The organism is Pseudomonas sp. YH-1, from assembly GCF_051990045.1.
GTDB lineage: Bacteria > Pseudomonadota > Gammaproteobacteria > Pseudomonadales > Pseudomonadaceae > Pseudomonas > Pseudomonas nicosulfuronedens.
On sequence record NZ_CP178184.1, the window covers coordinates 4,938,672 to 4,996,342 of the forward strand.

General features: G+C 65.4%; 49 protein-coding genes (2 of these 49 cut by a window edge). 32 read left to right on the top strand and 17 right to left on the bottom strand.

Annotation, left to right across the window (positions count from 1 at the left end):
• The 8 genes from ACKI1H_RS22515 to ACKI1H_RS22550 all read left to right on the top strand — a co-directional run.
• Positions 1 to 662: the end of an alkyl/aryl-sulfatase gene (locus ACKI1H_RS22515; protein ID WP_440466388.1), read on the top strand. 1,360 nt of this gene lie to the left of the window's left edge; only the last 662 of its 2,022 coding nucleotides appear in the window; its start codon lies beyond the left edge, outside the window; its stop codon occupies positions 660 to 662.
• Positions 663 to 737: 75 nt separating this feature from the next.
• Complete coding sequence (locus ACKI1H_RS22520; RefSeq protein ID WP_440466389.1) at positions 738 to 1,733, top strand: AraC family transcriptional regulator ligand-binding domain-containing protein; 996 nt, start codon at positions 738 to 740, stop codon at positions 1,731 to 1,733.
• Positions 1,734 to 1,859: 126 nt separating this feature from the next.
• The gene (locus tag ACKI1H_RS22525; protein WP_440466390.1) at positions 1,860 to 2,633 is read left to right on the top strand and encodes an SDR family oxidoreductase; all 774 of its coding nucleotides are present in this window, start codon (positions 1,860 to 1,862) and stop codon (positions 2,631 to 2,633) included.
• 82 nt (positions 2,634 to 2,715) lie between these two features.
• On the top strand, positions 2,716 to 3,621 hold the full coding sequence (locus ACKI1H_RS22530) for a LysR substrate-binding domain-containing protein (protein ID WP_440466391.1): 906 nt from the start codon (positions 2,716 to 2,718) through the stop codon (positions 3,619 to 3,621).
• 105 nt (positions 3,622 to 3,726) lie between these two features.
• Entirely contained in the window at positions 3,727 to 4,260 is a 534-nt protein-coding gene (locus tag ACKI1H_RS22535) for a sigma-70 family RNA polymerase sigma factor (RefSeq protein WP_138521056.1), read from the top strand.
• Entirely contained in the window at positions 4,257 to 5,240 is a 984-nt protein-coding gene (locus tag ACKI1H_RS22540) for a FecR domain-containing protein (RefSeq protein WP_440466392.1), read from the top strand. Before ACKI1H_RS22535 ends, ACKI1H_RS22540 begins: the two co-directional genes overlap by 4 nt.
• Positions 5,241 to 5,442: 202 nt before the next feature.
• Positions 5,443 to 7,983, top strand: a complete 2,541-nt coding sequence (locus tag ACKI1H_RS22545) for a TonB-dependent siderophore receptor (protein WP_440466393.1) — start codon at positions 5,443 to 5,445, stop codon at positions 7,981 to 7,983.
• A gap of 225 nt (positions 7,984 to 8,208) precedes the next feature.
• On the top strand, positions 8,209 to 9,678 hold the full coding sequence (locus tag ACKI1H_RS22550) for a diguanylate cyclase domain-containing protein (RefSeq protein ID WP_440466394.1): 1,470 nt from the start codon (positions 8,209 to 8,211) through the stop codon (positions 9,676 to 9,678).
• On the opposite strand, the gene ACKI1H_RS22555 is transcribed toward ACKI1H_RS22550, so the two are convergent.
• Genes ACKI1H_RS22555 through ACKI1H_RS22585 form a run of 7 tightly spaced genes read right to left on the bottom strand, consistent with a single transcriptional unit; the run spans position 9,675 to position 17,304 of the window.
• Complete coding sequence (locus tag ACKI1H_RS22555) at positions 9,675 to 10,301, bottom strand: methylthioribulose 1-phosphate dehydratase (protein ID WP_138521060.1); 627 nt, start codon at positions 10,299 to 10,301, stop codon at positions 9,675 to 9,677. The two genes, ACKI1H_RS22550 and ACKI1H_RS22555, sit on opposite strands and share 4 nt — an antisense overlap.
• Before the next feature lie 16 nt (positions 10,302 to 10,317).
• Positions 10,318 to 11,166 carry an alpha/beta fold hydrolase gene (locus tag ACKI1H_RS22560; RefSeq protein WP_440466395.1) on the bottom strand — a complete coding sequence of 283 codons (849 nt, stop codon included), beginning with the start codon at positions 11,164 to 11,166 and terminating at the stop codon, positions 10,318 to 10,320.
• Positions 11,159 to 12,367 carry an LLM class flavin-dependent oxidoreductase gene (locus ACKI1H_RS22565; protein ID WP_440466396.1) on the bottom strand — a complete coding sequence of 403 codons (1,209 nt, stop codon included), beginning with the start codon at positions 12,365 to 12,367 and terminating at the stop codon, positions 11,159 to 11,161. Before ACKI1H_RS22565 ends, ACKI1H_RS22560 begins: the two co-directional genes overlap by 8 nt.
• Positions 12,364 to 13,974: an ABC transporter ATP-binding protein gene (locus ACKI1H_RS22570; RefSeq protein ID WP_440466397.1), complete on the bottom strand. Its 1,611-nt coding sequence runs from the start codon at positions 13,972 to 13,974 to the stop codon at positions 12,364 to 12,366. Before ACKI1H_RS22570 ends, ACKI1H_RS22565 begins: the two co-directional genes overlap by 4 nt.
• The gene (locus ACKI1H_RS22575; RefSeq protein WP_138521064.1) at positions 13,971 to 14,798 is read right to left on the bottom strand and encodes an ABC transporter permease; all 828 of its coding nucleotides are present in this window, start codon (positions 14,796 to 14,798) and stop codon (positions 13,971 to 13,973) included. Before ACKI1H_RS22575 ends, ACKI1H_RS22570 begins: the two co-directional genes overlap by 4 nt.
• Entirely contained in the window at positions 14,795 to 15,787 is a 993-nt protein-coding gene (locus tag ACKI1H_RS22580) for an ABC transporter permease (RefSeq protein ID WP_440466398.1), read from the bottom strand. The genes ACKI1H_RS22575 and ACKI1H_RS22580 overlap by 4 nt, the downstream gene beginning before the upstream one ends.
• Complete coding sequence (locus ACKI1H_RS22585) at positions 15,784 to 17,304, bottom strand: ABC transporter substrate-binding protein (RefSeq protein WP_440468900.1); 1,521 nt, start codon at positions 17,302 to 17,304, stop codon at positions 15,784 to 15,786. Before ACKI1H_RS22585 ends, ACKI1H_RS22580 begins: the two co-directional genes overlap by 4 nt.
• A gap of 340 nt (positions 17,305 to 17,644) precedes the next feature.
• Here ACKI1H_RS22585 and ACKI1H_RS22590 point away from each other — a divergent pair, with 340 nt between their 5' ends.
• Positions 17,645 to 19,012, top strand: coding sequence for a tetratricopeptide repeat protein (locus ACKI1H_RS22590; RefSeq protein WP_440466399.1), 1,368 nt, complete (start codon positions 17,645 to 17,647; stop codon positions 19,010 to 19,012).
• A 317-nt stretch (positions 19,013 to 19,329) separates the two neighbouring features.
• Here the strand turns inward: ACKI1H_RS22590 and ACKI1H_RS22595 are convergent, their stop codons facing one another.
• Positions 19,330 to 20,328, bottom strand: coding sequence for a P1 family peptidase (locus ACKI1H_RS22595; RefSeq protein ID WP_440466400.1), 999 nt, complete (start codon positions 20,326 to 20,328; stop codon positions 19,330 to 19,332).
• Positions 20,329 to 20,742: 414 nt separating this feature from the next.
• On the opposite strand from ACKI1H_RS22595, the gene ACKI1H_RS22600 reads away from it, so the two are divergent.
• The 7 genes from ACKI1H_RS22600 to ACKI1H_RS22630 are packed head-to-tail and all read left to right on the top strand — an operon-like array spanning position 20,743 to position 29,751.
• Positions 20,743 to 23,190, top strand: coding sequence for a TonB-dependent receptor plug domain-containing protein (locus ACKI1H_RS22600; RefSeq protein ID WP_440466401.1), 2,448 nt, complete (start codon positions 20,743 to 20,745; stop codon positions 23,188 to 23,190).
• Between the two features lie 54 nt (positions 23,191 to 23,244).
• Entirely contained in the window at positions 23,245 to 24,579 is a 1,335-nt protein-coding gene (locus tag ACKI1H_RS22605) for an LLM class flavin-dependent oxidoreductase (RefSeq protein WP_138521070.1), read from the top strand.
• Positions 24,576 to 25,520: a 5'/3'-nucleotidase SurE gene (locus tag ACKI1H_RS22610; RefSeq protein ID WP_440466402.1), complete on the top strand. Its 945-nt coding sequence runs from the start codon at positions 24,576 to 24,578 to the stop codon at positions 25,518 to 25,520. Before ACKI1H_RS22605 ends, ACKI1H_RS22610 begins: the two co-directional genes overlap by 4 nt.
• Positions 25,517 to 26,548 carry an LLM class flavin-dependent oxidoreductase gene (locus ACKI1H_RS22615; protein ID WP_440466403.1) on the top strand — a complete coding sequence of 344 codons (1,032 nt, stop codon included), beginning with the start codon at positions 25,517 to 25,519 and terminating at the stop codon, positions 26,546 to 26,548. The genes ACKI1H_RS22610 and ACKI1H_RS22615 overlap by 4 nt, the downstream gene beginning before the upstream one ends.
• Complete coding sequence (locus ACKI1H_RS22620) at positions 26,545 to 27,585, top strand: LLM class flavin-dependent oxidoreductase (protein WP_440466404.1); 1,041 nt, start codon at positions 26,545 to 26,547, stop codon at positions 27,583 to 27,585. The genes ACKI1H_RS22615 and ACKI1H_RS22620 overlap by 4 nt, the downstream gene beginning before the upstream one ends.
• On the top strand, positions 27,582 to 28,622 hold the full coding sequence (locus ACKI1H_RS22625) for an LLM class flavin-dependent oxidoreductase (protein ID WP_440466405.1): 1,041 nt from the start codon (positions 27,582 to 27,584) through the stop codon (positions 28,620 to 28,622). The genes ACKI1H_RS22620 and ACKI1H_RS22625 overlap by 4 nt, the downstream gene beginning before the upstream one ends.
• Positions 28,612 to 29,751: an LLM class flavin-dependent oxidoreductase gene (locus ACKI1H_RS22630; protein WP_440466406.1), complete on the top strand. Its 1,140-nt coding sequence runs from the start codon at positions 28,612 to 28,614 to the stop codon at positions 29,749 to 29,751. Before ACKI1H_RS22625 ends, ACKI1H_RS22630 begins: the two co-directional genes overlap by 11 nt.
• A 1-nt stretch (position 29,752) precedes the next feature.
• Here the strand turns inward: ACKI1H_RS22630 and ACKI1H_RS22635 are convergent, their stop codons facing one another.
• Positions 29,753 to 30,829, bottom strand: coding sequence for a sigma-54 interaction domain-containing protein (locus ACKI1H_RS22635; RefSeq protein ID WP_440466407.1), 1,077 nt, complete (start codon positions 30,827 to 30,829; stop codon positions 29,753 to 29,755).
• Positions 30,830 to 31,129: 300 nt separating this feature from the next.
• Here ACKI1H_RS22635 and ACKI1H_RS22640 point away from each other — a divergent pair, with 300 nt between their 5' ends.
• From ACKI1H_RS22640 to ACKI1H_RS22705, 14 genes are all read left to right on the top strand, one after another.
• Positions 31,130 to 32,050, top strand: coding sequence for an ABC transporter substrate-binding protein (locus ACKI1H_RS22640; RefSeq protein ID WP_440466408.1), 921 nt, complete (start codon positions 31,130 to 31,132; stop codon positions 32,048 to 32,050).
• On the top strand, positions 32,047 to 33,192 hold the full coding sequence (locus tag ACKI1H_RS22645) for a phosphotransferase enzyme family protein (protein WP_440466409.1): 1,146 nt from the start codon (positions 32,047 to 32,049) through the stop codon (positions 33,190 to 33,192). The genes ACKI1H_RS22640 and ACKI1H_RS22645 overlap by 4 nt, the downstream gene beginning before the upstream one ends.
• Position 33,193: 1 nt before the next feature.
• Positions 33,194 to 34,069 (top strand): sulfurtransferase, encoded by an 876-nt coding sequence (locus ACKI1H_RS22650; protein ID WP_440466410.1) that lies wholly within the window; start codon positions 33,194 to 33,196, stop codon positions 34,067 to 34,069.
• Between the two features lie 112 nt (positions 34,070 to 34,181).
• Positions 34,182 to 36,353 (top strand): TonB-dependent siderophore receptor, encoded by a 2,172-nt coding sequence (locus ACKI1H_RS22655; protein WP_440466411.1) that lies wholly within the window; start codon positions 34,182 to 34,184, stop codon positions 36,351 to 36,353.
• 12 nt (positions 36,354 to 36,365) lie between these two features.
• Complete coding sequence (pnuC, locus tag ACKI1H_RS22660) at positions 36,366 to 36,953, top strand: nicotinamide riboside transporter PnuC (RefSeq protein WP_440466412.1); 588 nt, start codon at positions 36,366 to 36,368, stop codon at positions 36,951 to 36,953.
• Between the two features lie 8 nt (positions 36,954 to 36,961).
• Positions 36,962 to 37,699, top strand: coding sequence for a UTRA domain-containing protein (locus ACKI1H_RS22665; RefSeq protein ID WP_138521081.1), 738 nt, complete (start codon positions 36,962 to 36,964; stop codon positions 37,697 to 37,699).
• Positions 37,700 to 37,813: 114 nt separating this feature from the next.
• Positions 37,814 to 37,975, top strand: a complete 162-nt coding sequence (locus ACKI1H_RS22670; protein WP_017519129.1) for a hypothetical protein — start codon at positions 37,814 to 37,816, stop codon at positions 37,973 to 37,975.
• A 3-nt stretch (positions 37,976 to 37,978) separates the two neighbouring features.
• Positions 37,979 to 38,617, top strand: coding sequence for a helix-turn-helix domain-containing protein (locus ACKI1H_RS22675; RefSeq protein WP_440466413.1), 639 nt, complete (start codon positions 37,979 to 37,981; stop codon positions 38,615 to 38,617).
• A 113-nt stretch (positions 38,618 to 38,730) separates the two neighbouring features.
• Positions 38,731 to 41,100: a type VI secretion system Vgr family protein gene (locus ACKI1H_RS22680; RefSeq protein ID WP_440466414.1), complete on the top strand. Its 2,370-nt coding sequence runs from the start codon at positions 38,731 to 38,733 to the stop codon at positions 41,098 to 41,100.
• Positions 41,101 to 41,122: 22 nt separating this feature from the next.
• Entirely contained in the window at positions 41,123 to 43,576 is a 2,454-nt protein-coding gene (locus tag ACKI1H_RS22685) for a hypothetical protein (protein ID WP_440466415.1), read from the top strand.
• Entirely contained in the window at positions 43,573 to 44,145 is a 573-nt protein-coding gene (locus tag ACKI1H_RS22690; RefSeq protein WP_440466416.1) for a hypothetical protein, read from the top strand. Before ACKI1H_RS22685 ends, ACKI1H_RS22690 begins: the two co-directional genes overlap by 4 nt.
• Positions 44,146 to 44,319: 174 nt before the next feature.
• Positions 44,320 to 44,874: an XAC2610-related protein gene (locus ACKI1H_RS22695; RefSeq protein ID WP_440466417.1), complete on the top strand. Its 555-nt coding sequence runs from the start codon at positions 44,320 to 44,322 to the stop codon at positions 44,872 to 44,874.
• A 111-nt stretch (positions 44,875 to 44,985) separates the two neighbouring features.
• Positions 44,986 to 45,528, top strand: a complete 543-nt coding sequence (locus ACKI1H_RS22700) for a hypothetical protein (RefSeq protein ID WP_440466418.1) — start codon at positions 44,986 to 44,988, stop codon at positions 45,526 to 45,528.
• Between the two features lie 233 nt (positions 45,529 to 45,761).
• Positions 45,762 to 46,307, top strand: coding sequence for a hypothetical protein (locus ACKI1H_RS22705; RefSeq protein WP_440466419.1), 546 nt, complete (start codon positions 45,762 to 45,764; stop codon positions 46,305 to 46,307).
• Positions 46,308 to 46,540: 233 nt separating this feature from the next.
• Here ACKI1H_RS22705 and ACKI1H_RS22710 read toward each other — a convergent pair whose 3' ends face one another.
• Positions 46,541 to 47,056, bottom strand: coding sequence for a hypothetical protein (locus ACKI1H_RS22710; protein WP_138526856.1), 516 nt, complete (start codon positions 47,054 to 47,056; stop codon positions 46,541 to 46,543).
• Positions 47,057 to 47,494: 438 nt separating this feature from the next.
• Between ACKI1H_RS22710 and ACKI1H_RS22715 the strand changes: the two genes are divergently transcribed.
• Together ACKI1H_RS22715 and speE are read left to right on the top strand one after the other, a co-directional pair.
• Positions 47,495 to 47,953: a DUF3574 domain-containing protein gene (locus ACKI1H_RS22715; RefSeq protein WP_440466420.1), complete on the top strand. Its 459-nt coding sequence runs from the start codon at positions 47,495 to 47,497 to the stop codon at positions 47,951 to 47,953.
• Positions 47,953 to 48,819 carry a polyamine aminopropyltransferase gene (gene speE, locus ACKI1H_RS22720; protein WP_440466421.1) on the top strand — a complete coding sequence of 289 codons (867 nt, stop codon included), beginning with the start codon at positions 47,953 to 47,955 and terminating at the stop codon, positions 48,817 to 48,819. Before ACKI1H_RS22715 ends, speE begins: the two co-directional genes overlap by 1 nt.
• On the opposite strand, the gene ACKI1H_RS22725 is transcribed toward speE, so the two are convergent.
• The 7 genes from ACKI1H_RS22725 to ACKI1H_RS22755 form a co-directional block, all read right to left on the bottom strand.
• Positions 48,804 to 49,256 (bottom strand): DUF3574 domain-containing protein, encoded by a 453-nt coding sequence (locus tag ACKI1H_RS22725; protein WP_440466422.1) that lies wholly within the window; start codon positions 49,254 to 49,256, stop codon positions 48,804 to 48,806. The genes speE and ACKI1H_RS22725 overlap by 16 nt on opposite strands.
• Entirely contained in the window at positions 49,256 to 50,632 is a 1,377-nt protein-coding gene (locus ACKI1H_RS22730; RefSeq protein WP_440466423.1) for an APC family permease, read from the bottom strand. The genes ACKI1H_RS22725 and ACKI1H_RS22730 overlap by 1 nt, the downstream gene beginning before the upstream one ends.
• 63 nt (positions 50,633 to 50,695) lie before the next feature.
• The gene (locus ACKI1H_RS22735) at positions 50,696 to 53,077 is read right to left on the bottom strand and encodes a TonB-dependent receptor plug domain-containing protein (protein WP_440466424.1); all 2,382 of its coding nucleotides are present in this window, start codon (positions 53,075 to 53,077) and stop codon (positions 50,696 to 50,698) included.
• A gap of 369 nt (positions 53,078 to 53,446) precedes the next feature.
• Entirely contained in the window at positions 53,447 to 54,130 is a 684-nt protein-coding gene (locus ACKI1H_RS22740; RefSeq protein WP_440466425.1) for a molybdopterin-dependent oxidoreductase, read from the bottom strand.
• 10 nt (positions 54,131 to 54,140) lie between these two features.
• Entirely contained in the window at positions 54,141 to 55,196 is a 1,056-nt protein-coding gene (locus tag ACKI1H_RS22745; RefSeq protein WP_138526863.1) for a substrate-binding domain-containing protein, read from the bottom strand.
• Between the two features lie 24 nt (positions 55,197 to 55,220).
• Positions 55,221 to 56,243, bottom strand: a complete 1,023-nt coding sequence (locus tag ACKI1H_RS22750) for an ABC transporter permease (protein WP_440466426.1) — start codon at positions 56,241 to 56,243, stop codon at positions 55,221 to 55,223.
• A gap of 14 nt (positions 56,244 to 56,257) precedes the next feature.
• Positions 56,258 to 57,671, bottom strand: the 3' portion of a protein-coding gene (locus ACKI1H_RS22755; protein WP_440466427.1) for a sugar ABC transporter ATP-binding protein. The gene runs 134 nt beyond the window's last position; only the last 1,414 of its 1,548 coding nucleotides appear in the window; its start codon lies off the right edge, out of view; its stop codon occupies positions 56,258 to 56,260.

Sequence of the window (57,671 nt, forward strand, 5' to 3'; positions counted from 1 at the left end):
AGCTGCCGCCCGAGGAAGAAGCCAAGCGCTACGTCGACATGATGGGCGGCGCCGACGCCGTGCTGAAGAAGGCCAAGGAGTACTACGACAAGGGCGACTTCCGCTGGGTGGCCGAGGTGGTCAACCACGTGGTCTTCGCCGACCCGAACAACCAGGCGGCGAAGAACCTGCAGGCCGATGCGCTGGAACAGCTTGGCTACCAGGCCGAGAGCGGCCCGTGGCGCAACTTCTACCTGACCGGCGCGCAGGAACTGCGCAACGGCGTGCAGAAGCTGCCGACCCCGGACACCGCCAGCCCCGACACCGTCAAGGCGATGGACCTGGACCTGTTCTTCGACTACCTGGCCATGCGTTTGAAAGGGCCTGAGGTGGCGGACAAGCACATCACCCTCAACTTCGACTTCACCGACCTGAAGCAGAAGTACACGCTGGAGATGGTCAACGGTGTGCTGAACCACACCGAGGGCGTACAGGCCAAGGACGCCGATGCCACCATCACCCTCACCCGCGACACCCTGAACAAGCTGATGCTCAAGCAGACCACGCTCAAAGACGCGGAAGGCTCGGGCGAGCTCAAGGTGCAGGGTGACCAGGGCAAGCTCGACGAGCTGATGAGCTACATGGACAACTTCGACTTCTGGTTCAACATCGTCACGCCCTGACCCGGCAACCACGGGCAGGCCGGCGGCTTCCGCCGCTGGCCTGCCGCTTTTCCCCAGGCCTGGAAACCCACCCCCATGGACACCGTTCGCGGCACCGCTTTCCTCCAGTTCGGCGATCTGCTCGCCGAGCGTGGCGCTGCGCTGCGCTCACACCTCGCCCCTCACCGCATCGACCTGAGCGTCGTCGGCAACTACGAGAAAAAATTCTCCTACAAGAGCCTGGTGCAGATCTTCGAAGGCAGCGCCCACGCCCTGGCCATGCCCGAACTGGGGCTGGAGCTGGCGACCCGGCAACAATCCACCCTGCTCGGTCCGTTGCAGCACCTGGCGCAGACGGCCCCCACAGCTGGAGAAGGATTGGCCGCAGTGGTGCGCTACATGCACCTGTACAGCCCCTCGATCCTCTTTCGCCTGGAACGGCGCAACGGCTGCACGCTGCTCTGCTTCGACAACACGCTGCCGTGCATCAAGGAGATTCCGCAGATCGTCGAGAAGTCCCTGCTGCACGGCAAGTTGATGATGGCCGAACTGCTGGGTACCCCCTTCCAGCCCACCACCGTGCTGCTACGCCACCCACCACAGGCAGAACTGTCGGTGTACCGGCGCTACTTCGACTGCCCGGTGCTGTTCGGCCAGGACCACAACGCCCTGGTCATCGCCCAGCGCGACCTGCAGCGCCCCTGTGCGCGCCACGACGCCCTGTTGCATTCCATCGTCCGGTTCTACCTGGAAGCGCATTCGGACGCCGGCGAGAAGCTCGGCTTCGCCGTCGAACGTCACATCCACGCCCTGCTACCCAAGCAGCGCTGCAGCCTGGAACAGGTGGCGCAACTGCTCGACCTGCACCCGCGCACGCTGCAGCGGCGCCTGGCCAATGACGGCATCGATTTCGAGGAACACGTCGACCAGATCCGTCGTCACCGCGCCGAACAATTGCTCGGTCACTCCGACCTGTCCATCGCGCGCATCGCGCAGGAACTGGGCTACCGCCGCACCACCTCGTTCTGCCGAGCGCACCACCGCTGGTTCGGCATGGCGCCCATCGAGCATCGGCGCGCGCTGAAGCACTGAACGCCAGCGCTCTCCAGCGAAGATTGTCCAGCGGCGCCGGACAGTCCATCCCAGCGGCGCGGAATTATCTTCTCCCTGCGTACCTCTAGACTCAGGCTTGCCTTCAACCCAGCAGGACTGACGACCATGGCCGACCATTCGATCCAGGGAAAAGTGGTAATTATCGCCGGAGGAGCGAAGAACCTCGGCGGGCTGATTGCCCGCGATCTCGCCGCACAGGGAGCCGCCGCCGTGGCGGTGCACTACAACAGCAACTCGAGCAAGGCGGAAGCGGACAAGACCGTCGCCGCGCTGCAGGAACTGGGCGCGAAGGCTGTAGCACTGCAGGCCGACCTCACCCGCGCAGGCGCGGTGGAGAAACTCTTTGCCGACGCCGTCGCCGCCGTCGGCAAACCGGACATCGCCATCAACACGGTCGGCAAGGTGCTGAAGAAGCCCATGGTCGAGATCAGCGAAGCCGAATACGACGAGATGATGGCGGTGAACGCCAAGTCGGCGTTCTTCTTCATCAAGGAGGCCGGCCGGCACCTCAACGACAACGGCAAGATCTGCACCATCGTCACTTCGCTGCTGGGCGCCTTCACGCCCTTCTACGCCGCTTACGCCGGCGGCAAGGCACCGGTGGAACACTTCACCCGCGCCGCCGCCAAGGAGCTGGGCGAGCGCGGCATCTCCGTCACCGCTGTGGGCCCTGGCCCGATGGACACGCCGTTCTTCTATCCTGCCGAGGGGCAGGACGCAGTGAACTACCACAAGACCGCCGCCGCCCTGTCGCCTTTCTCGAAGACCGGCCTGACCGACATCGAGGACGTGGTTCCCTTCATCCGCCACCTGGTCAGCGACGGCTGGTGGATCACCGGGCAGACGCTGCTGATCAATGGCGGCTATACCACCAAGTGATCCCCACGACGCAGGACTGACCACCACCGCCAGCCCGCGGCACCTGCTCCGGGCTGGCGCCACTGTCTCCCCCCGAGGTGCCATGGAGCGCATCGAGCAGTACCGCATCTTCGTCCAGGTCGCCGAACTGGGCAGCTTCATCCAGGCCTCGCGGGTGCTCAAGCTGCCACGCGCCACGGTTTCCGCTGCCGTCCAGCAACTGGAAGCCGGCCTCGGCACGCGGCTGCTGCATCGCACCACGCGCAAGGTCAGCCTGACGGCGGACGGCCTGCAACTGCTGGAACGTGCTCACCCGTTACTGCACGAATATGACGAAGTGGACCAGCTGTTCCAGGCCCACCCGCAGCAGATCAGCGGGCGCCTGGACATCGACGTGCCCAGCCGTATCGCCCGCCGCCTGTTGATCCCGGCGCTGCCGGAATTCCTCCGCCAGTACCCACGCGTGCAACTGGGGCTGGGCTCCACCGACCGGTTGATCGACCCGGTGAGTGAAGGCGTCGATTGCATCATCCGCTTCGGCCGGCTGGCCAACAGCAGCCTGGTGGTGAAACCGCTGGGGCAGGTCCTGCTGGTCAACTGCGCCAGCCCCTCCTATCTCGCCGAACATGGCGTTCCGCGTCAGCTGGACGACTTGCGCAGGGGCCACCACTGTATCGGCTACAGCCCCACCACCGGCGGCCAGGCATTGCCCTGGGAGTGTCCGGAGGACGACGGCGAGCGCAGCATCGAGCTGCCCTGCCGGGTGATCGTCAACAACGTCGAGAGCTACATCGCCAGTTGTTGCGCCGGTCTAGGGCTGATCCAGGTGCCGTTGTTCGATGTACAGCACCTGCTCGATGCCGGCGCGCTAGTGGAGGTCCTGCCCGAGCATCGGCCCGCCCCCATGCCGGTATCCATGCTCTACCCCAACCGCCGGCAGCGCTCGCGTCGGCTGGCGGTTTTCCTCGATTGGTTCAGCGCGCAGATGCAGCCATTCCTGGCGCCCTGACGAGATTCCCTGCGAAGCGCTATTGCCCTGAGGATTGCTCTGAGGCCAGGCATTCGGTTATTTTGATAATAATTCGCATTTGCACGGATCCTCGCCCGGCTCCCTATGACACGACCCATTGCCTGCGCCCATCGAGCCCAAGTGGCCAGCCTCTACCGCGAGAACCACAGTTGGATCCAGCAGTGGATCAATCGCCGGCTGGGTAATGCCAGCGACGCCGCCGAGCTGGCCCAGGACGTCTTCGTGCGCCTGCTCGCGCAGCCACGCGAATTCGAGAGTGACGTGCACGCCCGCGCCTACCTGAGCCGCATCTCGCTGCACCTGTGCGTCGACTTCTGGCGCCGCAAGCAGCTGGAGAAGGCGTGGCTGGAAGCCCTGGCGCTGGTGCCGGAAAGCCATTGGCCGTCCCAGGAGCACCAGGCGATCATCCTGGAAACCCTCGGCCAGCTGCAGGACCTGCTGGAGCGTCTGCCGCCCAAGGTGGCCGCCGCCTTCAGCCTGTCGCAGCTGCACGGCATGGGCTATCGGGAAATCGCCGAGGAGCTGGGTGTCTCCGTGCGCACGGTGACCAAGTACATCGCCCAGGCCATGTTCCAGTGTGCCTTGCTCGAAGCCGAACTGGACGGAGTGCTGCAGTGAGCGCGCGTCCCGGCTTCGACCACGCCACCCTGGAAAGCGCCGCCGACTGGTTCGCGCGCCTGCAGGAATCGCCCAACGACGCCGAACTGCACGCGCAGTGGCGTCGCTGGATGGACCAGGGCGAAACACAGCGCCTGGCCTGGAGCTACATCGAGCGGATCAGCCAGCGCTTCGCCGGTATCCAGCAGCAGGGCCCCGCGGCACACAGGACACTGGCCACCCTGCGTACCGGCAAGCAGACACGCCGCCGGCTGCTCAGCCAGTTCAGCGTGCTGGCCGGTGCCGGCCTGTTCGGCTGGCTGGGCTGGCTGGGCTGGCGCGCCAACCCCATCGACAGCCTGCACGCCTGGCGCGCCCAGTACCGTACCGCCGTCGGCGAACGCCGCAGCGAGCGCCTCAGCGATGGCACCCAGGTCTGGCTCAACAGCGACAGCGCGCTGGATGTCCGGTTCGACGACGCCCACCGCGAGCTGCTGCTGTACGCCGGTGAAGTACTGATCGAGACCGGCCATGGCGACAGCCGTCCCTTCCAGGTACGCACCCGTGCCGGTCTGCTGCAACCGCTGGGCACCCGCTTCAGCGTGCGCGAGCTTGGCCCGCGCACGCAGCTCAGCGTCTACCAGGGCGCGGTGCGCACCACGCTACAGGACACTGGCGCAAGCCTCATCTTGCAGGCGGGCCAGGCCGTCGTCTTCGATGCCCGCGAAGCCGGTGCGATCACTCGCGCCGAATCCCGCCGCGAAGCCTGGAGCCGCGGCCTGCTGCTGGCCGAGGACATGCCGCTGGACGAGTTCATCACCGAACTGGGCGGTTACCGGCGTGGGCACCTGGGCGTCGACCCGGCCGTGGCGCACTTGCGCGTCATGGGCAGCTTCCCGCTGGCGGACACCGACCAGGCCCTGGCGCAGCTGGAGGAAGCCCTGCCAGTGCAAGTGCAGCGGCGTTTCGACTGGTGGGTAACGGTGGTTCCGCGCCGCTAGGCAACCGAGTCGAGCCCCGGTTCGCGAGCAAGCTCGCTCCTACAAGGAGCGCGCGCAGTCAGCCTGTAGGAGCGAGCTTGCTCGCGAACCTCCCAGCATCCGTATGCCTCGGCAAAAAAAGTTTTCGAGAATGGTTCCGATTTTCCGTCCTGCTTCGGATTACTAGGAAACACCCCTAATAACCGGACGCCAAGGAACCGGAATGTCACGCCAAGACCAGCACTTCCCGAGCAAAAAGCATCCCCTGTTTCTCGCCATCGCCCTGAGCCTGGCCAGCGTCGCGCCACTCGCGGTATCCCCCGCGGCCCACGCTGAACAGGCGCAGCGACAGACCTTCGACATCCCCGCCGGCCCCCTGGCCCGCCAGCTCAATGAGCTGGCTGCGCAGACCGGCCTGCTGCTGGCCGCCGACGCCGAGCTGACCCGCGACCGCCAGAGTCAGGCCGTGCGCGGCACTTTCAGCGCCGAGGAAGCGCTGGACGTGATGCTCATGGGCAGCGGGCTTGCCGCGCGACTCAGCACAACGTCGGGCAACGGCAACCGCTACCAGTTGGTGCTCATCCCGCAGGACGACGCCGCGCTGGAAATGAGCGAGACCACCATCATGGGCCAGGGCATGGGCCAGGCCACCGAGAACAGCGGCAGCTACACCCCTGGCCTGACCAGCGTCGGCTCGAAGACCCCGACCTCGCTGAAGGAAACCCCGCAGTCGGTCTCCGTCATCACCCGCCAGCTGATGGATGACCGCCAGATCGCCGACCTCAACGACGCCATGAAGGCCGTGCCGGGCATCACCACGCAGAGCAACACCTATCGCATCCAGGACTTCTACTCGCGCGGCTTCGCCATCCAGAACATCCAGCTCGACGGCGCCGCGCCGATGGCCCTGGGCACCACCGCCGGCTCGTTCTACTCCTCCAACGTCTATGACATGGCCGAGTTCGACCACGTCGAAGTGCTGCGCGGCAGCTCGGCGCTGTTCGGCGGCACCGGCGATCCCGGCGGCATCATCAACCTGGTGCGCAAGCGTCCGCTGGACACCTACCAGCTGAAGTTCAGCGCGTCCGCCGGCACCTGGGACAACTACCGCAGCGAGCTCGACGTCACCGGCCCGCTGGGCTTCGATGGCAAGCTGCGCGGGCGTGCAGTGGTGGCCTACCAGGACCGCCAGTACTTCACCGACAACCGCGCCACCGACAAGCCGATCTTCTACGGCGTGCTGGAAGCCGACGTCACCGACGACACCCTGCTCACCGCCGGGCTGCGCTTCAACAAGGTCCACGAAACCGGCACTGCCAACGCCGTGCCGCGCTACAGCAACGGCGTCGACCTCGGCCTGCCGCGCCATACCGGGCTGTCCACCACCTGGGCGTATGCCGATGGATTCTCCCGCGAATACTTCGCCAAGCTCGACCATCGCCTGAACGACGACTGGAAGCTCAACGTCAGCTACACCAACATCTACGACACCATCAACACCAACAACGCCACCACCCTGGGTTCGGTGAACCCGGTGACCGGCGCCGGCGTCACCCGCTACGGCACCTACATCACCCAGTGGAGCGAGCAGGACCTCTGGGACGCCAACGTCTCAGGCAATTTCAGCCTGTTCGGCCTGAACCACCAGCTCACCGTCGGCGGCGACTACCAAGACATCGACAGCCGCTGGCAGGGCACCCCGCGCTTTGCCAGTGCCGGCGGCGCAGTGGACGTGTTCGACCCGAACTCCACGCCCTGGAACGACCCCGGCGCACGCCCGGACTTCACCCGCAACTACAGCCCCAACAGCCAGACCCAGTACGGCCTCTACTCCAGCCTGCGCCTGCAGCTGGCCGAGCCGCTGCACCTGATCCTCGGCGCACGGGTGCAACGCTACAAGTTCGACCAGACCTATCAGACCCTGGCCAACGGCACCTGGAACACGCAGTCGCGCGTCGACATGCGCGAGCCGACCAGGACCACGCCCTTCGGCGGCATCGTCTACGACCTCACCGACGAGTGGGCCGCCTACGCCAGTTACGCGGAAATCTTCAAGCCGCAGCAGAACTACATGGCCGGCCCACTGGGCAGCGGCAGCACCCTCGACCCCATGACCGGCAAGACCTATGAAACCGGCCTGAAGGGCGAGCTGCTGGGCGGCAAGGTAAACACCAGCGTGGCGCTCTACTACACCAAGCGTGAAGACCAGGCCGTGCTGGACCCGCAGTACGACGCCACTTCCGTGCTGTTCGGCGGCAACTGCTGCTACGTCAACGGCGGCGAAGTGGTCAGCAAGGGCGTCGACATGGAGATCTCCGGCGAGTTGCTGCCGGACTGGATGGTGATGGCCAGCTATACCCTCAACCTCAACAAGAACCGCACCGTCGGCGGCGAGCTGAGCACCATCACGCCCAAGCACATGGCCAAGCTGTTCACCACCTACCGACTGCCGGGCGACTGGTCGAAATTCCGCGTCGGCGGCGGCGTCGATATCCAGAGCGCGACCAAGGTCAGCGGTACCGCCTCCTACTACGACAGCAACGGCAACGTCACGCAGGCCGACGTGCCGTTCGACTACCAGCAAAGCGGCTACGCGGTGTGGAACGCCCTGGTCGACTACCAGCTGGACGAGCACTGGAACGTCGCGCTCAACGGCAACAACCTGTTCGACAAGAAGTACTACCAGACGGTCGGCACCTCGACCTACGGCAACGTCTACGGCGACCCGCGCAACTTCATGCTGACCGTGCGCGCGACCTATTGAGGAGCCAGCCTTCACCAAACCTTAATATCGCGCCGCTAGGCTGATCCCAGTCACCAAAGGTGCGTGACCCATGAATGCTGCCTGTTCCAGGCAGCATTTTTTTTGCCCGCAAATTGCTGAACGCCAGTATTGGCGCCCGGACAACCCGGTAGATTGCTGCTATATGCCTTGAGGCACGCGCTTGCTCGCGCTGCCCCAACCTGCGCCTTCGTATGGATACCGTTCATGGCGATCCACCGCTCCAGCACCATCCTGATGACCTGCCTGGGTCTGACCACAGCCATCAGCGCCCTGTCGTTATGGGCCATCCTGGAGATGCGCCACGATGCCCTGGAAGTGGCCACCGCCAACGGCCACAACATTGCCCTGCTGGTGCAACGCGATATCCAGCGCAACCTCGATCTCTACGACATGACCCTTGAGGCAGTGGTCCATGCCCATGCGCAACCCGAAGTCCGTGCACTCTCCAGCGAAGTACGCGACTCCCTGCTCAAGGACTACACCGCGCCCACCCGCGGCATGGGCTCGGTATTCATCACCAACGCCGAGGGCGTGGCCACCTTCAGCTTCGGCAAGGAAATCCCCGCGCGCATTGACCTCTCTGGCCGCGAGTACTTCCAGGCGCAGCGCGAGGCGAAGGGGAATTCGGTGTTCGTCAGCCACCCCTACATCCCCTACTCCAACGATGCCCGCCGCAGCATCGCCCTGAGCCGGCGCCTGGAGCGCGCGGACGGCAGCTTTGCCGGCGTGGTCGGTGCCAACCTGGAGCTGAGCTACTTCCATGAGTTGTTCAGCGGGCTCAACCTGGGTGAAGGCGGCACTGTCAGCCTGCACATGCGCGACGGTACCCTGCTGGCGCGCTGGCCCGACTCGCCGCCTGCCGGCACCCTGGCTGGAGCGCTGGAACGCCACCTGGCCAGCGGCGAGGAGAACTTCTTCGACGTCGGCAGCGATGGCAAGCGGCGCTGGCACGACTTCCGCCCGGTAGAGGGCTACCCGCTGGTGTTCAGCGTCGCCCTGCCCTCCGCGGAGATCTACGAGGACTGGTACTGGCGGGCAGGCCTGATCGGCCTGCTCGGCCTGGCGCTGGACGGCGCGGTCATCGTCCTGGCCGTCATCGCCCGCCGGCACATGCGCCGGCGCGACCGCCAGGAAGACGAACTGCGAGTGGCGGCCAGCACCGATCCGCTGACCGGCCTGAAAAACCGCCGCAGCTTCGACCTGAGAGCCGCCCACGAATGGTCGCGCTACCAGCGCAGCGGCGCCGCGCTGTCAGTAATGCTGATGGATATCGACCAGTTCAAGGCCTACAACGACCACTACGGACACCCCGCCGGCGACGCGGCGCTGAAGACCGTGGCGCAGGTGATCGCCGAATGGACGCGGCGCCCGGCCGACTTCGCGGCGCGTTTCGGCGGCGAGGAGTTCGTGGTCCTGCTGGGCGACAGCGACGAAACCAGTGCCCTCGAACTGGCCGAGCAAATCCGCTCCAGTCTGCAGGCCCTTGCCGTACCGCACCAATACGGCCCGTTGGGCGTGGTCACCTTGAGCATCGGCGTCGCCAGCACTTCGCACTTCAGCCCGGCCAACTGGGCCGAGCTGGTGCAGGCCGCCGACAGTGCGCTGTACCAGGCGAAGAATGGCGGGCGCAACCGCGTGGTGGGCTTCAATCCCCCGGCAGTCGCAGCCACCTAACCCCGCTCACCACGCAGGCTCAGCACCTTCAGTTCGCACTCGAACAAGAACTCGAAGGCCTCGACCTGGCGCAGCGCATCACTCATGCGCGCGCCCCAGGTGTACAGCCCGTGGCCACGGATCAGGTAGCCAGGGCAGTCCGGATGCGCATCGAGCCAGGGCTGTACGCGGGTCGACAGGCGGGCGATGTCCTGGTCGTTGTCGAAGATCGGTACGCTGACGCGACCCTCGTGGCTGGTGACACCGGCGAAAGCCTTCTGCAACTCGTAATCCTGCAGCTCCAGCCGGTCGCCGGCAATCAGGCGCGACAGCACCGTGGCGTTCACCGAATGGGTATGCAGCACCGCGCCGATCTCCGGCCGCCAGGCATAGAGCTGGGTGTGCAGCAGGGTTTCCGCGGAGGGCTTCTTGCCGGGCTCCAGGCTGTTGCCGGCCAGGTCGGTTTCCAGCACATCGTCCTCGCCCAATTGGCCCTTGTGCTTGCCCGACACGGTGAGCAGCGCACGATCGGCGGACAGGCGCGCCGAATAGTTGCTGCTGGTCGCCGGAGACCAGCCACGACCATAGAGGAAGCGGCCGGCTTCGATGATCTGCCGGGTCAGTTGCGAGCGTGTCTCGGTCATTTCAACAAGGTCCGGATCAGGTAATGGCGAGCAGTTCGCGCAGGTGGCGGGTGACGATCTGCGGCTTCTCCAGCATCAGCTGGTGGCCACAGTTCTCCAGCACCTCGAACTGAGAATTGGGTAGCCGCTGGTGCAGCGCCTGGGCGCGCTCGGCAGGCGTCAGACCGTCGCTGTCGCCGGAGACGATCCGAACCGGCAGCAGCAGGCGATCCAGCTCCGCTTCCGGTAACCAGGAGGCCTGGCTGACCAGCGCCTTGAACACATCGAGGCGGTTGTGGCGGGTCAGCCGTTCCTCGTAGTCCACCAGTTCAGGATCGGCGCCAGCGTGCCAGGCGCGCTCACGAAAGCCCTTCGACAGGACGGGCCGGAACCACTCCAGCAGCCACGCCGGCAGCGACAGCAACCCGCCACTCCCCAACGGACGACTGAGCTGGGTGCCCAGCAGCAGCGCCGAATCGATCAGCGCGCCCTGCCCTTGCGCCTGCAAGGCCAGCAGGCTGCTGACGCTCAGGCCGGTACCGAAGGAGTGTGCCGCGAGGATGTTGCGCTCACCGGCATGGCGCCGCAGCACCGCTACCTGATCGGCCACCAGCTCGTCCCAGGCATAGTCCGTCGCGCGCCGAGGTTTGTCGCTGGCGCCATGGCCGAGCAGGTCCCAGGCCACCAGGCTGTAGCCCTCGGCTTCCAGCTCGCGCCACTGTTCGCGCCATTGGTCCTTGTTTCCGCCGCCCCCGTGGGCGAAGAACACCACGGTCTGTGGGTAGCGATGCCCCTTACTGTGGGCCAGGCTGATGTGCCGGCCGGGGCGGATTTCCACGCGCTCGCCACGTACCCGTGGCAGTGCCTGCGTCCAGTGTTCACCCATGTTCGGCAGTCTCCTTGCTGTGGGCCAGGCCCAGGTGATCGCGCAGCGTGCTGCCACTGTAGCGCCGGCGGAACAGACCGCGATGCTGCAACTGGGGCACCACCTGCGTGACGAAATCGTCGAGGCCGTCGGGCAGGTACGGCGGCATGATGTTGAAACCGTCCGCTGCGCCGGACTCGAACCACTCCTGCAACTGGTCGGCGATGTCCGCGGCGGTGCCGGCGACCACGCGGTGGCCACGGGCATCGGCAATGCGCTGGTAGAGCTGGCGGATGCTCAGGCCCTCGCGCCGGGCCAGTTCCAGTAACAGGTGCTGGCGGCTGACGCCGGACTCGGTGGGCGGCAGCTCCGGCAACGGGCCATCCAGCGGCAACCGCGACAGGTCGAAGCCACCGGCCACGTCCGACAGCAGCGACAACCCCACCACGGGTTGCACCAGTTCCTGCAACTGCGCGCGGCGCTCCTCGGCTTGCGCGCGACTGGCGCCGAGGATCGGCAGCACGCCGGGCATCACTTTCAGCGCGGCCGGGTCTCGGCCATGGCGCACCACGCGCTGCTTGATGTCCCGGTAGAAAGCCTGGGCGCCGGCCAGTTCCGGCTGCGCGGTGAACAGCACCTCGGCCTGTCGTGCCGCCAACTCCTTGCCAGCCTCCGAAGCGCCGGCGAGTACCTGCACCGGTGCCACGCCACGGTCCCTCCAGCGCTGCCGCACGCGCTGGAGGAAGTCCTCCGCCATGCGGTAGCGACAGGCATGTTCGAAGTGTCGATCGCGGCCGAAGTTGCCGGCCTCCTCGGCGTTGCTCGAGGTCACCAGGTTCCAGCCACTGCGGCCACCGCTGAGCGCTTCGAGGGTGGCGAAGGTGTCCGCCACGGTCGCCGCGTCGTTGTACGAAGAGGTGACGGTCGCCACCAGCCCGATATGCCGGGTGCTCACCGCGAGATGCGCCAGCAGCGTCAACGGCTCGAAGTGCTCGGTGCGCGCCATGCGGCTCAGCGCTTCCAACCGACCGGGCAACATGGCCAGGGTGTCGGAGAGGAAGATCGCGTCGAAGCAGCCGCGCTCGGCAGTGCGCGCCAGGGCCCGGTAATGCTCTACATCCAGCCCGCCACCGGCGTGCGCACGGGGATGCCGCCAGCCCGCCAGGTGATGCCCGGTGGCCATGAGGAAAGCCCCCAGCGCCATCTGTCTCGGCGCCGTCATGCGGGCTCCTCCACTTCGCGCAGCGGATGCGCGGCGAGCAGCCGGCGCGTGTAGTCATGGCGCGGGGCACGCAGCACCTGTTGCGCCTCGCCCAGCTCGACAATGCGTCCGCCCTGCATGACCGCGATGCGATCACAAAGGCGTGCCGCCACCTGCAGGTCATGGGTGATGAACACCAGGCTCAGGCCCAGCTCACGCTGCAGCCTTTCCAGCAACTCCAGCACCTGCTGCTGCACCAGTGCATCCAGTGCCGATACGCACTCATCGGCGACCAGCACCTTGGGCTGCAACGCCAGCGCACGGGCGATACCGATACGCTGCCGCTGCCCACCGGAAAAGTCGCGTGGATAGCGCTCGAAGGCAGCTTCCGGCAGACCGACCTGATGCAGCAGCTCTCGGGCGCGGCGCTCCGCTTCGGCAGCAGGAACGCCATGAGCCAGCGGCCCGGCCATGATCTGCCGACCGACGCGCTGACGCGGATTGAGCGAAGCGAACGGGTCCTGGAAGATCATCTGCACCTGTTGGCGCAGCGGGCGCAGGCGGCGCTGGGACAGCGAAGCCAGGTCCTGGCCGCGCAGCAGAATGTGCCCGCCGTCCGGGCGCAGCAAGCGCACCAGCGCGCGCCCCAGAGTGGTCTTGCCCGAACCGGATTCGCCGACGATGCCCAGGCATTCACCGGGGCGCAGGCTGAACGAGGCATCGGCCAGCGCGGTGACCCGGCGCCGGCGCCAGAGGCCCTGGCGACTGTCGTAATGCTTGCACAGGCCCGCCACTTCCAGCAGTGGCGGTGCGTCCGCATCAAAACGCCGTGGACCACGCTGGCTATGATCCAACGCCGCCAGCAGCTGGCGTGTGTAGGCATGTTGCGGAGCATCCAGCACCTGCCGCAACGCGCCCTGCTCGACAACGCAGCCCTTTTCCATCACCAGCACGCGGTCGGCGATGGCCTCGACCACGACGAAATCGTGGGTGATCAGCAGCACCGCCATGCCCTTCTCGCGACGAATGCGCCGCAGCAGATCGAGGACCTGCGCCTGGGTGCTGACATCCAGCGCCGAAGTCGGCTCGTCGGCGATCAGCAACGCCGGTTCCAGCGCCAGGGCGATGGCGATCACCACTCGCTGGCGCTGGCCGCCGGAGAGCTGGAAGGGATAGGCGTGGTAGAGCTTCTGCGGCTCCGGCAGGCCCACGTAGCCAAGCAGATCGAGCACCCGTTCACGTCGCCTGGCTGCCGATGCCACGCCGTGGGCACGCAGGCTCTCATCGATCTGCCGGCCAATGCTCAGTAGCGGGTTGAGCGCGCTCATGGGCTCCTGGAAGACCATGGCGATGTCCTTGCCGCGCAGCTCGCGCATGCCCTCTTCGCTGCGCCCGGCGAGGTCCTCGCCGCGAAAACGGATACTGCCCTCCACCGGCTTCAGGTGCGCCGGCAGCAGGCGCAGGATGGCGTTGGCGAGCATCGACTTGCCCGAGCCGGACTCACCGACCACGCAGAGCACCTCTCCGGCCGCCAGCTCGACGGACAACCCACTCACTGCACTGGCACGGTCACCGCCCGCCGGCAGGTCGATGCGCAGGTTGCGCACTTCCAGCAATGGTTCGCTCATGGGCGCCCTCCCTGGCTTCCGGTTGCCTGCACGGCTTCGCGCAGCGCCTCGCCGACTCGCTGTACGGACAGCACCGTGAGCAGGATCGCCACGCCTGGCAGCAGGCTCATCGAAGGCGCCTCGCGCAGCAGGTTGCGCGAAGCGTTGATCATGTAGCCCCAGCTCATCGCCTCCGGATCGCCCAGGCCGAGGAACGCCAGCGCGGCTTCGGTGAGGATGGCGGCGGCGAGGATGAAGGTCAGGCTCACCAGCAGTGGCGACAACGCGTTGGGCAGTATCTGTGTGAAGGCGATGCGCGACGGCGTCTGCCCAAGTACCAGCGCTGCCTGGACGAACTCGCGCTGGCGCAGGCTCTGGAATTCACTGCGCACCAGCCGCGCCACCGGCGGCCAGGCCACCAGCGCCAGGGCCAGTACCACCGAGCCCACCGAGGGCTCCATCAGCGCCACCAGCACCACCGCCAGCACCAGCTGCGGGATGATCTGGAAGCACTCGGCGACACGCATCAGCAGCTCGTCGATCCAGCCACCGAAGTAACCGGCAGTGGCGCCGATCAGCAGCGCCGGCAACAAGGTCGCCAGGGTCGCCAGCAGCCCCACGGTCAGCGAGGTGCGTGCGCCATAGAGCAGTCCGGTGGCGATATCGCGGCCGAGCATGTCAGTGCCCAGCCAGTGGCTGGCGTCACTGAACGGAGGGATCAGCGGGCGCGCCAGCATTTCCCACGGCGAGGCCGAAAGCAGCCAGGGCGCCAGCAGGGCCGATACGGCCAGCAGGATCAGGAAGCCGGCGGCGAGCATGGCGCCGGGACGCAGCAGGGCGTTCATCGCACCTCCCCCGCCGCGCCGATACGCGGATCGAGCAGGCGACAGAGCAGATCGGTGAGGAAGTTGAACGCCACCACCAGGCACGAGATCACCAGGAACACTCCCAGCAGCAGCGCATAGTCGCGCTGGCTCAAAGCGTCGTAGAGCAACCGGCCGATCCCCGGCCACGCATAGACCACTTCGATCAGCAACGCACCGCTGGCCAGCTGGCCCAGTTGCAGGCCGGCGAAGGTCACCACCGGTACCAGCGCGTTGCGCAGCACGTGGCCAAGCAGGATGTGCCGCTCGCGCAAGCCCTTGGCGCGCGCCAGGCGCACGTGCTCCTGGGGCAGGACGTCGAGCATGGCGCTGCGAGTCAGGTGCACGTACATGGCCAGCGACAGGAAGCTCAGCGACAGGCACGGCAACAGCAGGTGGCCAAGGCGATCCCCCCACCAGTCCCAGCCGCTCAGGTCGGCGCCGACGCTCTGCATGCCGAAGGCTGGCAACCAGCCCAGCTGCACCGAGAACAGCAGCACCAGCAACAGCGCCAGCCAGAACGGCGGCGTGGCGAACAGCACCCAGACGGCGCGGCCGATGAAGCGATCCAGCCGGCCGCTGCCCTGCTGACTGCGCGCAGCGAGCACGCCGAGGGTCACGCCGAGCGTGAGCGACACGGCAAAGGCCGAGCCCATCAGCAGCAGCGTGGCCGGCAGGCGCTCGGCGATCAGTTGCCAGACGCTTTCCTGGTTGCGGTAGGAGTAGCCCAGGTCGAGGTGCGCGATCTGAGCCAGGTAGCGCCACAGTTGCACCGGCAGCGGCAGGTCCAGCCCCATCTCGCCACGTAGCCGGGCGATGTAATCGGCGTCGTCACTGCCTGCCTCGCCCGCCATCAGCAGCGCGGGGTCACCCGGTGCCAGGCGCAGCAGCAGGAAAGCGCCGACCAGCACCGCGACTATCAGGGCCAGCGCGCGGCCCAGGCGCGCACTGGCGTACAGCAGCACAGTCATGGTTTCGCGGGCTCCAGGTAGACCTCGGCGTAGCTGTCGTTGAGGCTGGTGGCGCTGCGGATCAGGTTGTGCACGCGCTGCTGGTAGAGCGTGGGGAAGCGCATCTCGAAGATCGGCGCAATCGGCAGGTCATCGTTGAGCTTGTGCTCCAGCTCGCCATACACCGCCTGGCGCTCCGGTCCTTCGGGCGTGTTGGCAATGCGCTGCCAGAGCGCATCGGCGGCGGCGTCGCTGTAGCCGGTGATGTTGGCGAATGGCGAAGTCTTGAGGATGTAATCAGTGCGGTACAGGTAGGCGGTGGTCAGGTAGGGGTCGCCGATCTGGAAGATGAAGTTGTAGGTCAGGTCGAAGTCCCAGTCGCTGGCGCGCTGGTACCAGGTCGCCGCATCGGAGGTCGCCACCTGCACCTTGATCCCCAGTGGCTGCAAGGCCTGCTTGGTGTACTCGGCGAGGCGCTCCCAGGCGCCGCCCTTCTCGCCATTGAGCAGGCGCACGCGCAACTTGCCGACGTCCACGCCGGACTCGGCGATCAGCGCCTTGGCCTTGGCCGGGTCAAAGCCGTACTGCGGCAACTGTGGGTCGTGGAAGGCACCGAGGAACGGCCCGGCAGCCACGCGACCAGTGCCGAAGAAGATGTTGTCGACAATGAACTGGCGGTTCAGCGAATAGAGGATCGCCTGGCGCACCTTGGGGTTGTCCAGCCCGGGCTTGCGGGTGTTGATCTGCAGGAAGGCCAGGCCCGGATACAGCTCGTAGCCCTTCTCCGATGCCTCGACGCCCGGCAGCTGCGACAGGCGCTTGAGGTCGGCGTAGTCGGCGTCACCACTGCGCAGCACCTGCACTTCGCCGCGCTCGAAGGCGGCCGCGCGGGCGGCGGCGTCGGGAATGACGTGATAGACGATGCCGTCCAGGTACGGCAGTCCCTTGTGCCAGTAATCCGGGTTGCGCGCCAGGCGGATGTACGCGCCACGCTTCCACTCCTGGAACACGAACGGCCCGGTGCCTACCGGCTTGAGGTTGTACGGGCTGCTGCGGTAGTCGGTGCCGGCATAAAGGTGCTTGGGCACGATGGGCCGCAGGCCGCTGCCCAGCGCCGACAGCAGCGGCGAGAAGGGTTTCTTCAGCTGGAACACCACCTGATCGGCGCCCTTGGCCTGCACGCTTTGCACGTACTCGCCGAAGATGCTCGCCATGCGCTTGTCCACTTCCGGGTAGAAATCCTGGAAGCTGAACACCACGTCGTCGGCGCTGAAGGGCTGGCCGTCATGCCATTTCACGCCGGGTTGCAGGTCGAAGGTGTAGGTCAGGCCGTCCGGCGACACCGTCCAGCGGCGGGCCAGCACCGGCTGCGGCTTGAGGTCGGTATCGAAGGTGATCAGCCCTTCGAGGATCTTGCCGCCAACGTACTGGGTGGCAACGTGACTGACCACCGCGTGGGACAGCGACGGCGGTTCAGGCTGCGCCACCAGGTCGAGCTGGCCGCCACGGGTCGGCTCCGCCGAGGCAGCAGCGGCCATGCTCAGCCCGGCCGCCAACAGGCTGGCCAGCAGCCGGGCATGACGGGGGCGTCGGGGCGCGAGGCGGAGGGTGGGACTGGACATGAGAGCTCCTGCAGAATCAGCGCCGCGAATCGGCTTTGCCAGGGGCTTGAGCAAGCGCTGTGCCATGGCCTTGCAGCTTTACCGCTGCGGGGCTTGCAGCGCTTCGGCGCACAGCGGCTGGTGCAAATCACACAGCTTTGCCGGCGCATTGTCTGAAAAGCAGCAGCCGCCGCACGATGCCCCACGTGCAACGCGGCCTGCGCGACTGGCACAGGCTTTGCGACTAGCCTGCATCTTCTACTTGGAGCAGCAGCGCATGACCCAGGACTACCTCGGCAACCCCATCGACAGCGAGCGCGAAGAGACTCGCCAGGCCATCGATGATTTCACCGGCGGCGTGCTCACCTACCAGACCCGTGCGGAAAACATCCTCGCGGGCGCCGACGCAGACCCGGCCTCGGTGCTCGCCAATGCTCTCGCCGGTCTGCTGATGATGTTCGCTGAATCGCCGCAGGCGCCCAGCCTCGCCGCGCGTTACCTGCAACGGGCCTGGGCAGCCGGCCCGGGCATCCCCCGCGCCGAGCGCTACACCGCCCTGCTCTCGGCCTGGAGCGCCGACGATCTGCCCGAAGCATTGCGCCTGAGCGAACAGCTGCTCGAGGAGCACCCGCGCGACCTGCTGGCCGCCAAGCTCAACCAGTACTTCGAGTTCAACCGCGGCAATGCTCCGGCCATGCTGCGCATCGCCCTGAAGGCCGTGAAAGGCGCGGAGGAAGTGCCCCAGGCCTACGGCATGCTGGCCTTCGCCTACGAGCAGTGCCACCTGCTCGAGGAGGCCGAAGCGGCGGCACGCTATGCCCTGCAACTGTTGCCCAGTGAGCCCTGGGCGCAGCATGCCCTCGCCCACGTGCTGCTGACCCGTGGCCGCATCGAGGAAGGCACGCAGTTCCTCGAAGAAGCCAGCGCCGGCTGGCAGGGACTCAACTCCTTCATGTACACCCACAACTGGTGGCACCTGGCGCTGTTCCACCTGGCGCGCGGCAATGATCGGCGCGTGCTGGAGATCTACGACCAGCATGTGTGGGGCATCTTCCCCGAGTATTCCCAGGACCAGATCGGCGCCGTCTCGCTGCTGGCCCGCCTGGAGTTCGCCGGCATCGACGTCGGCCCGCGCTGGGAAGCACTCCTGCCCTACCTGCGCGAACGCCGGGCGGATGTCGTGCAGCCGTTCCTCAGCCTGCAGTACCTCTACGGCCTGGCTCGCGCCGGACAGGAAGAGGCCGGTGAATTGCTGGAGGCGCTACGCCAGCAGGCGCGCAACGCTCCGGACTTCAGCCGCGCGGTATGGGCCGAAGTTACCCTGCCCGCCGCCGAAGGCCTGTACGCCCATGCCCGCGGTGAGTACGCACTTGCAGCACGGCGGTTGGGGCAAGCATTGCCGCGCCTGGGCGAGATCGGTGGCAGCCATGCCCAGCGCGATCTCTTCGCGCTGATCGAGCTGGATGCACAACTGCGCGCCGGCGACTGGCTGGCAGCGCAGCAGGCGCTGGAGCTGCGACGTCGCTACGACGCTCTGGACGTGCCCGGCAACCGTCACCTGGAGAAGGTCTATGCGGCGCTCGGATTACCCCAGGAGGCGGCGCGAGCGGCCCGGCGGGTGGCGCGGGTGCTGGGTGACCGATGACTCACCGACGACGCCCCTGTAGGAGCGCGCCATGCGCGCGATTCGCGGGCATGGCCCGCTCCTACAGGGGAGCCCGCATTCACCCGCGAGCGTAGGAGCAACTGTCTTCTTCTGAAATTCCGTGCCTACGTCTTTCCCTCTCCCCAACCCTGGCTGCGCGCCCCGCTCCGAAGGGAGAGAGAGCCGTCCGTGCCGGCTGATGGCGTGGTTTCATCCTGCTCCGAACAGTCCCCTCTCCCGCTTGCGGGAGAGGGCCAGGGAGAGGGGCTCTTGTAGGAGCGGACTCTGTCCGCGATTGTCTTCCGCCCACTGCGCCCTCAGGAGCGCGCACGTGCCAGATAGACCCCCCGCGCAATCGCCCGCGCCACGCAATCCGCTGCCGCCGAGCCGATGCGCGAAAGCTCCACCTGACGGCGCTGGCCCTCCACCAGTTCCACGTCACCCGAAGCCATGGCGAACAGGCTGTCGCCATCGAACGGCAGGTGCGCCGGGCGCACCGCACGGGCGATGCCGTCCTGGGCCATGATCGCCAGGCGCTTGCACTCGGCGGTGGTCAGCTGCGCGTTGCACGCCACCACCGCCAGCGTGGTGTTGGCTCCGGCCTGCAAACGGCCCATGGAATCCAGCCGCGACAGCTCCGGCATCGGCTCGCTGCAATCCATGCGCTGCGCAGGCACACGTCCGCCGAACTCGTCGCCCTGCTCCCAGGGCCAGGCCCAGAAGGTCTCGCCGTCGGGCATGTAGACGCTGCCGATGGGATTGGCCACCACCAGCGCACCCACCAGCAGGCCGTCGCCCAGGTCCAGCGAAGCCGAACCCAATCCACCCGGCAGCACACCGGCCATGGCACCGCGCCCGGCGCCCACTGCGCCGAGGGCGAACTCCACGTCCAGGTTGGCCAGCGCCTCGCGGCCCAGTTCGCGGTACGGCGGGTCGATGCCCCAGCCCTTGTCGCCACCATTGGCGAGGTCGTGCAGCACCGCCGCCGGCACGATGGGAATGGCCGGCGCACCGGCTTTCAGGTGCAGGCCGATATTGCGCGCCGACAGCTCCGCACTGACGCCATCGGCTGCGCCCAGGCCGAACACCGAGCCACCGGAAAACACCAGTGCATGCAGCTGCCCCACCATGTTCTCCGGCTCCAGCGCGGCGGATTCACGCCCGCCGGGGCCGCCGCCACGAATGTCCACGCTGGCGGTCCACACGCCGTCCGGGCGCAGCACCGTGACGCCGGTCTGTACGCGTTCATCGGTGGCGTGGCCGACCAGCAGGCCGGGGATATCGGTGATCAGGTTGCGCGGGCCGGGTCTGGGCATGCGTGTCTCCAGGCAGATAAGTGAAAGCAGCGCCGGAGCAAGGCCTGTGCCAGCACCACCGCGAAGGCTCGAACCTGCCTGCGCTCCCCTTGCTGCAAATGCAGCATCGCACCACCTCGGGCCAGCGTCTTGCCATTGGCTGGATGAAAAGCAACAGCCTGGACCGGCACTGCTGCAAACCCAGCAGGAAGATTCCAGCGCTACCGGCAAACCACTGAAAGACAAGGATTTTCCAGACTGGCACAGCGCTTGCCTTGTCAGCCGGCATGAGCTTGAGCCTGCCTTCCGACTGAACGTGACCAGTCCCTCCCAGCAACAAGCCGTTCGCCAACGCGGCCCCGATGCCGTCGACACGATAACCCGCAGCGGCCACCCAGACGGGCGCCAGCCGGGAGCAAACCTTGGAGCGTAACCATGACCGCAGTCACCCGTGCCCGGAGCGCATCGACCGCCCGCACGCTGTTCACCCATAGCCTTCTGTTCCTCGCCATCGGCCAGGCCCTGCCGGCGCTCGCCGCCGACTCCACTGACAACGCCAGCAGCACCAGCAGCGACAACCGCCTGAGCACCGTGGTGGTGGTCGGCAACCGGGGCCAGGCGCGCACCCTGGCCGACAGTCCGGCACCCGTGGACGTCATCTCCAGCAAGCAACTGGAAGCCACTGGCCAGGGTGACCTGACCCGCGCGCTGAGCCGCGTGCTGCCCTCGCTGAACCTGCCGGCCTCCTCCGGCTTCGGCTCCACCTCGGTGGTCCGTCCGATCAGCCTGCGCGGCCTCAATGGCGACCAGGTGCTGGTACTGGTCAACGGCAAGCGCCGGCACAACAGCGCCCTGCTCAACAACGGCACCTACCTGAACTCCGGCTCGCAGCCGGTGGACCTGGACATGATCCCCACCGCCCTGGTGGACCACGTCGAAGTCCTGCGTGACGGCGCCTCGGCGCAATACGGCTCCGACGCCATCGGCGGGGTCATCAACGTGGTGCTCAAGCAGACCGACCATGGCGGCCGACTGGCCACCACCTATGGCCAGAACTACGAGAACGGCGACGGCGAGACCGCCCGCCAAAGCGGCAACATCGGCTTCGAACTGGGCAACGAGGGCTTCGTCAACTTCGCCCTGGACTACAAGCACCAGAACATCTCCGACCGCTCCGACAACGCGCCCTACACCGACTCCGCCGGCAACACCAGCCTGCAGCACACCTACTACGGCACCGGCCTGCCGAAGGTGGAGAACTTCAGCCTGGGCTACAACGCCGAGCTGCCGGTGAACGACGCCCTGACCCTGTACTCCTTCTCCACCTACACCAACCGCGAATCGTCCAAGCCGCTGGCGTTCCACCAGCCGGCCAGCTTCGACGGCATCCAGACGCCCTACCCCGAGGGCATCGAGGACAACCTGCGGTTCATCGAAAACGACTTCCAGGCGGCATTCGGCGGCAAGGGCGAAGCGGCCGGTTGGGACTACGACCTCTCCACCACCTACGGCCAGGACCACGCCCGCGCCACGCTGACCGACACCTACAACCTCAGCTATGGCCCGGACTCGCCGACCAACGTCGACACCGGCGTGAAGACCTTCAGCCAGTGGACCAGCAACCTCGACCTGACCCGCGCCTTCGACCTCGGCCTGGCCAAGCCCACGCAGGTTTCCTGGGGCCTGGAGTACCGCTACGAGAACTACAAGATCGGCAAGGGCGAATACGCCTCCTACGGCTATGGTGACTACCAATACGGTGCCAGTGGCGCGCTGATCGCCCCTGGTACCATCTCGGGCGCCGGTACTACCCCGGCTGACGCCGCCTCCAAGGGCCGCACCAGTTACGCCGGCTACGGCGAGATCGGCCAGGACCTCACCGACAAGTGGCACGTCGACCTTGCCGGGCGCTACGAGCACTACAACGACGGCTCGGGCGTGACCACCAACGGCAAGTTCTCCACCCGCTACCAGCTGACCCCGATCCTGGCCCTGCGCGGCACCGCCAGCACCGGCTTCCGCGCGCCCTCACTGGCCCAGCAGATCTACAGCTCCACCTCGCAGAGCAGCGTCAACGGCAACCTGCTGGACTACCGCAACGTCGCGGTGGATTCGGACGTGGCCCAGGCCCTCGGCGCGTCCACGCTCAAGCCGGAGAAATCCACCAACTACAGCGTCGGCCTGACCCTGCAGCCGACCCCGGCCAGCAGCCTGACCATCGATGCATACCAGATCAAGATCCGCGACCGCATCGCCCAGACCGGCTACCTGGGCGGCACCACTGCCATCCGCGACATCCTGGTGGACGCCGGCCTCAACCCCAACCAGTACGTCACCTACTTCACCAACGCCCTGGACACCACCACCCGTGGCGTCGACATCGTCGGCGACTACCGCCAGGAGCTGGGTGCCTACGGCAGCATCCGCTACAACGCCGGCTTCAACTGGAACACCACCGAGATCGACAAGATCCACGCCTCCTCCGTGGCCCAGGCCGCCCTCGGCGCGGACGGCGGTTACGACCGCCAGCGCCAGGGCAACCTCAAGCACGGCCAGCCGGAATCGCGCCTGCTGCTGGGCGCCGACTGGAGCATCGGCCAGTTCGACGTGAGCCTGAACCTGACCCGCTACGGCGAGTACACCCAGTACGGCACTGCCGAGGTCTACGACCGCACCTTCGACCCGCAGTGGATCACCGACCTCAACGTCGACTACCACCTGACCCGCAACCTCACCCTCACCGCCGGGGCCAACAACCTGTTCAACGTCTACCCCGACCGCACGAACCTGCCCAGCACTTCCGGCGCCTTCCCGTACGGCAACTTCTCGCCCTACGGCACCACCGGCGGCTACTGGTACACGGGCCTGGCCTACAACTTCTGACCCGGCTGATGCCAGCGGGCGCCCCGTGGCGCCCGCCCCAACGGGAGACACCCCATGACCCGCCGCACCGACCAGCTCAAGCTCGGCGCCTTCCTTGCCAACAGCGGCCACCACGTCGCCGCCTGGCGCCACCCCAGGGCCCAGGCCGACGCCAGCCTGGACTTCGATTACTTCAAGCAGGTCGCACAGACCGCCGAGCGCGGTCGCTTCGACGCACTGTTCGTCGCCGATGTGGTCGCCCTCTGGGGCCACCACCTCGACGCCCTGAGTCGCACCGCGCGTGGCGAACACTTCGAGCCGCTGACCCTGATGGCCGCGCTGGCCGCCGTCACCAGCCGCATCGGCCTGATCGCCACCGCCACCACCAGCTACAACGAGCCGTACCACATCGCCCGCAAGTTCGCCTCGCTCGACTACCTGTCCAAGGGGCGCGCCGCCTGGAACCTGGTGACGTCGGTGGTCTCCGACGAAGCCTGGAACTTCGGCCGCGAAGCGCACATCGACCACGCCGAGCGCTACCGCCGCGCCGAGGAATTCCACGACGTGGTCAAAGGCCTGTGGGACAGCTGGGAAGACGACGCCTTCCTGCGCGACAAGGACAGCGGTCAGTACTTCGACCCGGCCAAGCTGCACGTGCTCAACCACCAGGGCGAGTACTTCTCCGTGCGCGGCCCGCTCAACGTGGCACGCCCGCCCCAGGGCCACCCGGTGCTGGTACAGGCCGGCGCCTCGGACGCCGGCAAGGCGCTGGCCGCCCGCGTGGCGGAAGTCATCTTCGCCATGGCTGAGACCATCCCCGCCGCCCAGGCCTTCTACAACGACGTGAAGCAACGTGCCACGGCCCTGGGCCGCGACCCGGACGGCATCAAGATCCTCCCCGGCATCACGCCCTTCATCGGCCGCACCCGCGAAGAGGCCCGCGAGCTGTTCGAGGAATTCCAGAGCCTGGTGGACCCGGTGCTGGGCCTGCGCCTGCTGGCCGACACCCTCGGCGAGGACATCGACCTCTCCGCCCACGACCTCGATGGCCCGCTGCCGGAGACCCCGGTCGGCCAGCGCGGCAGCCGCCGCGACAAGGTGCTGGAACTGGCGCGCAACGAAGGCCTGACGATCCGCCAGCTGTACCTGCGCCTGGCCGGTGGCAACCCAGTGATCGGCACCGCCGAAGACATCGCCGACACCTTCGACGCCTGGTTCCAGGCGCGCGCCTGCGACGGCTTCAACGTGTTCTTCCCCTACCTGCCGGGCGGCATCGAGGTATTCGTCGACGAGGTGGTGCCGCTGCTGCAGGAGCGCGGCCTGCTGCGCCGCGAATACGAAGGCGCGACCCTGCGCGAGAACCTCGGCCTGGTACGCCCGGCCAATCGTTTCGCCGGGAGCGCGGCATGAGGGTCGCGCCCCTGCTGCTGGCCGCCGGCTGCGCCCTCGCGCAGCCGGCGTTCGCGCTGAACATCCTGCTCAGCAACGACGACGGCTACCGCCACCCGAACATTCGCGCGCTGTACAGCGCACTCAAGGCCGACGGGCACACCGTGCGCATCGCCGCGCCCTACAGCGACCAGAGTGCACGGGGCGGCGCCTTCTTCTTCGGCCGCCAGACGCAGGTCGGCCACGACGACGATCCGGCCTATCCGGACAGCTACTACCTCACCACCACCGAAAAAGGCCTTTGCGAAACCGACCCCTGCGCGGGCAAACAGGTGGACATCCGTATCAGCGGCACGCCGGTGATGGCGGTGCTGCTGGGGCTGGAGAAAATCCTGCCGCACCCGGACCTGGTGATAGTCGGGCCCAATCCCGGCAACAACCTCGGCGCCCTCAACAGCGCCTCGGGCACCTTCAACGCCGCCAGCGTCGCGGTGCTCTCCGGCGTGCCCGCACTCGCCGTCAGCGCCGACCTGAAGGAACAGGACAGCCCGCGCATCGCCGCCATCGTCACCCGCCTGGTGGATGCGCTGGACCAACATCGCCTGGCGGACGGCGCGCTACTGCCCAAGGGCGTGGGCCTGAACCTCAACCTACCGCCGCTGGAGAAACTCCAGGGTGCGCGGCTGACCCGCATCGGCAGCTACGTACCCTTCCACGCCCTCTACACCGAAGACCTCGGCAAGCTCGACGCCCAGCTGGCCGGCAAGCCGGGCATCGGCTTCGCCTGGTCGCCGCCGCCAGACGCGAGCAACGCCGAGGACGAAGCAGTGTGGGTCGCCAAGGGCTACCTCACCCTCAGCCCGTTCAATGCCCTGCCCGGCGCGCCGGCCGACAGCGAGCGCCTCGGCGCCACGCTGACTCCGTTGCTGGGCCAGGCCACTCTCACGGAGCAAAAGCCATGACCCGCCGCACTCCCCACAGCAGCTTCCGCCTGGGCTTCCTCAACCGCGTGTATGCCCCGCGGTTCGAGCCGCGACTGTACCAGCAGACCCTGGAGCTGTTCGAAGCCGCCGAGGAGCTGGGCTTCGACAGCGGCTGGCTGGCCCAGCACCACTTCGCCAGCGAGAACGGCCGCCTGCCCTCCCCGCTGGTGCTGCTCAGCGCCGCGGCCGAACGCACCCGCCACATCCAGCTGGGCACCGGCATCGTCGTGCTGAACCAGGAGAACGCCCTGCGCCTGGCCGAAGATGCCGCGGTGCTCGACCTGCTCAGCCAGGGCCGCCTGCAGCTGGGCCTGGGCGCCGGATTCGACCCGGATAGCTTCGCCGCCTTCGGCCAGACGCTGGAGGGCCGCCACGGGCAGTACGATGAGCGCCTGGAGCGCCTGCGCCAGGCGCTGGCCGGCGAGCCGCTGAACGCTGAAGGCCGCGTGTTGCGTCCCGCCGCCGATGGTCTGGAGCAACGCCTGTGGGAAGCCACTTCGCGCGTCGAACAGGTCGCCGCACGCGGCAACGGGCTGATCCTCGCCCCCAACCCCACGGCCGGTGCCGAACCGCGCTCACAGGTGATCGAGCGCTACCGCCGGGCCTGGAATCCCGCTCACTCGGGCACGCCTCGCGTGGCCCTGGTACGTGCCGTTTTCCCCGGTGCCAATGCGGCGGCAGACGGCTCGACCTTGCGCCAGGACATCCTCGCCTACGTCGAACGCCAACGGCGCATCGGCATCGGCCATGCCGACCCGGCGCGGGGTTTCGAAGCGGTGCTGGACAACCTCGGCGTGCTGCACGGCGACCCGGCGAAGATCGCCGAGCAGCTGCGTGCAGACGCGCCGCTGGACGCCGACGACCAACTGATCGTCCAGGTGCAGACCACGTCCACCGGCTTCGCCGAAGCCCTGCGCCACCTGGAAACCGTCGCCCGCGACATCGCCCCCGCGCTGGGCTGGCAACCGCGCCAGCAGCGCGCTCGCGCACAGGAGATCCCGGCATGAGCACACTCAAGTCACGCAAGCCGTTCAAGCTCGGCTTCCTCACCCACGCCTTCGGCAACGACCCGCGCCAGGTCTACCGCAACCTGCAGGAACAGTTCGAAGTCGCCGAGGCGCTGGGCTTCGACGGTGGCTGGATCGCCCAGCACCACCTGAGCGGCGGCTTCGGCCAGTTGCCCTCACCGCTGCTGCTGTTCGCCAACATCGCCGCGCGCACCCGGCGCATCGAGCTGGGCACGGCAGTGATCACCCTGCCACTGGAGGACTCGCTACGCCTCGCCGAGGACGCCGCCGTGCTCGACGCGCTGGCCGCCGGCCGCCTGCAACTGGGCCTGGGCAGCGGTGGCGCCAACCTGGAGATGTTCAACGCATTCGGCCGCGACGCCCAGCGCCGCCAGGAGGATTTCCAGCAGGCCCAGCGTGCCTTGCAGGCCGCCCTGCTCGGCGCGCCGCTGCCCGGTGAAGCGCAACTGCGCCTGCATCCACCAGCTGCCGGGCTGCGGGAACGTCTGTGGCATTCCCACGGCAGCGAAAGCGGCGCGATCTATGCCGCCGAGCAAGGCAACGGCCTGCTGCTGGGCACCGCCACCCACGACCCGCTGACGGTGCAGAAACCCCTCGCTGACGCCTACCTCGGCGCCTGGCAGGATGAAACGCGCCGGCCACGCGTTGGCGTGGTGCGCGCCGTGTTCCCCGCCGAGGACAAGGCACAGTCCCGCGCGGAACTGGCGCCGGACATCGAACTGCACGTGCCGCGCCTGATCCGCGAAGGGCTGATCGACGAGGCCGCCGACCTGGACAGCCATCTGCGCCTGCTCAACGTCCACCACGGCCATCCCGAGGAGGTGATCGCCAGCGTCCGCAACGACCCATCGCTGCTGCCCTACGCGGACTACTTCATCGCCGTGGTGCAGTCGGAAAGCTCCACCCAGGCCCAGGTGCTGCGACGCCTGGAACAACTGGCGCGGGACATCGCCCCGGCGCTCGGCTGGCAACCGGGTGCAAAGCCTGGCGGGCAGCCGCTGGCGGTCGCCGGATGAGCCTGCGCTTCGCCTGGAAGCTCTGCGCCAGCGGCACCCGGCGCGGCCTGGACTGGCAGGCGCAACCGGCGGAATGGGTGCAGTTGGCCCAGGCGGTAGAGTACGCCGGCTTCGACGACCTCTACCTGCCCGGCGGCCCCGGCCAGCCGGACAGCCTGATGGTCGCCGCCGCCTTGTGCGCGCATACCCGGCGGCTCGGCCTGACCCTGAGCCTGCCGGCGGAGGCCATGCTCCCGGCCGCGTTGGCGGCTACGCTGCAAAGCCTGCAGTCGCTGTCCGCCGGGCGCGTGCGCCTGCACCTGCCGGACAGCGACCGGGGCAGTCTGCGCAGGGCTTTCGGCGAGGTGCTCAACCGCGACCAGCGGCATGAGCGCATCGACGAGTTCCTCGACATCCTGCAACGCCTGCTGCACACCCCGGCCACGCCGCTGGACCACAATGGCCGCTACTTCCACCTGGAAAACGCCGGTCTCGGCCTGCGCGACCTACCGCCTTCGCCGTTGCTTCTGGATGAAACCCTGGGTGCGGAACGCATCGCCAACCGCGCTGACCTCTGCTTCGTTCAGGGCGGCGACGTCGCGCAACTGAGCGAAACCATCGCCCGCCTGAACCGGGCCGCACAGGCTGCCGGCCGTGCGTTGGGTTACATCGCCAGCTTCGGCATCATCGCCCGCGACAGCGAGGAGCAGGCCTGGGACGAAGCTGCCCGGCAGGCGCAGGCCTTCGCCGCACCGGCCAGGGGCAAGCGTCGCCGCGCGGATGCCGGCGTGGTCGAACTACTCGCCGAACGTGCCGAGCACCCCGCACGACGCAGCGAAATCCACCCGAACCTGTGGCTGCCCGCGCCCGCTGAGTCGCCCGTGCTGGTGGGCAACTACTACCAGGTCGCCAGCCGTCTGCGCGAACTGCACGGCGCCGGCCTCGACCAGATCATCCTGAACGCGCCCAACGCGGTGCGCGAGGTCCTGCGCTTCGGCGAACAGGTCCTGCCGCTGCTGCGCCCCGAAGCTGAAAAGGACACCCGGATTGGCCGCTGAACCCAAACGCCGAAGCATCGAGATCGACTGGTTCCTGCCTACCAACGGCGACGGTCACCACCTCACCAGCAGCGGACTGCCCAAGGTCGGACTGTTCCAGCAAGGCGAGCGCGCACCGACCCTCGACTACCTGCGCCAGGTGGTGCGCGCCGCCGAACAAGCGGCCTTCGACGGCATCATGGTGCCCACCGCCAGCGGCTTCGAAGACCCCTGGCTGATCGTCGCGCTGATGGTCCAGGAAGTACGCCGGCTGAAGTTCCTGCTGACCCTGCGTCCCGGCGTCGAGCTGCCCGCCTACACCGCGCACAAGGCCGCCACCCTGCAACAGCTCAGCGACAACCGCCTGCTGCTGCACCTGGTCAGTGGCTCCAGCCGTTTCGAGCAACGCGCCCTGGGCGACTTCCTCGAACACGACGAGCGCTATGCCCGCAGCGCCGAATTCCTCGACGTGTTCCGCGCCACCTGGGCCGGGCGCGAGCACCACGGGCGGCACTACCGCACCGGCAGCCCGGTGCCCATTGCGCGTGAGGCGCTGCTGCCGCCGATCTGCTTCGGCGGCGCCTCGGACGTGGCCGAACGCATCGCCGCCAGCCACGCGCAGAGCTACCTGATGTGGGGCGAGCCGCCGGCGATGATCCGCGAGCGCATCCTGCGCCTGCGCGAGCTGGCGGCAGCGCATGGCCGCGAGCTGCGTTTCGGCCTGCGCCTGCACGTGTTCGCCGCCGCCGAGTCGCGGCACGCCTGGGCCCATGTCGGGCGTCTGCTGGAAGAAATCCCCCGCGACGCCATCGAGCGTGCCCAGCAGCAACTGGCGGCTTATGAGTCGGTGGGGCAATCGCGGCAGATCAGCCTGACCCAGGGCCGCGCCCATGGCGTGCGCGACCTGGAAGTGTCACCCAACCTCTGGGCCGGTGTCGGCCTGGTTCGCGGTGGCGCGGGTACGGCGCTGGTGGGCAGTTACGCCGAGGTCGCCGAGCGCATCGAGGAGTATCACCAGTTGGGCGTGGATACCTTCATCCTTTCCGGCTACCCGCACCTGGAAGAGGCGATCCACCTGGGCGAGGAACTGCTGCCGTTGCTGCGTCGGGATGCTGCCGCGGCCAGCACGCGCCAGCGCCGCCGCGACTGAATCAGGCCTTGGCGCGGCCCTTGAGCAGGCCGTGGTTGACCAGCAGCGTGCGCATGGCGTTGCGGCTGATACCCAGCAGCGCGGCGGTGCGCAGCTGGTTGAAGCCGCAGTGGGCGAATGACTCGCGGACGATCAGGTCTTCCAGGTCGTGCAGCAGGGTTTCCCCCGGCACGTCGAACAGCCGCTGCAACTGGTCGCGGATGATTTCCTGCGGCAGCCCGGTCGGCGCCCCCGCACCCATGCGCTGGCCGGAAAGCGCGGCGGAAAACTTCAGGTGTTCGGGCCGCACCGCCTTCTCCCCCGCCACCAGCAGCGCCAGGTGCACGACGTTCTCCAGCTCGCGGATGTTGCCCGGCCAGGCGTAGTCCAGCAGCGCGCTGACGGCAGCCTCGGAGAACATCGGCTCGGCGATCTTCAGGCGCTGGGCGTAGAGCCGGCGGAAGTGCTCCACCAGCGGCATGATGTCCAGCGGGCGCTCGCGCAGGGGCAGCACACGCGCCTGGGCGACGTTGATGCGGTAGAACAGGTCGAGGCGGAAATTGCCGGCGTCCACCGCCTGCTCCAGATCGACGTTGGTGGCAGTGACCAGGCGGATATCCACCTTGATCGGCTTGCGCGAACCGACGCGAACGATTTCCTGTTCTTGCAAGGCACGCAGCAACTTCACCTGCAGCGGCATCGGCAGGTCGCCGATTTCGTCGAGGAACAGCGTGCCGCCATCGGCCTCCTCGAACCAGCCGGCACGCCGGCCCGTGGCGCCGGAGAAAGCACCGGCCTCGTGGCCGAACAGTTCGCTCTCGGCGAGGTTCTCGTTGATCGCGCCGCAGTTCACCGCGACGAACGTGCCCTTGCGCCCGCTGGCGCTGTGGATGTAGCGCGCCACCAGCTCCTTGCCGGTGCCGGTCTCGCCATTGATCAGCACCGGCACCTCGCTGGGGCCGACGCGGTCGAGGAACTCCAGCAACTGGCGCGAGCGCGGATCGGAAAACACCAGCGCCTTGGCGCGGATCGACAGCGGCTGCTTCTCGCCCTGCGGCAGGGTCAGGACGGGCGTTGCGCCCCAGGGGGATTGGCTCATGGTCCTGCTTGCGCCGTGACTTAGAAGAAGCCGCTACTTTATCCATGCCTCTTTATAACCATAAATACCTTAATCGCATTAGGTCATAACCCATGGAACGTCCGGGACGCCCGAGTCAGAGCGCTTTGACGCGATAGCGGAGAAACTGGCGCTTTCCTGGCAGGAATTCATCAGCAGGGATTTTTTATTCCTTAATATTATAAAAACCAGTGAAAATCATATTGGTATATACCAAATCTTCTGCCGTGGAATACTCTCCATCGCAGTCATCGGCCGCTGGCCGTTTCGGAGAAAGGTTCCATGTTTGCCTTGCGGGTCATGCTCGAATACTTCCACCCCTGGCCCAATTCGGCCGGCTTCTACCTCGCCCGTGAACGCGGCTGGTACCGCGAGGCCGGGCTGGACGTGGAGCTGGTGGTGCACGATCCCTATCACGGCGACACCCTGGAGCACCTGGTGCGCGGCGCTGCCGCTTTCGGCGTATTCCCCAGCAACCGCCTGCTGGTGCGCCGCGAGCTGGGCCAGCCGCTGCTGGGCGTGGCGGCGATCAACCATCGCGGCCTGGAGTCGATCCAGACCCTCACGGACAGCGGCATCCGCCGCCCCCGTGACCTGCAGGGCAAGCGCCTGGCGCTCAACCCGACGCCGCGCGGGCTGGCGATGGTGCGCCACCTGGTGAGCCAGGACGGCGGCGACCCGGAAGCGGTGCAACTGGTGGATGCCGGTTTCCGCGAGCTGCGCCCCGAGGACCTGGCCGCCGGCCTCGCCGACGCCAGTTTCGGTGGCTACTGGGCCTGGGAGGCCCTGCTGCCCAGCGCCATCCCCAACGAGCGGCGCGTGGTGCTGCCGGTGGACGAAATCGGCGCCCCGCCCTACCACAGCTATCTGCTCGGCGCGCGGGAGGACTGGCTCGACGCCAACGCCGAGATCGCACAGCGTTTCCTCGCGGTCACCGCGCGCGGATTCCTCGCGGCAGCGGCCGAGCCGGAAGCCGCGCTGCCGGTCTACGAACGCACTATTCCCTACTTTCCCCAGCCGATGCTGGCAGAATCCCTGCGGCGCATCGCGCCCAGCTGGCTGCACCAGGGCCGCTGGGGCGAGCAGCGCGAGGAACTGCTGCAGCCCTACGCCCAGTGGCTGCACGAATACGGCGTGCTGCGCGACCCGGAGGTCTGGCGCGGCGCGACCAGCAATGCCTGGCAAGTGGAGAACCCAGCATGACCAAACGCCTGAGCCACGGCATGGGCCTGGACCCGGTGGAGCCCGACTGGCCGGCGCTGACCGCCGCGGAAGTCCGCGCACTGCTCGCCGACTTTCCAGCCGCCGGCGACGAGGCACATCTGACCTGGCACAGCCCCCGGCCCTTCTCCGCCGCCGCGCTGGTGGAGTCCGCCAGCGGCACGCTGTTCGTCAAACGCCACTCGCCCCGCGTGCGCACAGCGGCATGGCTGGCGGAGGAGCATGCCTTCCTCGATCACCTGGCCCGACGCGGTGCGCCAGTGGCGCAGGTACTGCGTGATCGGCAGGGCCGCAGCGCTATCGAACGCGACGGCTGGACCTATGAAGTCCACGAGAAAGCCCAAGGCCTGGACCTGTACCGCGACGCGCTGTCCTGGACGCCGTTCCAGCACAACGCCCACGCCTTCGCTGCCGGCGCCGCGCTGGCGAAACTGCACCGCGCCGCCGAGGGTTTCGACGCCCCCTCGCGCACGGCCGGCGTGCTGCTGAGCAACCTGAAACTGTTCGGCGCGCCGGACCCGCTGGCCGCCATCGAGGCGACTTTCGAGCAGGCGCCCGCCCTCGCCGAATACCTGCAGGCACGTCCCTGGAAGGAGACGCTCAGCGAACTGCACCTGCCGCTGCAACGCGAGCTGTTGCCCTACCTGCAACGCCAGCCGGCGCTGTGGACCCACAACGACTGGCACGCCTCCAACCTGCTGTGGAGCGAGGACGGCCCGCAGGCGCAGGTGGTCTCGGTGCTGGACTTCGGCCTGAGCGACCGCAGCTTTGCGCTGTTCGACCTGGCCACCGCCATCGAGCGCAACCTGGTGCCCTGGCTGGAACTGGACCAGGGCCGCGCTGCCATAGCCGACCTGGATGCGCTGGACGCCCTGCTGCAAGGCTATGCCAGCGTGCGTCCGCTGAGCCGCGACGACCTGCTCGCCCTGGCGGCGTTGCTGCCGCTGGTGCATGCGGATTTCGCGCTGTCCGAAGTCATCTACTTCCACGGCATCCTCGGCTCGGCCGAAAGCGCCTCGCTGGCCTACGACAACTACCTGATCGGTCATACCCGCTGGTTCCTCGAAGCCGAAGGCCAGCGCTTGCTGAAGCATCTTCGCCAACTGGCTGCCAGGGTGAACTGAGATGAACCAACCCCTCGTCACCGTCGACTGGCTGGCCGCCCGCCTGGATGACCCGCGCCTGCGCCTGCTGGACGCCAGTGTGGAGCTGGCCGCACCCGGGTTCGACGGCGACTACCGCGTCGAGAGCGGCCACGCCGGCTGGCTCGCCGGGCACATCCGCGGCGCACGCCATGCCGATCTGCTCGGCGAGCTGGCCGATCCGCAAGCGTCCTTCAGTTTCGCCCTGCCTGATCCGCAACGGGCGAAGGACGCCCTGCGCAAACTCGGCCTTCACGACGATTCGCTGATCGTGATCTACGACCGCAGCGACGGCTTCTGGGCGGCGCGCCTGTGGTGGATGTTGCGCAGCCTGGGCATCGACGCGGCCGTGCTGGATGGCGGTCTGCGCGCCTGGATCGCTGCCGGTTTTTCGCTGCAACAAGGCGAATCCGTCGAAGCGGAAAGCGGCACTTTGTCGACCCCGGCGAAGTACCGGGAGGGCTTCTGGATCGACCGCCACGACGTCGAGCAAGTCGTGGCCGGCAAAGCTGACGGCACACTGGTCTGCGCCCTGTCCGCCGCCCTGTTCGACGGCAGCGCGGTCACCCGTTATGCCCGCCGAGGGCACATCCCCGGCAGCCGCAACCTGCCGGCGCGCAGCCTGTTCGACGACGACGGCCGCTACCGGCGCGGCGCGGTACTGGGAGAAGCCCTTGCCGGGCTGCGCCAGGCCGAGCCACCGCTGTTGCTCTACTGCGGTGGCGGCATCTCCGCCGCCGCCCTCGCCCTGGCGCTGACACTGGCCGGGGAAACGCGGGTCGCGATCTACGACGGCTCGCTGCAGGAGTGGGCCGCAGAGCCCTCGCTGCCATTGACCACCGGAGCAGCTCCGGCCTGACAGCCCTTCCACGGGCCATCCCGTTTCACATCCAAGGCCATCCGTTTCGCGCGGGAGGGGCTAGGCCCCGTGCATTCCCGGCGCACGCCCCGGCAATCTTCAGGAGCGTTTCATGCAGTACCTGCCGCGCCCCGCGCGCACGAGATTCCCCCTCAGCCTGCTGACCCTGGCCGTGCTGCTGGCCAGCGGTCCCGGCCACGCCGAAGACGTCACGACCCTGGATACTGTCACGGTGATCGGCCACGACACCGAGAGCTACGCCAGCAATCGCGCCTCCGTCGGCGGCTTCGGCGAAGCCCCGCTGCTGGACACGCCAGCGTCCATCTCGGTGTTCAACCAGGCCCTGCTCAAGGACCAGCAGGCGCGCCTGCTCAGCGACGTGCTGAAGAACGACGCCTCCACCGCCGAGGCCTACGCACCCGTGGGCTACTACGAGAACTTCGAGATCCGCGGCTACTCGCTCAACGCCGCCAGCAGCTACAAGATCAATGGCCGCACCATCACCGGCGAGCAGAACGTGGCGCTGGAGAACAAGGAGCAGGTCGAGGTGCTCAAGGGCCTGTCCGGCCTGCAGAGCGGCGTCTCCGAGCCGGGCGGGGTGATCAACTACGTCACCAAGCGGCCCCAGGACGTGCGCTCGGTGACCCTCGGCACGGACGATGAAGGCGGCCGGTATGTCGCTACCGACGTCGGCGCCTGGCTGGGCAGCGAGCAGACTGTCGGCGTGCGAGTGAACCTCGCCCACGACGACCTGCGCTCCTACATCGACCACACCGACGGCCAGCGCGACTTCGCCTCCCTGGCGCTGGACTGGAACCTCTCGCCCAACGCCCTCTGGCAGTTCGACGCCGAATACCAGAACCGTCGCCAGCCCTCGGCGCCCGGCTACCAGTTGCTCGGCGGCACGCAGCTGCCCCACGGCATCGACCCGCACGACCGCCTCGGCCACCAGAGCTGGGCGGACCCGGTGCGCATCGAGTCGCTGAACCTCAACACGCGCTTCGAGTACCGCTTCGACGATGCCTGGACCGGCAGCCTCAGCGCCTCGCGCAGCAAGGTGGTGATCGACGACTACAGCGCCTTCCCCTGGGGCTGCTACGGCGCTGCCAGTTGCGCCGACTCGGCAGTGCCCAACTACTTCAGTCCGGAAGGCGACTACGACCTCTACGACTTCCGCAGCCCGGACGACACCCGCCGCAACGACGAGCTGGAAGCCGCCCTGCACGGCCAGTTCGCCACCGGCTGGCTGCGCCACGAACTGACGGTCGGCACCTCGGCCTTCCGCCGCGTGCTGGACAGCCGCCCTGAGCTCAACGAATGGGTCGGCACCGGCAACATCTACAGCGGCATCGACGCGGTGGAGCCCTTCGACGGCGAGCCCGGCCACAGCTACCGCCACCTCGACAGCCGCCAGTACGGCCTGTTCGCCAGCGACCGTGTCTCACTGAATGACCAGTGGCAGGTGGTGCTGGGCGGTCGCCAGGTCCGCCTCGACGAACGCACCTTCGACAGCGAAGGCGACACCACCCGGCATACCCGCCGCTCGGAGTTCTTGCCCAATGGCGCGGTAATCTTCAAGCCGCGCGCCGATATCTCGATCTACGGCAGCTACAGCAAGGGCCTGTCCCTGGGCGGCGAAGCGCCGTGGTTTGCCAGCAATGCCGGCGATACCCTGGCGCCCACCTCCTCGCGCCAGGTCGAGTTCGGCATCAAGCAGGAGCTGCCCGGCTTCGACTGGAGCGCCGCGCTGTTCCAGATCCACCAGGCCTACCAGTTCGCCCGGCCCAACGGCGACGGCACCTTCACCTACGTGCAGCAGGGCCAGCAGAAGAACAGCGGGCTGGAGTTGTCCGCCAGTGGCCGGGTAACCTCCGCGCTGCAATTGAGCGGCAGCGTCGCGGCGATCCGCTCGCGGGTAGTGAACAGCGGTACCGACGACTACGAAGGCCACCAGGCGATCAACGTCCCGCGCCAGCGCGCCAGTCTTCAAGCGGACTATGCGCTGGCCGGCGTGCCGGGACTTTCCCTGCTTGGCGCGGCGCGCTACAGCGGCGCCAAGTACGCCGACCGCGATGGCGCAGTAGAGGTCGGCGGCTACACCGTCTATGACGCCGGGGCACGCTTCAGCACGCGCATCGGCGACTACCCGACCGTGCTGCGGCTGAGCGTCGACAACCTGTTCGACAAGCGCTACTGGCGCGATGTCGGTGAATATTTCGGCGACGGCTACCTGTTCCAGGGTGCGCCGCGCACGGCTCGCCTGACGGCGAGCGTCAACTTCTGAGGTAAGCGCAAGATGTCTGCTCTGGAAATCATCGCGGTGATCGTCAACGTGCTCGGCGTCTGGCTCACCGCCCGGCGCATCCGCTGGTGCTGGCCGGTGAACGTGGTGGCGGTGCTGCTCTACGCGTGGATCTTCTTCAGCGTGAAGCTCTACTCCGACATGCTCCTGCAGCTGGTCTTCGTGGTGCTGCAGTTCTACGGCTGGTGGCAGTGGAGCAAGGGCGGCAGCGACCACGGCAAGGTGCGCGTCGAACGCCTGCCCCTCACCACCGCCGTCACCAGCTGCCTGGCCGGCGCTGCCGGCGCCTTCGCCCTGGGCTGGGCAATGCACACCCACACCGATGCCGCTCTGCCCTGGATGGACGCCGCGCTGACCGCCTTCAGCCTGGTGGCGAGCTTCTGGGCGGCGCGCAAGTACGTCGCCAGTTGGTGGCTGTGGATCATCCTCGATGTGCTCTACACCGGGGTCTTCCTCTACAAGGCGCTGTACCTCACCGCCGGGCTCTACGCCGGCTTCGTGGTACTGGCGATCTACGGCCTGCTGGCCTGGCAGCGCGAGCTGCACGAGCAACCGCCGGCCCTCGCCGCCGGCCATTCCTGAGGATCGCCATGCTCTACCAGGCCATCCCGCCGCACTACGCGCGCATCCGTGACCAGCTGGCCGCGGACATCGCCCAGGGGCGCTTCCTCGCCGGGCAGAAACTGCCCCCCGAGCGCGACCTCGCCGAGCGCTTCGACTGCACCCGCGTGACCCTGCGCCAGGCCTTGCAGCAACTGGAAACGGAAGGCCTGATCTACCGCGAGAACCGTCGCGGCTGGTACCTCAGCCCGCCGCGCATCGACTACGACCCGACGCGGCTGGTCAGCTTCATGGACTACGTGCGCCGGCAAGGCCGCGAGCCGCTGACCGAACTGCTGAGCGCCGAACGCCGCCGTGCCGGCGCCTGGCTGGCCGCGCGCATGGGCCTGCCCTCGCCGGACGAACCGGTGTTCCGCCTGCACCGCCGCCGGCTGATCGACGGCCGCCCGGTGCTGGTGGAGATCAACACCCTGCTCGCCAGCTGGTGCCCGGACCTGCTCGACGCGCGCCTGGACCGCTCGCTGACCACCGTGCTGCGCGAGCGCTTCGGCAAGGTGCAGACGCGCTGCACGCTGAACCTGCGCCTGGGCACCGTCAACGACGACCAGGCCGAGCTACTGCAACTGGCCTCGGGTGCCAGCAACCTGGTGCTGGAACGGTTGAACTACGCCGAGGACGGCCTGCTGGTGGAGTTCGACCAGGAATTCTGGCGGCCGGACGCCGTATCGGTGGCCGTGCAGGCGGATTTCCCGTCGCGGCCGTTATAGCTGAATAAGTAATTACCAAATGCTAATTCAGTATTTCTGGTTCTAACAGGATCGCGGCTAGGCTAGCTCCAACTTCACCGCCACCGGCTTGACTGCAAGCCTTCTGGAGCCGCCATGGACCGCACCGACAACATCATCGACCTCGCCCGCCACCGCACGCGCCGTCAGGCACGCCGCCAGGCCGAGCTGATGTGGATGCTGTACGCGCAGCGCGCCGGCTACGACGCCTTCCAGATCGTCCAGCAAAGCCGCGACAGCGGCCGCCGCGAGGCCTGATCCATGGGCCTGCCGCTCGCCACGGAGCTGCCCGCCGTGGCGTTCGATCCGACACAAAGTACGCCCGGCACGCCCGAAGACCCCATCGGCGAGCGGGTCGCCCGCAACCTGCTGCGCCTGCGCGCCAAGCGCAACCTCTCCCTCGACGGCCTCGCCCGGCTCTGCGGCGTGAGCCGTACCATGCTTGCGCAGATCGAATCCGGGCGCAGCGTCCCGTCGATCAAGGTGCTGTGCAAGATCGCCCAGGGCCTGAAGGTCTCGGTCGCCGCCTTCCTCGACGACCGCGCCTTCGAAGGCGTGGCCGTACTGCCCGCGCGCGACAGCAAGCGCCTGGTCAGCGGCGACGGCGCCTTCGTCAGCCGCGCGCTGTTCCCCTTCGACGTCTCGCGCCAGGTGGAATTCTACGAACTGCGCCTCAAGGGCCTAGCCACCGAACACTCCACCGGCCACGCACCGGGCACCCAGGAAAACCTCGTAGTCGCCCAGGGCGTGCTGGAAATCAGCGTCAACGATGAACGCTTCCTCCTCGGCACCGGCGACTCCATCCTGTTCTACGCTGACCAGCCGCACAGCTACCGCAACCCGGCGGACAGCGAAGCGGTGGCGTATCTGGTGACGACTTATGCGGAGCGGTTGGACTGAGGCTGAGTCCCTCACGCCTGACGAACGATCAGACGGAATTTCCAGACGGGTCTGAATGACAAGGCAATGGCCTAACTGGTGGGATCGTCGTTCCCCTGGAACGGACGCCTGCCATGCTCATCAACGCCGCTCACCGGTTCTTCGACCACAGCCGCCACACCCTGCACGTCAGGGACGTTGAAGCCCCGCTCGACGTGCTCGCTTTCGAGGGTGACGAAGCCCTCAGCCAGCCTTTCACCTACCGCATCGAATTCACCAGCACCGATCGCGACCTCGAGGGCGACAGCTTCCTGTGCCGGGACGCCAGTTTCAGCCTGCGTGCCCCGCCCGAGCAGTTCGGCATCCCCGGCTACACGCCACCGATTGCCGCGCCACTGCGCACCTTGTACGGCACCATCACTCGCTTCGCCCTGCTGGCCTACTCGCGGGATGAATCGCGCTACGAAGTGACCTTCGTGCCGCGCCTGAAGCTGCTGGGGTTCGCCCGTCAGTACCGCATTTACCAGAACCAGAGCGTGCCGGAGATCGTCGAGCAGGTCCTGCGGCGCAACAACTTCGCCGGGCAGGATTTCCTCTTCCAGCTGACCCGCGAGTACCCGCAGCGCGAACAGGTGATGCAGTACGGCGAGGACGACCTGGCCTTCATTCAGCGCCTCACCGCCGAGGTGGGCATCTGGTATCGCTTCAGCATGGACGAGCGCCTGCGCATCGAGGTGCTGGAGCTCCACGACGACCAGCGCCACTACCTGCCCGCGCCGTCCCTGCCGTTACGCCCGCTCTCATCGCTGGAGTCCAGCGGCCAGGATGCCGTGTGGGGCCTGCAGAGCCGCGATGAACTGGTGCTGCAGCAAGTCAGCAACCGCGCCTATCACTACCGCGATGCCGGCGCTTCGCTGGATGCGCAGGTCGACCTGCTCAAGTCGCCACAGACCACCTATGGCGAGGCCTACCACTACGGCGAAGCGCACCAGACCCTCGGCGACGCCTACGCCCAGGACGAAGACCTGGAGAGCGAAAGCGGCTACTTCTATGCGCGCCTTGCCCACGAACGCTACCTCAACAACCGCACGCGCCTGACCGGCAGCACCAGCAGCCCCGTCCTGGTCCCCGGTCAGGTGCTGAAGCTAGATGCCGTCGACGAGGCCTACGCGCCCGGCGCGGTGATCGTCCGCCTGCACAGCAGTGCCGCCCGCGACCGCAGTTTCGAGGTGCACTTCGAGGCCATCCCTTACCACGAACAGGTCTGCTTCCGCCCCGACGTGCCAGCCAAACCCGTCATCGCCGGCAGCCTGCCGGCGCGTGTCACCAGCCCCGAGCCGAACGACCTGTACGGCCACATCGACAAGGAAGGCCGCTACAAATGCCACTTCCTCTTCGACCGCGACCATTGGCCGGCCGGGCGTGAGTCCCTGTGGCTGCGCTTCGCGCGGCCCTATGCCGGCGACACCTACGGCCTGCATTTTCCGCTGATCCAGGGCACCGAAGTCCGCGTCGAATTCGAAAACGGCGACCCCGACCGGCCCTACATCGCCCATGCCATGCACGACTCGCGGCACCCCGACCTCGTCACCCTGCAGAACTACAAGCGCAACGTGCTGCGCACGCCGGCCAACAACAAGCTGCGCCTGGACGACACACGCGGCCAGGAGCACATCAAGCTTTCCACCGAGCACAGCGGCAAGAGCCAGCTCAACCTCGGGCACCTGGTGGACGCGCAGAAGCAGAAACGCGGCGAAGGCTTCGAGCTGCGCACCGATGGCCACGGCGCCATCCGCGCCGGCAAGGGCCTGTTCATCAGCGCCGACGCCCAGCCCGGCGCCCAGGGCGAAACGCTGGACATGCAGGCCGCCGTTCGCGAGCTGGAGCAAGCCCTGCAAGAACTCCGCGGCATGGCCCGCGACGCTGCGCTGGCCATGGTCGAGGCACCGGACCTCTACGCCCCCGAACAACTCAAGGCCGCCCTCGACCTGCTGCAGCAACCCGGCATCCTCGCCAGCGCCCCGGACGGCATCGCCCTCACCAGCGGCCAGCACCTGCAGATCGCCGCCGCGCAGAACCTGATCGCCACCGCCGGCGCCAACATGGACATCAGCGTCGCCAAGCGCTTCACCACCGCTGTCGGCGAAGGCATCAGCCTGTTCGCCAGGAAGCTGGGCATGAAGCTCTTCGCCAACCAGGGCCCGGTGATCATCCAGGCGCAGAACGACGGCCTGGCACTGCTCGCCCGACACGGGCTGGACATTGTCAGCACCGAAGACGAAATCCGCATCACCGCCAAACGCAAGATCACCCTCAACGCCGGCGGTACCTGCATCACCCTCGACCCGTACCACATCGAGCTGGGCACCAAGGGCGACTTCACCATCAAGGCCTCGCACTTCGACATGCGCGGGCCGGCCAAGCTGCATCCGGACGTCCCCTGGCTACCCCGCGAACTGAACGACGAACCCAAGCCCCAAAGCGGCTACCCCCTCTCGCTGTAAGCGAAGCGCAAGGACCCTTCCGATGATCATCAGCCCTCCCTTCATTCCCGCCCCGATAGCGGGTGAAACCGACGAAGCCTTCGTCGAACGCGCCATGCCTGGTGGCCAGCCCGGTGATGGCGCCTTCCCGCTGAGCTTCGACCTCAACTGGCACGGCGGCATGCACCTCAGTGCCCCCCGGGAGAACGGCCAGCCGCTGCCAGTACGCGCCATCGCGGACGGCAAGCTGGTTTACTTCCGCGCCCCTACTGCCAAGACCAACGACGAATTCCACGCTCTCAAATACCGAACCCCGCAAAGCGTCGACGATGGCTGGACTGACAACGGCTGCCTCGTCCTGCGCCACGAAACCGAGATCGGTGAAGGCGAACGCGGCCAAGTGGTGTTCTTCTCGATCTACATGCACCTGTCGAAAATCAACATCGCCAACCCGCAGATCAACCAGCGCATCTACCGCAAGGACAGCATCGGCGAAGCCGGGCAAATCTACGGCAGCGCCGGCAAGATTCACTTCGAGATCATCGCCGACGACAGCCAGATCGCCCACCTCACCGGCCGCCAGCAGCGCGACCTCGACTACCAGGCCCAGGACGGCCGCACCGACAGTTGCTGGGGCGACATGTACTTTTTCGTTCCTGCCCCGGTGCAGGGCTACGCCTCGCCCCCCAACAACTTCGCGCAACCCACCAATCCGTCGGCACTCAGCTTCCAGAGCCCAAGCTTCCCCCCAGGCTGGTACGACGCGAACGGAAAGTTCACTTCGCTGGCCGTAGTCACCTCGCAGATCGACGGATACCGGCCGGAAATCGTCGGCGAAATGAACAAGGGCCTGATCGTGCGCATGCGTTATGAACGGGGCCAATGCCAGCTCACCACCTACTTCCTCGGCGGCGAACTGATTGGCACCCAGCAGGAAGACACGGACTTCGAATACAACCTCTACACCACAGCGACCCGCCGCTACCCCGGCTGCCCCAGTGCCGGCTATGAACTACTGCGCTTCGGCCGCGTGTTGGGGCCAGATGCCCTGCAACCGGCCAACGCCGCCCACTGGCGGAAGATCAGCCTCCCGCCGCGCACCGAGGCCGGCGAAACGGAGCGCAACGCCTGGTTCAACCTCAACGCACCCGGCGTCACCCGCTTCAGTGATGCCGACTTCCCCCACTGGATGGGCTGGCGCCTGATCGACGACGACACCAACGAGGACAGCCACTGCCAGTCCGACTACATCCGCGGTCTGCTCGAACCGCCGAGCTACCTGAGCGACCCGCCGCCACGGAAACCCGATGCCACCACCATTGCCACCTCGGCGGAGTACGACAGCATGTATGACGGCGACCGGCGGCGGCTGTCCGAGCAGTACCTGGATGAGCGGGAACTGAACACGACCCGGCTGAAAGAGCCTGAGAATCAGGCCAAGCTCAAACGTCTGATCTGCAAGTTCCCCACTGAATGGGCAAAGAATGATTTCGATGTTCGCTATGGGTGGCTGAAACGGGTCGCTGATGGTGGGCCTATGCCGGAAGATGATTTCAAGAAACTTGAGCGACACCATCACGCGTTGGCGTTTTGGGAGGAGGCTGGCTTAGAGGGGATAGAAAGCAAGCATTGGCATTTCCCGCCAAAAGAATTTGTTATGTCATTTAAGCGGTGCGGCTGGATATCTCCAAACGAATTAACTCAGTTAATCCCAAAAAACGTCATCCGAAAGCCGGGATCAAACAACTCCCCAAGCCAAGGCATATGGGAGCAACCGAACATAACAGCCGCGATTAATTTCATAAAAAAACACTCAGTAGAAATAAACAGAACCCTGCAAAAATTCTTGATAAACACCCCAATAAGGCAAGCATGCTTCTTTGGAAACTCAACACAAGAGACTAGCTGGTTTAGATATCTCAAGGAGTCAAACGGAAACAACCCAACGCTACATGCTGGCTGGTATGGAAGAGGCCTTCTCCAACTTACCAACCCAAATGGCAATCTCGGAGACGGGAACAACAACTACTACAAGTATTTCAGGTTCATTGGAAAAAACCCAAGCACCCCAGCAACGGCAAACGAATTAATCTGGCGAGATGAAATCGGCGAGATATCCAGACAGGCTTGTCACAGTGCGGGGGCCTACTGGATATGGCCCGACAAATCCACCCCAACCTCCAACAACCCGAGTCTACCTCAAGTGGGGAATGCCAATCGCTTTTCCGACATCCCATCGGCAAATAATAGAAGACAAATACAAACCAATAACGGCTCAAAGATTTGGTACTTCAATCAGTCCTTTACGGACACTGCCACTGCGGTTAACTACCCAGCAGCCACAGGCAGTGCAAGCCCAAACATGAACGGCTTAGTCGACCGATCAACAGCATACACAAACGCAATCATGGTGTTATCAGACACGCCTCGATTCGAGGGAGCTAATGGGGAGCATACCGACACTCCTGAAGACTTCCAAAGAAGGACATTACCATGAATAAAAAAACCATACTCGCGACCATCGCAATCGCTTTAAATTCCGCAGCCAGTGGAGGAGAATCACAATCAGCCATTAAAAGTGAAAAAAATCACCTCTGTGGCTACAGCATCAGTGGAAATACATTAAAGAATACTAAAATTATAGAATCAAAAACAAGCAATGGGGTACAAACAAACAAAATAACAACAACAATGGAGACAGGCAAAAAAAATATACCTGCCAGCATCAACATCTCTTGCTACACAGCTCCACCCCTCACAACAGAGGAACCCACAAGAGCAAAGCTTGAAATAGAAAAGGAGGACTCAGGAGGTCGATATTATAGAGTGGTGAACTGGGAAAAAGAAGTGCATGGCAACAACTGGGTAGCGACTGTTGCCTACGTAAACTCAATATTTGGAGACGGGCACAAGAGCGCCGTTCCAGACCAATTCCTGGCATGCCCCAAAGCATCTAATAATCCGTGCTTCTATGTAAACATAGACCCTTCCACTCCATTATCAAAAAGAGAATCTATGCAGATTAAAAATCTCATAAAAGACATATCAATCACCCCACAACCATAATCAGAAAATAAAAAGTGGACAGATGCTTCGCATCTCTATCCTTGGTTCACCGATCAGATTTAGAGCAGAAAATAAATACGTCCACCTTTCGGTCTTGCTGGCATTCAGCAAAACTTAACTCCCTGGTGAAAATGGAAGATCAGTAAGACCATAAACTATAATCAGACCAATACCATGAAATTCACAGCCACAATACTTTCAACACTCCTCACCTCTCAAGCAGCACTTGCATTGGAGTGCACGGCCAAAAATAAAAAATATCAAGTTGCTGAGTGCAAAATAAATAAATTATGCGCCACTGATGGAAATAGAAATATCGAACTAAGCCAAGACATATCTGCTGGTGACAAAATTGAATGCAAGGATGTAAATTTTGATGGCTATCAAGACATCATAGTCTCACATCCGCCATCAGGACAGGTTCAACTTTCCTCAGTATTTCTTTACGACAAATCAAAAGATGAATACGTAAAAAATGACAAAATAAGCAATCTGCCTTGCTTGCAAATAGATAAATCAAGACGAATAGTCTCTGGGACTTGTTTCTCGTCAAGCAATTGCGACAATTGGATAGAGCAGTACAAATACCGAAGTGACGGAGAACTTCAATTATCACTTATCAAAGGAACATATTGCGAACCTTCAACCGGGAACGCATTCAGCTACATCGAAACCTATAAGAACGGTCGAATATTTAAAAAGCAAGTAAAAAGGCTGAATGACAAGTGATGATATTGCAGCTTAACCCGTCCTGCTACTGCAGAGATATAGAAACAGAAAGGAGATAGGAAGTATGACACTTCCATTCCCGGAGGACTACACTAGCCGGAGACCATTTAATTGATAAGACCCAAAGTAAATATTTTGACAATTATCTTCATCTCAATGCAAACAGAGGCCGCCCCGCTTTCGGGAGGGCCGTACAGGGAAATATCTAGCGAATCAAAGGCGGAATATATACTATCAGCAAGTAAAGATTGCAAAGTAAGGCTCACAGATAAAAAGAACGATAAACAGTCCGACGCCGATTACTTCGCGCAATATTCCATAATAAAATCCTGGTCGTGTGTCAATGCCGGAGAAGCTCTTCAATATGGATATGAAACCGACGACATCAAGGTAATTTACAATTATAAAGACAAAATCTGGGGAATGCACAACTTTAGCCATAAAATCAAAGACCAAAAATCAAATATTTACAATTTAAAATCCAAAGACTCTTACGGCTACTTAGTAACAAATAACGCCCCAAAACTAACATTCCACTTCTGCATGATCCATAACTATCAAGCACTTTGTGGCGATGGAGAAATCTCTACAAAAGACCCCAAAGATGTCACCCGACTCCAAAATATATTAAAGAGCTTTGATTTTTCCGAATAATCCCAATCACAAAAGAAAGGGGACAGATTTATTTTTCTCTCTCCGCCCTCTGGTTAACTAATCAGATTTAGAGCAGAAAAATAAATCTGTCCCCTTTTTTGATACAGACATCGGAGCGACACCCGACGTTTCCAGAAAAGTAGGATCAATTGTGAATTTAGGCCATCCAAATGGCACACCTCACGGGAACAGCTTAAGAACTCAAGCATTTGCCAAAATCTGGAGAACACTAAATGACAAAACTTAATAGATTTATATTCATATTTATGGCGACTGCAGTTCAATCCAACTCAGCCCTGGCAGACCAAGACAGCCAACACTGCAATGCGAGAAGAGTGTTTCCATCAAACTACAGAACGGAGTGCAAAAAAATAGAGGAAATTACTGTAATTACGGCACAACGAAACGTCGAAAAATCCGCATACGCAACAAATTTAGACAACATTCCAATAATTTTAATTCTTGGCGACAAACCACACTTCATTACAAGAAAAATATCATCATCAGAAATCTATACAGAGCTATTTAATCTGCCAACCCCTAACAACTCAACACTCTCTCCATCAACAGCGAGAAAAAAAATCGCGCACCCAAACTGGAAACTAATTGACATGAGAACAATCGAGTACAAAGGAGCAAAAGAAGAAAACGGACAGACTCTGGTCTGCCTAACGTTATTGAATACAAAAAAGAAGACAATCAAAGCATTGATAAAATGCAGCGACTTCTATGAAGAGGATATACAGGAAATAAATAACCTTGAAAACAACCTGAAATAACCTCACCATGAGAACCCACTCAATCTAAATAAGAATTTGACAGACTTACATACCCAATCCAACCATGAATACCCTAGCCACGTGAGGAAGAAAGGGGACAGATTTATTTATCACCACCCTCCCCTAATACAAACCTTGCCTTCAGTAGTAACAAACCCCATTTTAAGTCTCGAAGAATACAAAAGGCCCGGCAAGTTCCCCTGCCGGGCCTTTCTCATTTCAGCGCCCCGCGATCAGCAGGTGCAGCACATCATCGGCATGCCGTTGCAGCTCATCATCATGGGCATGCCGCAGTCCATCATCTTGTTCATCAGCTGGCAGCAGTTGTTGAGCATGTCCATGCTCATACCCTGCATCGGCATCATCTTGCACAGCATCATGTCGCCCTGCAGGGAGCACTCCATCATGCACTTCATGGCGGGCATGCCCATGTTCATGCCCATCATCGGCATCGGCATCATCGGGTTCATCATGCCCATCATCGGCATCATGGCCATGGCCGGCTGGGACAGGCCCATCATCATCAGGTTGCCGCAGTGCATCATCATCGGCATGCCGCAGTTCATCATCATCGCCATCATCTCGGCGCTGTTGCGGAACAGGGCCATTTCCATGCCCATGGCCGGCTTCATGCGGCACAGCATGCCGTCGTCGAGCATCTCGCATTCCAGGGTCGCCATCATCATCGGCATGCCCATCATCGGCATCATGGCGTTGGTGTTCATCGGCATCTGCATGGCGTTCATCATGGTGGAGCTCCCTGAATGGATTGGAATGAAGTGCTGCGAATGGGGCCGATTCTAGGAAGGCGCAGCGGCGCGACAAGATGGCGGGGGAACGGCGGTTTCTGTCGGATCCCCTCGCGATTCGGATTCGATGATTTCCGCTTTGTTCGCAATAGCTTCAGTTACGACGCTGAAACGAATTCCAGCGAATCCCTGGAGTGACTTTCGGCAACATGGATATCCCATCCAGTGCTTAGCAAAGAACCGTAGTGAATATTGAATCTAACCCGCTCGCAAAAACTTCGTTTCTGGCGGCAAGCCACGTCCTAGAGCGCTTACATGCCTATTCCAGACTCACCAATTCAGGCATATGAGAATGCGTTTTTAATATTTAATGAAATAACTAGTGAGCTTCTATAGTGGCGGTCTGGTTCAACTGTCATCCCATCGCAAGGAAGTCCCATGCTCCGCCACCTGCTCGCCGCCAGCCTCGCCCTGGCGCTGTTCGGCTGCGCCACTGCGCCCGCTCCTTCCGTCCATACCACCAACCCTTCCACTTCCACCCTGCAGGGTGATCCGACCCGGCCGGCGCAGGCGCAGTGGCTGCGTACCGAGTTGTACTTCGCGCTGGGCCAGGAGAACGGCAAGGAGAAGATCAGCGAGCAGCGCTGGCGGCAGTTCCTCGACCAGGAGGTGACGCCGCGCTTCCCGGACGGCTTCACTGCCTACGATGCCTACGGCCAGTGGCGTGACCACGGCGCGTCCGCGCCCGAGCGCTTGAGCACCAAGGTGATCGTGATCCTGCATGAAGACAGCGCCGCGCGCGGCCAGGACATCGAGGCGATCCGCCTGGCGTGGAAGCGCATCACCGGCGACCTCTCCGTGCTGCGGCTGTCGCAACCGGCGCAGGTTTCCTTCTGATGAGCGAATTCCGCGAAACGCTGTACGCGGGTTACGCCCAGGCGCTGAGCGTCGATGAGCCGATCTACCAGGGCAATACCGGCCAGCAGGAGGTGCAGGTGTTCCGCAACCGGCGCTTCGGCCGTGTGCTGACGCTGGATGGCGTGGTGCAGACCACCGAGGCGGACGAGTTCGTCTATCACGAGATGCTCACCCACGTGCCGATTCTCGCCCATGGCGCGGTGCGCCGCGTGCTGGTGATCGGCGTGGGCGATGGCGGCATCCTGCGGGAGATCGTGCGGCATGCCGGCATCGAGGAAATCGTCGCGGTGGAGATCGACCCGCAGGTGGTCGAACTGTGCCGCGAACTGTTGCCGAAGCATTCGGCCGGCGCGCTGGATGATCCGCGCCTGCGGCTGGTCTACGCCGATGGCCTGGAGTACCTGGCGCAGAGCCGCGAGAGCTTCGACTTGATCCTTTGCGACTCCACCGATCCGGGTGGCCCCGCTGCCAGTCTGTTCACCGATGCCTTCTACCGCAACTGCCAGCAGCGCCTGGGCGCCAGCGGCATCCTCGCCACGCAGAACGGCGTGCCCTTCCTCCAGCCGGAGGAACTGGGCGGCACGGCGCGGCGGTTGGCGGACAGTTTCGCCGACTGGGGCTTCTTCCATGCGGCGGTGCCGACCTACATCGGCGGCAGCATGGCCTTCGGTTGGGCGTCGAACAGCGAGAAGGTTCGCCGCACCGACCTGGAAACCCTGCGCCAGCGCTTCGCGAAGAGCGGCCTGGTGACCCGCTACTACACCCCCGAGGTGCACCAGGCGGCGTTCGCCCTGCCGCGCTACATGCTCGACCTGATCGAGGCCGGGCTTCAGCGCGACAGCTGAGGGTTGTCCAGGCGCTGCGGCGTCCAGTCCGGGTCGCGGGCGCGAACCGGGCTGCTGACCTGCAGCACCGCGGTGCCGAAGCGCTGCTTGAAGTCCGCGCCGATCTGCGCCAAAGCCTGGCGCGTGTAGGGGTTGTCGGCGTGGATCAGGATCAGCATCCGCGACGGCAGCTTCTCCGGCCCGCCACTGGGACCGCGCCACTGGCCGTGCAGGTCGAGCCAGCTCAAGCCGTCGGGGAAACGCGGCGTCACCTCGCGGGCAAGGAAGTCCTCCCACTGCGACAGTTCCACCGCTTCCAGGTACAGCTCGGTGCGCAGCATGCGCCGGCCGCTGGCTTCACCGCTGGCGCTGGCGGTCGGTTCGTTCAACCAGAGCCCGAGCACTGCAGCGAAGAGCACAATCAAGGCGCCATTGCGCCACAGCACTTTCGCGCGCATCAGGCGCCCTCCTCCGACCAGCTTCGCGCCTGCCCCGCTCGCGGGCGCAGGATCAGTTGCAGCACGGCGCCCAGCGCCAGCACAGCGACGCCGAGCAAGGCGCCCCAGCCGACATAGGCGACGCTGGAATACAGCATGTACAGGCACACCGCGAGGAAGCCCAGCGGCAGCCAGGGATAGAGCGGCACGCGGATCGGCCGGGGCACTTCCGGGTGACGGCGGCGCAGGACGATCAGTGCCACGCTGCTGAGACTGAGGAACAGCCAGTACACCGGGGTCATGTACTCCACCATGGTGTTGAAGCCGTGACCGCTCCAGCCGCCGACCGCAATCAGCAGCAGCGCCACCACGCCCTCGGCCAGCAACGCGGCGCGCGGTACGCCGTGGCGCACATCCCAGCGGCCGAGCACGCGCAGCGCCGGTACGTCGCTGGCAGCGGCGTAGGTGGTGCGGCTGCCGACGATCAGCGTGGAGTTGATGCTGGCCACCGCGGAGACCACCACCACCGCCATGATCAGCCCGATGCCCGGCGCGCCGAAGGCCAGCCCGAGCAGTTCCAGTGCCGGCGCGCCGCTGGCGGCCAGGCCAGCGAAACCCAGGCCGCGGATGAACGCCCAGTTCAGCGCCAGGTAGATCAGCAGCAAGGCCGCCAGTGCGCCGAGCATGGCGGTGAAGATGCCCCGGCGGTTATCGCGCAGCTCCGCCGACAGCGTGGCCGCGTCGCTCCAGCCGCCGAAGGCGAGGAACACGTAGATCAGCGCGGCGGAGAAGCCGGCCACGCCGACCTGCTCCGGCTCCACCGGCGGCGCAACGGGCGGGACGACGCCGCGCCACTCCAGCCACAGGCCGGCGCCGACGATGCCGAGGAAGCCCGCCGCCACCAGCACCACCAGGCCGGCCTGGGTGCCGAAGCTGGTCCGCCAGCCGACGAGGTTGAGCGCCACCAGCGCGGCGACCAGTCCGCCCGCCAGCAGCACATTGCCCAGCTGGCCGAGGCCGAGCAAGGCGCTGAAGTGATCGGCGAAGAGGAAGGCCATCAGCGCGATCCAGCCGGTGTGCAGGATGGCGAAGCGCGACCAGGCGAACAGGAAGCCCACCCGCTGGCCGTAGGCACGTTCGAGGAAGTGGTAGTCGCCGCCGGGATGGGCGAAGGCCGAGGCCATCTCCACGTAGCACAGGGCGCCGACCATCGACAGCAGGCCGCCGAGAATCCACACCAGGTAGAAGTGCTCCTCGCCGACGTTGAGCGCTACCGTGGGCGCGGTCTTGAGGATGTCGCTGGTGATCACCATGCCCAGCGTCAGCAGCAGCGCGTGGATAGCGCCCAGGTGCCGGCGCGGGCCGGCCGGCTTGTCAGCGGCGAAGTTGTCAGCCATGGGTCGGCTCCGCAAAAGGAGTCGGGGCCGCGATGCGGCCCCTTGGATTTTCAGAAGAGCCGATCAGAACGAATAGCTCGCACGGGCGTAGTAGTACGCACCGTTGGAGCCGATCGGCGAGAGCACGTCGTACGGCAGGTTGCCGCCGTAGTTGATCTCCGAGCTGGAGCGTTCCGGGTAGTTGTCGGTGAGGTTGTTGCCGCCCACCGCCAGGCTGAACTGCGGGGTGAACTTGTAGGCCACCTCGGCATCCAGCTGCCATACCGCGCCGTAGGTCTGCTCCGGGTGGTAGCCGTCGCCGAAGTCGAACACGCGGGTGGTCTCGCCCTGCCGGGTCAGGCGGCCGAGCAGGTTCCACTGCGCATCGCTCCAGGTGGTGGTGAGGATGAAGCGGTCCCTGGGCGCGGCGTCGGTGAGGGTGTTGCGCTCCTCCACGCCGACCAGCGCGTCCTCGCCGATGCCCAGGTTGCTGAGCTGTTGCGGGGTGGCCTTGGTGCTGCGCACCTTGGTGTGGTTGTAGGTGTACGCGGTGGTCACGCCCAGCTGGCCGCCGACGAAGGGCTGGTGGTAGTTGAGCACCAGCTCGGCGCCATCGGTGCGGGTGTCGGCGGCGTTGGTGAAGAAGTTCACGTCGTGCACGCCAGCGACGCCGAAGTTGTCCTGGATGAACTGCTCCATGGCGTCGCTGCCGATGCGCTGGGACAGGGTGATGCGGTCATCGACGTCGATACGGAACACATCGAAGGACAGGTCGAAGCGATCATTGAGCTGCGCGGTCAGGCCCAGGCTGAAGTTCTTCGAGGTCTCCGGGTCGAGCTTCTCGGCGCCCAGCGCGCGGGCGATCGGATCGTTCACCGAGAGCACGCGGATATCGGTCAGCGTGCCGCCGTCGCCGAAGTTGCTGGTGGTGCTCTGGTAGCCGACCTGGGCCAGCGATGGCGCACGGAAGTTGGTGGACGCCGCGCCGCGCAGGGCCAGTACCGGAGTCAGCTGGTAACGCCCGCTGAGCTTGCCGGTGAGCTTGCTGCCGGCATCGTCGTAGCGCTCCCAGCGTGCAGCGGCATCGACGAAGAACTGGTCGGTGAGATCCCCCGACAGATCGATGTAGGTGCCGAAGACATTGCGGTCGATATCCGACTCTTCGCTGGGGCGCAGGCCGTTGGCGCCGTCCGCGCCGACGCCGTAGTACGAGGCCTCGTCGCCGGCGGTGGTGATGTAATTCTCGTAGCGGTACTCGCCACCGAGCGCGAGCACGAAGGGCCGCCCGGCCAGGCTCAGCTCGCGGCTGAGGTCGAGGTTGGCGACGCTCTGGCGCAGCTCGTAATCACCCGTGTCGAAGCGGGTCGGCGTGTCTTCGCCCAGCGAAGCGTTGAGGGTACGCCGGGTCGAGGATTCGAAGCGGTTGCGACCGTGGGTGACGCTGGCGTCGTAGTCCCAGGTGTCGGCGATCAGGCCCTTGTAGCCCACGGTCCCGGAAAGGTCGGTGTTGTCGCCCAGGGACTGCGGCAGGTAGCCGTTGGGGTAGATCTCCGGGTGCTCGTCCGGGTAGCGGTAGAACTCCGCGCCCGTGGTGTGGCGCTCGTTGTACAGGCCGAAGGAATACAGCTTGCCGCTGCCCAGGGCGACATCGCCGTTGAACCAGGCGTTGACGTCACGCGCCAGGCCGTCGCCCATCACATAGTTGCGTTGTCCGGGGGTGTCGGCGAAGCCGTCGTAGCCGGCGCGGTTGGTCGGCTCGCGGTTGATGAATTCCGCGCCGCCACGGACGAAGCCGTCCTCGCCCAGGCGGGTGCCGGCCTTGGCGGCGGTGTAGGAGTTCTGGCCGTCGGTGGTGGTCTTGCCGATGGCGTCCTGGTGGGTGTGGTAGGCGCCATAGCTGGTGGTCACCTCGCCGCCTTCGGGGGCGTCGTCGAGGATGATGTTGATCACCCCGGCAATGGCATCGGAGCCGTACTGCGCTCCGGCGCCGTCGCGCAGCACTTCGATGCGCTTGATGGCGCTGATGGGGATCGAGTTGAAGTCCACCGGCGCGGTGCCGCGGCCGATCTTCGACGAGTCGTTGACCAGCGCCGAGGTGTGCTGGCGCTTGCCGTTGATCAGCACCAGCACCTGGTCCGGGCTCATGCCGCGCAGCTGGGCGGCACGCACATGGTCAGCACCACCGGAGTTGGACTGGCGCGGGAAGTTGAAGGACGGCAGCAGCGTCGCCAGGGCCTGGCCCAGTTCGCCACCGACGGCGCCGGTGGATTGCAGGTCCTGCGCGGTGAGCACATCCACCGGTACTGGGGAATCCAGCAGGGTGCGGTTGTTTCCGCGGGTGCCGGTGACCAGCACGGTCTCCAGCTTGGTGGTGGCCTCGGGGGTCGACGAACTTTCGTCGGCGTGCGCGGAGGCCTGGGCGATGACCGAGGCCACCGCAACGGCAATAAGGGAACGGGATAACACGCGAAATACTCCTGTCTCGCTTAAAGAGCGCCACTCGCCGTTGGCGGCGAGTCCGGAACTCCGCTTTTTTGGGTTCTTTTGACTTGAGCGGTTGGTGTCGGAAGTCCGGAAACCGCGAGCGACTGTCCCCCTCAGGGTGGAGAAAACAGTGCTCGGGAAAGCGCTCCAGGTGTCACGGCCGGTCACTGTTCGTGATGAGCGAAAAGGCGCGGCTCTCGGTATCGCGGGTCATCCATGACCCGATGGGGAAGGCGTCATCCTAGCTAGTGGCAGAATGCTTTCAAACGAATAAAAAATGCTTTGTTTATAACTATTTACAGTGACCTGACAGCAACAACAGCCAGTGTTGCTGGAGCAACAGCGAGCCCTTCAATCGAAGGCCTTGCGCTCCCATTCATCCTCGGGAATATCCAGCGCGGCGCCGGAGAAACGCTCCTCACGGAACGGGTCAGCCTCGTTGTGGAAGCCGTTGCGCTCCCAGAACCCGTGGCGGTCGCTGGTGCTGAACTCCAGCTCGCGCAACCACTTCGCGCTCTTCCAGAAATAGCGCCCGGCGATCACCAGCCGCAGCGGCCAGCCATGCACCGGGGTGAGTGGTTCGCCGGCGTAATGCGTGGCGAGCAGGCTGTCCGGACGTAGCAAGTCCTCCAGCGGTAGATTGGTCTCATAGTCGTGGTCGGCGTAGGCCATGACGAACTGCCCGGCTGGCTGCACACCGTAGTGCTCGAACAAGTCGGACAGGTGCACGCCGCGCCAGGCGGTGTCGAACTTCGACCAGCGCGTGACGCAATGGATATCGCAGACCAGCTCACGCTGCGGCAAGGCCAGCAGATCGTCCAGGCTCAGTTCCAGCAGCTGCGGCCCGAGATTTTGCCCAGACAGTGCACCGGACAGGCGCAGGCGCCAGGTTTCGCGCGCGTATTCCGGTACCTCGCCCTCATGCAGGATCGGAAAACGCTCGGTCAGTACCTGCCCCGGCGGCAGGCGCTCGCCATAGCGCGGGTCGCCCTTGGGCGAACGCGCCTTCTTCAGGCGCCCGGCCTTGTCATGCATCGTCCGATCCTCAGTTGGCCAGCGGAATCCACGGCGCCTGCGCGACCTTCTGCGCCTCACCGAAGGCCGGTACCTTGCGCGCCAGGTCGCGGACGTTCTTCACGTCCAGGTCCAGCAGTTGCTGGCGGGTAATCAGCGTCGGCGGCACCAGCACCTGCTCGCCGGGATTCTCCCCGGCGATGCGCAGCGCCAGACTGCGTACGCTGATGGCGCCGGCCACTTCCGGATTGACCGCCGCGGTGGCGCTCCAGGCGCTGCCCTCCTCCTTCATGATCTGGATGTCGGCCGTGGAAATATCGGCGCTGTAGATCTTCACCTGCTTGCCCAAGCCGGCCTCGTCCACGGCGATCTTCACGCCCTTGGCGAACTCGTCGAAGGGTGCGAAGAACACGCTGATGCCAGGGTTGGCGCGCAGCACCGCGCTGGCCTGATCAGCCACCGAGTTGGCGATGGGGGCATTGAGCGTGCCGAAGCGCGCCTTCTCGACGATGCCGGGGTTCTCGGCCTTCACCTGGCGCCAGATTTCGTCGCGGCGCTCCATGGGGGTGAAGCCGTCGATGTACACGTAGCCGGCCTCGAAGGCATTGCCGTTGTCCTGCAGCACCTGCTTGAGCGCCAGGCGCGCCAGCTCGCGGTGATCCTGCTCGACGCGGGTGATGCGCGGGTCGTTCACGTCGACGTCGAAGGTGACCACCTTGATGCCCTTGGCCAGCGCCTTGTCGATGGAATCCTTGAGCGTCTCCGCCAGGCCGAGCTGGACGATGATGCCGTCCACGCCCAGGTCGATGGCCTGCTCCAGCATCTCGCGCTGGGTGGCGGCCTGCTGGCGGGCGTCGAACACGCGCAGCTTCACGTCCAGCGCATCGGCCTGCTTCTCCACGCCGCGCAGGTAGGCCTCGGGGAAGTCGCCGGAGAACAGGTAGCCGACCAGCGCGATCTGCACGCCGCCCTTGTCGAAAGGTGCCGGCGCACCGGGCAGACCAGCCGCCAGCGCAGAGGTTGCGCCGGACAACAACAGGCCGGCGGCGAACAGCGCGCGCAGGGATTTGGCGGGGGTGAATTTCATCCGTTGAATCTCCGAAAAAAGCGATCAGCGCCCGCGCCGGGCCAGACCGAAAGTGAACATCAGGGCTGCGACCAGCACGGCACCCTTGACGAAATCCTGCGCGTAGTAAGGCGCGTTGAGCATGGTCAGGCCGTTGAGCAGCGTGGCCACCAGCACGGCGCCCACCAGGGTGCCGAAAGCATTGGGCTTCTGCGCGCCGAGCACGGCAAAGCCGATCAGCGCGGCACCGAGGGCATCGAGCACCAGCCCGTTGCCGGAACTGACGTCGCCCCGCCCCAGGCGCGCCGCCAACAGCAAGCCACCCAGCGAGGCCAGCAACGCCGACAGCACGTAGGCGAGCAGCTTGTAGCGCTCCACCGGCGCACCGGCGAGGCGCGCGGCCTGCTCGTTGCCGCCAATGGCGTAGAACAGCCGGCCCGGCCGCGTGCGTTCGAGGAACAGCCAGACCAGCAGCGCGCAGCCAAGCATGATCACCACGGGCACCGGTACGCGGTCCCACAACTGGGCGCGCCCCAGGGCGAGAAACCCGCTGGCGAAGGCACCCGGCGCTTCATCGCCGTTGGGCAAGGTCATGCCGACGGCGATGGAGCGGCCACCGGTGGGAATCAGCTGCACGCCCACCACCAGGAACATGCTGCCGAGGGTGGCGAGGATGTCCGGCACGCGCATGCGCACGATCAGCCAGCCATTGAGCAGCCCGACCAGGGTGCCGAGGCCCAGGCTGATGAGGACCGCCGCCAGCGGCCCCCAGCCCAGGACCACCATCACGTAGCTGGCGCTCATCAGGCTCAGCGCGGCGACCGCGCCGATGGACAGGTCCAGCCCGCCCACGGTCATGCTCAGGGTCACGCCCAGGGCGAGCAGCGCGACGATGGACACCGATTGCAGGACCAGGAACAGGTTGCCGACCCGCAGGAAGGCCGGTTCCAGCAACGCGAACACCAGCACCAGCAAGGCCAGCAGCAGGAGCAGCGCGTAGTGGATGAGGAAGTCGAGCAGGCGTGCGACGGACAGCGTCGCCGGGCTGCCCACGGCAGTTCTAGACACGCACGGCTCCTTTTTCAGACATGCGAAATTTCCTGATGCGAAGGGTGGATCGGAGTGAGGTGGGCGACGATCTCGCTGCGTTGCAGATCGTGCCGGGGCAGTTCGGCGACCACCGCGCCGTCGCGGACGACGAGAATGCGGTCGGCGATTTCCAGGGCTTCGTCCGGGTCGCTGCAGATCACCAGCGTGGCGCGGCCGGCGGCGCTGGCGCGGATGCGTTGGCCGATGTCGCGGCGGGCGCGCACGTCGACGCCCTGGAAGGGCTCGTCGAGGATCAGCACGCGGCCCTGCCCCAGCAGCCAACGAGCGAGGATGACCTTCTGCTGATTGCCGCCGGAGAGCAGTTCCAATGCGGACTCCATGCCGTCTCCCTGGATAGCGGGCCCTTTGATGCCCAGCACTTCGATCTGCTCGGCAACCGCCGCGCGCTCGGCGTTGCGGTCGATGAAGCCCAAGCGCGTGAAACCACGCAGGAACGGCAACGTCATGCTCGCGCGCACCGAGAACCCCGGCACCCGCGAGTTGCGCGCGCGGTCCTCGGCGGCGAAGAACACTCCGGCCGAAATGGCTTCGCGCGGTGTGCGCGGCAGCCAGTCGCGTCCATCGAGACGGATCGCTCCCGCATGGTGCTTGCGCAGGCCGAACAACACTTCGGCGATCTCGCTCTTGCCCGCGCCGAGCAGGCCGGTCAGGGCAACTACTTCGCCTTCATGCAAGTCCAGGTCGAAGGCCGCGCTATGGGCTTCGAGCTGCCAGTCGCGCAGGGACAACACGTTCGCGCCACGCTGCAAAGGCAGCAATCCGGCCTCGCCCAGCGCGGCGCCGAGCATGGACTCCACGGCAGCACCGAGGTCCAGTGGCGCATTGAATTCGCCCACCAGGCGGCCATCGCGCAGCACCAGCGCGCGGTCCGCCACGCGTTGCAGGTCCGACAGGCGATGGGAGATATAGAGGATCGCCACGCCGCGTTTGCGCAGATGGTCGATGAGATGGAACAGACGCTCGGCCTCGACGGTCGACAGCGATGCGGTGGGCTCGTCGAGGATCAGCAGGCGCGGTTTCAGCGCCAGTGCGCGGGACAGGATCACCAGTTGCCGGTCGGCCGTGCCGAGGGTTTCGATGGACGCCTGCAGCGGCAGGTGCAACTCCAGGGCCGCGGCGATTTCGGTGGCACGCTTGAGCACCTCGCCAGGGCTGAACAGGAACGAGCCGGAGGCGCCGCAGAGTTCGTCCAGCAACAGGTTTTCTGCAACGCTCAGGCCGGGCACCACGCCTTGCTCCACCTGCTGATGCACCGCGACGATACCGTGGCGACGAGCATCCTGCGGCGCGGCGAAACGGACTGCCTCGCCATCGATCAGCAACTGCCCGGTGTCGTGGGCGTGGGAGCCGGCAAGAATCTTCACCAGCGTCGACTTGCCCGCGCCG

Coding starts and splice junctions, on each gene's coding strand:
- ACKI1H_RS22520 (WP_440466389.1), top strand. CDS start 738: ATGGACACCGTTCGCGGCACCGCTTTCCTCCAGTTCGGCGATCTGCTC.
- ACKI1H_RS22525 (WP_440466390.1), top strand. CDS start 1,860: ATGGCCGACCATTCGATCCAGGGAAAAGTGGTAATTATCGCCGGAGGA.
- ACKI1H_RS22530 (WP_440466391.1), top strand. CDS start 2,716: ATGGAGCGCATCGAGCAGTACCGCATCTTCGTCCAGGTCGCCGAACTG.
- ACKI1H_RS22535 (WP_138521056.1), top strand. CDS start 3,727: ATGACACGACCCATTGCCTGCGCCCATCGAGCCCAAGTGGCCAGCCTC.
- ACKI1H_RS22545 (WP_440466393.1), top strand. CDS start 5,443: ATGTCACGCCAAGACCAGCACTTCCCGAGCAAAAAGCATCCCCTGTTT.
- ACKI1H_RS22550 (WP_440466394.1), top strand. CDS start 8,209: ATGGCGATCCACCGCTCCAGCACCATCCTGATGACCTGCCTGGGTCTG.
- ACKI1H_RS22555 (WP_138521060.1), bottom strand. CDS start 10,301: ATGACCGAGACACGCTCGCAACTGACCCGGCAGATCATCGAAGCCGGC.
- ACKI1H_RS22560 (WP_440466395.1), bottom strand. CDS start 11,166: ATGGGTGAACACTGGACGCAGGCACTGCCACGGGTACGTGGCGAGCGC.
- ACKI1H_RS22565 (WP_440466396.1), bottom strand. CDS start 12,367: ATGACGGCGCCGAGACAGATGGCGCTGGGGGCTTTCCTCATGGCCACC.
- ACKI1H_RS22570 (WP_440466397.1), bottom strand. CDS start 13,974: ATGAGCGAACCATTGCTGGAAGTGCGCAACCTGCGCATCGACCTGCCG.
- ACKI1H_RS22575 (WP_138521064.1), bottom strand. CDS start 14,798: ATGAACGCCCTGCTGCGTCCCGGCGCCATGCTCGCCGCCGGCTTCCTG.
- ACKI1H_RS22580 (WP_440466398.1), bottom strand. CDS start 15,787: ATGACTGTGCTGCTGTACGCCAGTGCGCGCCTGGGCCGCGCGCTGGCC.
- ACKI1H_RS22585 (WP_440468900.1), bottom strand. CDS start 17,304: ATGGCCGCTGCTGCCTCGGCGGAGCCGACCCGTGGCGGCCAGCTCGAC.
- ACKI1H_RS22590 (WP_440466399.1), top strand. CDS start 17,645: ATGACCCAGGACTACCTCGGCAACCCCATCGACAGCGAGCGCGAAGAG.
- ACKI1H_RS22595 (WP_440466400.1), bottom strand. CDS start 20,328: ATGCCCAGACCCGGCCCGCGCAACCTGATCACCGATATCCCCGGCCTG.
- ACKI1H_RS22600 (WP_440466401.1), top strand. CDS start 20,743: ATGACCGCAGTCACCCGTGCCCGGAGCGCATCGACCGCCCGCACGCTG.
- ACKI1H_RS22605 (WP_138521070.1), top strand. CDS start 23,245: ATGACCCGCCGCACCGACCAGCTCAAGCTCGGCGCCTTCCTTGCCAAC.
- ACKI1H_RS22610 (WP_440466402.1), top strand. CDS start 24,576: ATGAGGGTCGCGCCCCTGCTGCTGGCCGCCGGCTGCGCCCTCGCGCAG.
- ACKI1H_RS22615 (WP_440466403.1), top strand. CDS start 25,517: ATGACCCGCCGCACTCCCCACAGCAGCTTCCGCCTGGGCTTCCTCAAC.
- ACKI1H_RS22620 (WP_440466404.1), top strand. CDS start 26,545: ATGAGCACACTCAAGTCACGCAAGCCGTTCAAGCTCGGCTTCCTCACC.
- ACKI1H_RS22625 (WP_440466405.1), top strand. CDS start 27,582: ATGAGCCTGCGCTTCGCCTGGAAGCTCTGCGCCAGCGGCACCCGGCGC.
- ACKI1H_RS22635 (WP_440466407.1), bottom strand. CDS start 30,829: ATGAGCCAATCCCCCTGGGGCGCAACGCCCGTCCTGACCCTGCCGCAG.
- ACKI1H_RS22640 (WP_440466408.1), top strand. CDS start 31,130: ATGTTTGCCTTGCGGGTCATGCTCGAATACTTCCACCCCTGGCCCAAT.
- ACKI1H_RS22645 (WP_440466409.1), top strand. CDS start 32,047: ATGACCAAACGCCTGAGCCACGGCATGGGCCTGGACCCGGTGGAGCCC.
- ACKI1H_RS22650 (WP_440466410.1), top strand. CDS start 33,194: ATGAACCAACCCCTCGTCACCGTCGACTGGCTGGCCGCCCGCCTGGAT.
- ACKI1H_RS22655 (WP_440466411.1), top strand. CDS start 34,182: ATGCAGTACCTGCCGCGCCCCGCGCGCACGAGATTCCCCCTCAGCCTG.
- pnuC (WP_440466412.1), top strand. CDS start 36,366: ATGTCTGCTCTGGAAATCATCGCGGTGATCGTCAACGTGCTCGGCGTC.
- ACKI1H_RS22665 (WP_138521081.1), top strand. CDS start 36,962: ATGCTCTACCAGGCCATCCCGCCGCACTACGCGCGCATCCGTGACCAG.
- ACKI1H_RS22670 (WP_017519129.1), top strand. CDS start 37,814: ATGGACCGCACCGACAACATCATCGACCTCGCCCGCCACCGCACGCGC.
- ACKI1H_RS22675 (WP_440466413.1), top strand. CDS start 37,979: ATGGGCCTGCCGCTCGCCACGGAGCTGCCCGCCGTGGCGTTCGATCCG.
- ACKI1H_RS22680 (WP_440466414.1), top strand. CDS start 38,731: ATGCTCATCAACGCCGCTCACCGGTTCTTCGACCACAGCCGCCACACC.
- ACKI1H_RS22685 (WP_440466415.1), top strand. CDS start 41,123: ATGATCATCAGCCCTCCCTTCATTCCCGCCCCGATAGCGGGTGAAACC.
- ACKI1H_RS22690 (WP_440466416.1), top strand. CDS start 43,573: ATGAATAAAAAAACCATACTCGCGACCATCGCAATCGCTTTAAATTCC.
- ACKI1H_RS22695 (WP_440466417.1), top strand. CDS start 44,320: ATGAAATTCACAGCCACAATACTTTCAACACTCCTCACCTCTCAAGCA.
- ACKI1H_RS22705 (WP_440466419.1), top strand. CDS start 45,762: ATGACAAAACTTAATAGATTTATATTCATATTTATGGCGACTGCAGTT.
- ACKI1H_RS22710 (WP_138526856.1), bottom strand. CDS start 47,056: ATGATGAACGCCATGCAGATGCCGATGAACACCAACGCCATGATGCCG.
- ACKI1H_RS22715 (WP_440466420.1), top strand. CDS start 47,495: ATGCTCCGCCACCTGCTCGCCGCCAGCCTCGCCCTGGCGCTGTTCGGC.
- speE (WP_440466421.1), top strand. CDS start 47,953: ATGAGCGAATTCCGCGAAACGCTGTACGCGGGTTACGCCCAGGCGCTG.
- ACKI1H_RS22725 (WP_440466422.1), bottom strand. CDS start 49,256: ATGCGCGCGAAAGTGCTGTGGCGCAATGGCGCCTTGATTGTGCTCTTC.
- ACKI1H_RS22730 (WP_440466423.1), bottom strand. CDS start 50,632: ATGGCTGACAACTTCGCCGCTGACAAGCCGGCCGGCCCGCGCCGGCAC.
- ACKI1H_RS22740 (WP_440466425.1), bottom strand. CDS start 54,130: ATGCATGACAAGGCCGGGCGCCTGAAGAAGGCGCGTTCGCCCAAGGGC.
- ACKI1H_RS22745 (WP_138526863.1), bottom strand. CDS start 55,196: ATGAAATTCACCCCCGCCAAATCCCTGCGCGCGCTGTTCGCCGCCGGC.